The organism is Brucella rhizosphaerae (genome assembly GCF_002252475.1).
Lineage (GTDB): Bacteria > Pseudomonadota > Alphaproteobacteria > Rhizobiales > Rhizobiaceae > Brucella > Brucella rhizosphaerae.
Window position 1 is genome coordinate 113623 of record NZ_NNRK01000026.1, and the last position, 56528, is coordinate 170150.

Here is a 56528-nt window from a genome sequence, read left to right on the forward strand (position 1 = left end):
CAAACATACCCGTATTTTGCTGATATGGGGCCAGTGTCGTTTGAACTATCCAACCCGTATGTCGTGGCTGGTTTGATCTTCGGCGGACTCATTCCATATCTGTTTGGCGGTATGGCGATGACGGCAGTTGGCCGGGCAGGGAGTGCCGTGGTGCAGGAGGTGCGACGCCAGTTCCGTGAAAAGCCCGGAATCATGACGGGTGAAGAACGTCCGGACTATGCGCGGGCGGTCGATCTTCTGACCAAGGCGGCAATCCGTGAAATGATTATTCCGTCACTTCTGCCGGTTCTGGCCCCGCTCGTGGTCTATTTCGGTGTGCTGCTGATTTCAGGTTCAAAAGCTGCGGCTTTTGCGGCACTTGGTGCGTCGCTCCTGGGTGTCATCATCAACGGACTGTTCGTGGCCATATCCATGACTTCCGGTGGTGGTGCGTGGGATAATGCCAAGAAAAGCTTCGAAGACGGCTTTACCGATGCTGATGGTGTCAAGCATATGAAGGGGTCAGAAGCGCACAAAGCTTCTGTAACCGGCGATACGGTGGGCGATCCTTACAAGGATACGGCAGGCCCAGCGGTCAATCCGGCCATCAAGATAACCAACATCGTGGCGCTCTTGTTGCTGGCAGTGCTGGCCCATATGGCCTGACGCAAGTCACTGTAATAAAAAAGCCCCGGAATTTTCCGGGGCTTTTTTGAATCTGGTGACAGATCAGTTGTTTGCGCCGCCTGCAGCACCTGGCAACGATGTCGGAGCCTTGCCAACACCCTGAATGATCTGACCGATAAAGGTCTGGTCCTTGCCGCCGGTTGGAGTCGTGCGCGACACGAAATCGAACAGCTTGCCATCCTGGAGGCCGTAATTGGCGATATTCTGAACCTTGCCGTCCTTGTCGAAGTAAATCGCAAGAATGTGTCGGTCGACAATCTTCGGCTTCATGAACTGTGCCGCACGGTAGCGCTTCTGCGAAATGTAATAAAACACTTCATTGTCAAACGTCGCCGTGGTCGACGGCGTACCGAGCGCGAGAAGCACCTGTTCACGGCTGGAGCCAACCGGAACCGAATCAAGTGCCTCCTGATCGAGCACATAACCCTCTGTAAGCGTTTCCGACGGGTTTAGCGTGGATGCAGTGTTGCATCCGACGAGAGCCGCCGAAAAGAGAATTGCTGTGCCTGCGAGAAGGGCACGCTGTTTGCGTGCGCTTAGGAAAATTCGCTGCAACAAAGACCTCTCCATACATTCTATATCAGCGCGGCACTTTCGCCGTCGGGAGAACTTCGGTAAACCACCTTGCTTCTGGATGCAACAAGTACGGTCGTACGGGAATGATTCTTCGACTTTTTCGCCGCAAATCAAAAGCTAATGAGACAGTTGTGCTTCGCGTTTACGAGATGATCGTGGCGGCGGCGCGGCAAAAGCGTTTTTATGCACAATTTCAAGTGCCTGATACGCCTTTAGGTCGTTATGAGATGCTTTCGGTTCATATTTTTCTGTCCCTTCATCGCATGAAGGGTGAAAATTCGGTGCTGATGCCGCTTGCGCAGGACATCGCAGACGAATTTTTCAAGGATGTAGATCATTCATTGCGAGAATTGGGAATCGGTGATCAAGGCGTTCCCAAGCGCATGAAGAAGCTTGCGCGGATGTTTTACGGGCGTGTCAGCTCGTATGGAACTGCGCTGGACGCCGATGACAAAAATGGGTTGGCAATCGCTTTGACGCGAAATATCCGGCCTGATCTCGAATTCTGGCCGCATGCTCACTATCTGAGTGAATATGTATTTGCGTGCCGTGATCGGTTGGCAAAAACTGAAGACAGTGCTTTGGCAGCGGGCGACATATCCTTTATGGATGCGGACGAAATGATGTTTACGCCCATTGATAGTACAAAAAAGGCAAATGAGAATGACTGACAAATCGGCGCTGACCTATCCCGTTCCGGTTCTTCACCTGCCCCAGAAGGGCTTGACAGTGAAGATCGGGACCAATGACAGGGAGAAAGCAGCATTGGCAGCCGAACATGGTCTTCGGGCTGTGAATTCGTTTGATGCTGAGTTTCTTCTAACCCAGTGGAAAAAGAACGGCATTCGCCTGCGTGGCACCATCAATGCAGAAATCGTGCAGTCTTGCGTTGTGACGCTGGAGCCGATCAATGCGACCATCGCTGAGGAAGTGGACACGATTTTCGTGCCGGAAAATTCTCGCCTTGCTAAAATCCAGCTCGATGAAAGCGGCGAATTGCTGCTGGATGCTGAAGGTGCAGATATTCCAGAGACGTTTGTGGGCGATAAAATTGATATTGGTGCTGTTGCCGAAGAGTTTTTTGAACTGGCACTTGATCCATATCCACGCAAGCCGGGCCTGCCGGCGGATGCCGAACCCGCTGTTTTCGGTGATGTGGAAGAGGAAGAGAAGCCTGATTCGCCTTTTGCCAAGCTTTCAGAATGGCAGAATAAGCCGTGATTTAACTGATGCTTGAGAGAATCTGGTTGTGCACGACCGGAAAAACACTATTTTCGCGGAAAACCCCTCTGCTTTCAGACAGGCAGGATTGGGGAAAGGGATCGCACAGGAATAATTAATAGTGATAAAAATTTCGATTGACGCCATGGGCGGTGATTTTGGCCCAGAAGTGGTCATCCCCGGCGCGGCGAAGGCACTTGAACGCCATCCTGACATCCGGTTCATCTTTTTCGGGCTGGCCGGTCAGGTTGAGCCTGTATTGGCGCGTTATCCCAAACTGCAGGCCGCATCCGAGTTCCGCGCCAGTCAAGTCGCCGTTAAAATGGATGATAAGCCAAGTCAGGCACTTCGCTCTGGTCGTGGTAAATCTTCCATGTGGCAAGCGATTGAAGCCGTAAAGACCGGCGATGCTGATGTCTGTGTTTCAGCCGGAAATACCGGCGCGCTGATGGCTATGTCAAAATTCTGCCTGCGCATGCTCTCTGATGTCGAGCGCCCGGCCATAGCTGCCATCTGGCCGACTTTGCGCGGCGAAAGCGTTGTCCTGGACGTGGGTGCGACCATCGGTGCCGATGCACGTCAGCTGGTGGATTATGCTGTGATGGGTGCCGGAATGGCGCGCGCGCTTTTCGAGATACGCAAGCCGACGGTTGGTCTCCTCAATGTTGGAACAGAAGAGGTCAAAGGCCTCGACGAGATCAAGGAAGCCGCACAAATTCTGCGCGATACCCCGCTCGAGGGATTGCAATATACCGGTTTTGTTGAAGGCAACGATATCGGAAAAGGTACCGTCGATGTGGTCGTGACGGAAGGCTTTACGGGGAATGTTTCCCTGAAAACTGCCGAAGGCACGGCACGACAGATGGCAACACTCCTCCGTCAGGCGATGACACGCACATGGCTTGCGAAGATCGGATATATTTTTGCAAAGGGCGCATTTGACCGCGTTCGCGAAAAGATGGACCCGAACAAAGTGAATGGTGGCGTGTTGCTCGGCATGAGCGGCGTTGTGATCAAAAGCCATGGCGGTGCCACCGCTGAAGGTTTCTGCTCGGCAGTCGAAGTTGGCTATGACATGGTGCGCAATAAGCTTCTTGAAAAGATTGAAGCCGATCTGGCTCATTTCCACCACAGTCATCCGCATGCTGCGTCCAGTGACGGCAGCGAAGCAGCTAAGTGATAATTAGCCCTTTAAACCGGGTATGAATGTTCACCGACAGACGTGCGCCCGGTGTGGTCAGGGTAGAGCAGTTTCAGAAAAAGCGGGAATCGGTTTTTCATCCGAAACTGCGATAAAACAAAAGTATAGAGTGGCTCTTCCGGTTCAGGAAAAATAGAAGCCGCTCGAGGACAGGAAAAAAGATGATAAGATCTGTCGTAAGAGGTATTGGTTCGGCGCTGCCTAAGCGGATCATGAAGAATGCCGATTTTGAAGGCGTGATTGAAACCTCCGACGAATGGATCGTTCAGCGCACCGGCATTCGCCAGCGTCACATCGCAGATGAAACCGAAACGACGGTATCGCTCGGTGCGGCAGCAGCGCGTGCGGCTCTTGAAAATGCTGGTCTGCAAGCTTCCGATATCGATTTGGTTCTCGTGGCGACATCGACGCCAAATCACACATTTCCAGCAAGTGCTGTCGAAATTCAGCGCGAGCTGGGCATCACTACTGGCTTCGCGTTCGATCTGCAGGCAGTTTGCAGCGGCTTCATCTATGCCGTGACCACTGCAGATCTTTATATTCGCGGTGGTATGGCTCAGCGTGTGCTAGTTATTGGCGCGGAAACCTTCTCACGCATTCTCGACTGGAATGACCGCACGACCTGCGTACTGTTCGGTGATGGTGCGGGCGCATTTGTTCTTGAATCGGCCGAGGGCAAGGGCCTGACGTCTGATCGCGGTATCCTCACTGCGAACCTTCGTTCTGATGGCAATCACAAGGAAAAGCTTTATGTGGACGGCGGCCCGTCGACCACACAAACGGTCGGTCATCTGCGCATGGAAGGCCGTGAAGTCTTCAAACATGCTGTGGGCATGATTACAGATGTGATTGAAGCGTCCTTTGCTGAAACCGGCCTGACTGCTGATGATATTGACTGGTTTGTGCCGCATCAGGCCAACAAGCGTATTATCGACGCTTCGGCTAAAAAGCTGAGTATTGCTGAGGAAAAGGTGGTTATCACCGTGGATAAGCACGGGAATACCTCTGCAGCCTCCGTTCCGCTGGCGCTCGCAACAGCAGTTGCTGACGGTCGCATCAAGAAGGGCGACCTCGTTCTTTTGGAGGCTATGGGCGGCGGATTTACCTGGGGCGCGGTATTGTTGCGCTGGTAATTAGAAAATTGATAGGCCGCGAGGGAACTCGCGGCTTGACCGGACCGCGTTTATTTGTGTAACCTCCTGTCACTTAAGGATATTATCTGTTCAAACGCTAACCAGGTAGGTTCGGTTATGGGAGGTAAGACGGTCACACGCGCTGATCTGGCAGAGGCTGTTTACCGCAAGGTAGGCCTGTCCAGAACAGAATCGGCGGCTCTGGTCGAGATGATCCTCGACGAAGTCTGTGACGCTATCGTAAACGGTGAAACCGTGAAATTGTCGTCATTCGCGACATTTCAGGTCCGTGACAAGAATGAGCGCATCGGCCGCAACCCGAAGACCGGTGAGGAAGTGCCAATTCTTCCTCGTCGCGTCATGACGTTCAAAGCGTCTAATGTTCTCAAACAACGTATCCTTCAGGAACACCAGAAGCGCGGAACGAAAACCGCCAAGTCGTAGTTTTTAAAGCGTGTCCCGCAAGTCTGTAATGCTTTCGGATAAGATGCGCGTTAAAGCCGACAATGGAGCGACGATCTGATTCCGTCAGGTCAAAATGCTCTTGAGATGGATAGACGGGTTTAATTTCTTTGTTCTTTACTGCGTCGCCCCTTTGGGGGCGAAGTATTTTGCTTGCTTATATATCCAGTGACATCAGTAGCCTGAAATCTGTGCTTCTTCCTGTTATATATGAAGGGGTGCTTATAAAGTTCTGATATTATATAATCTACGGACAGAGCGAGTCGGTTCCCTAATATAACAACCCGAAAAGTAGGGGCTTTTCGTTCTATATTTATATGTTAAACGCCGTTCGATTATCATGATATTATGGCCGGCATAAAATGATGTGCCGATTGCCATTTGAACTATCTGGGCTGGCAGGACTCGCTGCACGGCGAGGCCAAACCACTGGAAAGGGCAAGCAGATGGACAAAAGCCCTGATGCATTCAGGACTATTAGCGAAGTAGCAGAAGATCTAGATCTTCCGCAGCATGTGCTGCGCTTCTGGGAAACGCGCTTTACCCAGATCAAACCGATGAAGCGAGGCGGCGGTCGTCGCTATTATCGCCCACTCGATGTGGAATTGCTCAAGGGCATTCGCCATCTGCTTTACGATCAGGGCTACACCATCAAAGGTGTTCAGCGTTTGCTCCGTGAAAACAATGCGCAATTCATCATTGCGCTTGGCAATGGCGATGTGCAGGCTATCGACGCTATAACACGTCAAAAGCAGGCCGCTGCTGAAAAGCAGGCGATGGAAAACGCTGCCGATAATGATATGGCGCTACCAAGCGGCATCAAGGCACCGCAACCCGCACGCAAGCTGTTTGGCTTGTTGAAGGGTGAGGAAGACGGTCCGATTGGAGCCGACGGGAAACGCCCGTCTAAGGATAATCGTTCGCTTCTGCAGGAGGCGCTTTTCGACTTGCTTGAATGCAAGCGCCTGCTGGATCAGGTTCGCTGATAAATCAGTCCGCACTTGGTGAGTGGTATAATGAAAAAGGGAGGCAATGCCTCCCTTTCTTTGTTTTGGCTTAAGTTGACGATAGTTTCAGGCCGATGATGCCAGCAAGAATGAGCGATACGCTCGCAACGCGGAAGAATGTAGCTGCTTCGCCCAGAATGAATATTCCGACGACAAATGCGCCAACAGCACCGATGCCGGTCCAGATTGCATAGGCCGTACCCAAGGGCAGGGTACGCATTGCAATGGAAAGCAGAGCGAAGCTGCCGATCATCGTTACAATCGTGATAACGCTGGGCGTCAAAAGCGAAAAGCCTTCCGACTTTTTCATGAAGTAGGCCCAGATAATTTCGAGGCCACCGGCGAGTGCAAGATAAATCCATGCCATTTTAATGCTCCTTGGATATGGGCCGTCCCATTTTTCAAGAGAACGAAAGGTCGTCCTTTCGTTGATATCGTAAATTTTGAACGCATCCCGGAACGGGTGAAACAGTTTTTGGAATGCACGTTAAACCAGGATATTAGAGCGCCGATCTGATCGAAATGCGCTCTAGTGAGAAGGATGCAGGGCGTCATTAAGATACATGCAGCTCAGCATGGTAAAAACATATGCCTGAATAATTGCCATCAGCAATTCAAGTGCTGTCAATGCAACCGTCATGGCGAGAGGCAAGATGGCGGACATCAACCCCAGCGAACCCAGGCCACCCAGTCCAACGACAAATCCCGCAAAGACCTTCAGCGTGATGTGGCCGGCGAGCATGACGGCAAACAGACGCACCGAATGGCTGATCGGGCGGGAAATGTAAGACATGAGTTCGATGGGAACGATAATCGGTGCGAGCATGACCGGAACGCCTGCAGGCATGAACAACCGGAAGAACTTGAAGCCGTGGCGCAGCAGCCCGTAAATAGTGACCGTCAGGAATACGAGCATTGCCAGTGCGAACGTGACGATGATGTGGCTTGTCACGGTGAAGGCATAAGGAAACATGCCGATGAGGTTCGCTACAAGAATGAACATGAAAAGCGAGAACACGAGTGGGAAGAATTTCATCCCGTGCTCGCCTGCATTCTCACGCACTGTCCTGGATACAAACTCGTAAAGCATCTCGGCTGATGACTGCCAGCGATCTGGTACGACTTTACTGCGCCGGGAGGCGATGAATAGAAAGCCTGCGGCAACTGTCACAGTCAGCAGCATGTAAAGTGATGAATTCGTAAAGCCAATTTGCTGGCCGCCGACTGTGCCGAGCTCGACAATGGGTCGGATTGCAAATTGTTCTATAGGTCCGGCCATGGAGCACCCCTCCAAATGGGGCCGTCCCCTATGCGAACACAGGCGCAGGTCGTCCCGCGCAACCCTCAAATAGAGAATTTTTTTGCGAGCTGCAAGTCAGCGAACAAGCCAATGCTTACGAAAAGTTAATTGTTTCGTTCTGGATCGCGAGGCGTTTTACGTTATTCTTAATTACCGCAACCAACTCTGGAGACAGATCGATGGCTATTTCACGGCGAAATTTTATTGTTGCAGCTTCGGCTGTGAGTGGCGGAGTGGCGTTATCGCCATTTGAAATTTCGCCAGCCGCCGCGCAAACGCCTCCATCTAAGGTGGAAAATGCTGGTTTTCACAAGTTTCAGTTTGGCGACTTCGAAATAACCACGCTTTCTGATGGGCGCCGGGCGGGTGAAGCGCCTGAAAAGACCTATGGGATTAATCAGGACCCAAAAGATGTTGCAGCCTTGCTGGAAGAAAACCTGCTGCCGCCGGATCGTTTCGTAAATAGCTTCACCCCGGTTCTTATTAATACAGGCAAAGAACTGGTTCTGTTCGATACCGGTATGGGGGCAGGCGCTCGTGAAGCCGGGCAGGGTAAACTGATCAGCGCGCTGGAGGCTGCAGGCTACAAAGCGGATGATGTTTCGCTTGTGGTTCTCAGTCATTTCCACCCTGATCACATCGGCGGCTTGATGGAAAACGGTGCGCCAGCCTTTGCAAATGCGCGCTATGCAGCAGGACAGAAAGAGTTTGATTTCTGGACCGATCCGGCTCGGCTTGAAAGCCCTGCGAAGACTGCTGCGCAAATGGTAGAAAGAAATGTGAAGCCACTCGCAGAAAAGACCACCTTTATTGATGATGGCGAAGAAGTCGTTTCGGGAATTCATGCGATTGGTGCTTTTGGACACACGCCGGGGCATCTGGCATTCAGGGTGGAATCGGATGGTAAATCGCTGATGCTGATTTCCGATACGGCCAATCACTCGGTTATCACCTTGCAGCGTCCCGATTGGCACGTTTCATTTGATATAGACAAGGAAATGGCAGTCGAGACCCGTAAGCGTATCTTCGATATGATTGCTACCGATAGGCTACCATTCATCGGCTATCACATGCCATTTCCGTCGCTTGCATATCTGCAGCGCGATGGCCAGGGCTACCGCTACGTTCCGGAAACCTACCAGCTTCGTAACACGTAGTTTGTGAAGCTTTGTATGGGTGGGGCGCTTGAATGGCGCAGGGATGAATTGCACACTATCGCTGCACTCTTTAGAGCAGTGATAGTGTAGGCGGAGCAAATTTGCTGAGTACGATAAACAGCCAGCTACGATTGCATTGTAGCTGGCTTAGATGGTTCGTCATTTAACTTCATTAAAGAAGTGGCGATTGCCCGAAATTGATTAGTGTTTAAGAGCTGGGAGAGTGTAGGACCAACCACACTGAACTCCGAGATTTGTTGCTTCCTTACATGCGCCAGCGTCGCCCCTTCCACAACTCACAACAAGGCTTGTAAAAGCAAGAAAATCACCCTCGCCACATGTCTCTGCACTCCATGCGTAACTCGTCATCGAAAGTGATAGAAGTGGCAATATCATCAAATATTTATTCATAATATATACTTTCTCTAAGTAAAAATGTTTAATTACCATCGCTCGAAATATTTCAATATTATCTATAAATTATTGATAATTATTAGGGAGAGCTGGCTCTGGACATTTGAAAAGCCAAGATAAGTGAAAGTTCTTCCTTTGATTTGCTGGATCGACAAATTGAACTTGGAATACCTGCTTACGCGGGGTCGGATGTCGCCGTGAATTTTGAAGGGAGAAAACTACAAATCGGGCGGTTGAACATTTCCAGCTTGATACAAAAGACGGGGATCGAGGCGATCTGCCGTCACCCAAATACCCTGAAGCCAGTTAGCTCCCGGGCATAATGTCGATCCCTATCTCCATGGTAAACTGAAACGGGGGGCTGATATCAGCCGTGTGCTTGCCAGCGTGGTATCAAATCAGTTTGAACCTGCAGAACCAGCTGCTTTTCAGGTGGCGGATAGCGGAGCAAATGACTGACTGGAACGAAAAATTCCAATAGAAAATTTTCGTTCAGAATTCTCTTAATTTACTCATCTGTGTTCATTTTGTTCTCGAACTCGATTTTTAGGGCTTGCGGAAAAAGCCTTTATATTCTAGGGCTTTCTGCGGCTCGGAGCGTAGCGCAGCCCGGTAGCGCACTTGACTGGGGGTCAAGGGGTCGTGGGTTCGAATCCCGCCGCTCCGACCAATTTCCCCAATAATTATAACGTATTGACGACGTTGTTCAGTTTGTTTGAATGGTGTTTCTTGTCGCTGCTGTATAGCTGGGGCTGTGGCCTTCGGTACTATCGTTGCGTCAATCGCAACCACCGGCCTGGTGTCATGCCAAAGGCGGATTTGAAATGCCTTGTGAAATGGCTTTGATCCGCGAAACCGCATGAGACAGCGATGTCAGCCAGACTTTCATTGCTGCCGGTCAACATGCGTCGGCCTTTTTCCAGTCTGCGCATAATCAGATATCTATGGGGACTTGTCCCGTGAATGGCTCTGAAATGGCGCGATATTGTGTATCTGTCGAGACCTGAAGCGTTCTCAAGATCGACCGATGATACTGTGCTATCGATATTCTCCATAAGATATTCGCGAATATTCAGGATCGCTTCACGCGCAATAGTTTTAGGATGGGTAATCTCTCCATCCGCATGCTTCCATAAATTGGAGTGCAGACGGGTTATGATGTCATCGAGTAGCAATTCATCAGGTTCATCATTCAGATCAATAAGAACCTCGACCAATAATTGATGGATCGACTTGTCAGATAATATCGGTTCTTTGACAAAAGGCAGAACGCGCGTTCGATTTGACGCCTCCAGCAATAACTCTGGAGGAAAGTAGAACATCCTGTAATGCAGCATATTTTCTGAGCCAGCTGCACCGTCATGAACTTCATCAGGGTGAATGACGATCGTGTTTCCAGGAATGCTAAAGTGAGATGCGCCCCGGTAACGAAATGTCTGCACGCCAGCGAGCGTGATTCCGAGCGCATAAGTGTCGTGGCGGTGAGGGGAAAACCCAACGCCGTGGAACCTCGCATCAATGCGATCAATGCCCCGTTCTGTCGGAGCATGCAGAATTCGCTCAGATTTGCACAAACGTTCAATACCCAGAATATTGCTGTCCCTATTATCTCGTTCGTCACGAAAATAACGGGATCATTTTTGCATGTTCGATACCAAGTTTACAATTGTTCTGCGGGATAATTTAGCGCCCTGGCAGGAATTGAATATTACAGCTTTCCTGGCTAGCGGGATTGTAAGTCAACACCCTGATATCATCGGCGAGCGCTATCGGGATGGATCCGGTAACATCTATAACGCTTTGTCCATTCAGCCAGTCGTCATCATGTCTGCAGATGCAGCTCTTTTGCGTAAGATACATATGAAATCACTGGAAAGAGAAATTACAACATCCTTGTATGTCGAAGAGATGTTCTCTACGGGCCACGACGTAGCGAATAGAGATGTATTTTCAAAATTTACACCGGAATCCGCAAATGTTGTGGGCATAGCTATTCGCGCAGAAAAGAAAATCGTTGATAAATTAGTAAAGGGCGCGAAGCTTCATACGTAGATATTTCTTATACTCAATACTTACTTCTGAACGATGTGCAAAGTTGAATGGTTAGCAATTAATCATGTGATTTTTCACATCGTTGAGTTATTGCAAACTGTGAGACTGCGCTGAAATGTGCACGAATTTGAAGTTAAAAAAAACCCCGACTGCAAGCCGGGGCAATTTTAACCTAATGCATATCATCAAGAACACGTACGGGGGTGATGCGTGAACTCAAGATTTAGTGAATTTTAGTAAAACAAATAGCCGATTCTAATAATACCGAATAATAAATGCTTAGACTTGTAGTACTGCGCGATTAAATCTTATTTGCAATTGTTGAACAACCGCACATGTTCGCTCACAATAATGTAGGCGATATGAAATTGAAGGGATTTTCATTAGAAGATATACTGTTGCTTTCCAGTAATAATTTGACCTTTTGGTATAATTTAAAACCGCTTATAATGCCTCGAATTACATAGGTATCAGGTCGGTTAAAGCGTTGTTTACACAATCTTTTCCGCGCTGTTGTTATCAGAGACGCTTGATGTTTAAGGCCGATGGGAATGGGTTTGATTATTGATTTTGTAAAATACGTATCAATCGTAGTGATTGGTCTTTTGCCTATTATGAACCCCTTGACGACAATTCCATTATATATGTCGTTGACCAAGCGCATGAGTGCAGACAACAAACGCGTTCAGGCACGCAAAGCGTGCATATATGCGTTCTCGATTCTCACTGTTTTCTTACTGCTTGGAAACGGCATCATTTCACTTTTCAGCATATCTATGCCGGGTATTCGTGTGGCTGGTGGACTGATCATCATGATCCTGGCATTGCGGATGATTTTCTCCGGCGAGGATTCGTCATCGGAAGTCGATGCAGCGCCTGCAGATATCAAAAAAGCTGAACTGGACTATTCCTTCTCGCCGCTGGCGATGCCAAGCCTCGCTGGCCCGGGCTCCATAGCCGTGGTCATGAGTTTTGCGTCACAGATACCAACCGAACATACCATCGCCGGACATGCGGTTGTTATATTGGGTATCGCTATTACGATTGGTGTGGCCTATCTCGCTCTCTCATCCGCATCGCTCATAGAAAAAGTGCTCGGCGAACATGGTATGCAGGCCGTGACAAAGATCATGGGCTTCCTGTTGACTTGCGTGGCGGTGCAATTTCTTGCCTCAGGCATCCGCGATTTTTATATCGAATTCAGTAAGATCAGCTAAACCAGTTTCCACTTTTCGGGATGTGCTCTAGGTGCGCGGGACGAGCAGGATAATGCATGCGCCTGCTAAGGCGACGGTCGCACCTATAATGTCCCAGCGATCTGGACGCATGCCTTCAACGGCCCAGATCCACCCAATGGACGCGATAATGTAAATCCCGCCATAAGCGGCATAAGCGCGACCTGCTGCATCGGTTTCTATCAATGTGAGCAAATAGGCAAAAAGAGCGAGACAAACCACGCCCGGAATGAGCCAGAGCGGGGACTTGTCCAGTTTAAGCCATGCCCAAAACGAGAAGCACCCTGCGATCTCGAATATAGCTGCGGCAGCATAAATCACGAACTGCAAAGCGTATTTCCCTGGAATGGATGATTAGTTGCGGCCTTGCGTTGATATTTATACTCCAGCCCTGCGCAACCCCATATAAGGCCAAACAGCAGGTAAAAGTGCCGCCAGTGATCCGTATCGATCACATTACCGATGAGCACATGGCCAAGATAAGTCGCATAGGCACAAAGAAGAAATGGTTGCCATGGTCGATTTCTGAACATCAGTTTGAAACCGATGGCGAGTGTGAGAAAAGTCAAAGTCATGAAGGCGATGAAGCCGATCCAGCCATAATCCAGCACTGCTTTCAGCCAGACATTATGGGTGTCTTCTCCAAACATAGGGCCGAATTCCAGCGGCCCGATTCCCAAAGGATGTTCGGTCGCCAGAACCATGCCAAGCCAGTGCCGGGCAAACCGACCCAGACGCGCACTGTCATAGCTTTGCTCAAGGCGCGCACGCTCGAAAAAGAATGTTCTGACGTCTGGGATTTGAAGAAGCAGCACAATAGCCAGCGCGATTGCAAGAATGGCAAGCAGACCAATAGTGATCAATCGCAGACGGAACCTGTTGCTCTCGCTCCGAAGAAGCAGAACTGCAAAAAGGCAGAGAAATGAGAGCGGCACCATGGCCCAGGCAGCACGTGAGAAGGAAACCAGTATTCCGAGCGTCAGTATGCAGCACAAGGGCAGATAGACAAGCATATCCCGGCTGTTGCCCTTCATGATGCGGTAGAGGCTCCATGTGAAGGGTAGAACCAGAAATGGGCCGTAAACGTTCGGGTCCTTAAAGCCGCCCATAGCGCGTCCGTAACGGGTAAAGACATCCGCGCTGGGAAACAGGTTGAGATAGCCCGCAATGCCCAGCAGCGACGATAGGATGCCGACCAGAAGATAGGCATTGAAGATTGTTTTCAGACGACGATAGTCTGCTTCGATAATCGCGGCATAAAAGACTGATGTGAAAGCAAGGAACAGCGAAACTGCGATATAAAGTGGCGCATCCTTGGTATCCGCCATTTGCATGACGGAAATCATACCGCCGAAGTTGAATACGGTCAGCAAGGCAAGCAACACCACACTCGTTCGTGTCAGCCGCATCCCGAAGAGTAAGGCTACGGCGATGAGGCCGGCCATGTAAAGCTCGTAAGGAGCTGGTTCGCTCATCACGAAACCAAGCAGAAAAACACCAAGTCCGATGGCAAAATTGGCGATCAGCCGGTTTAAAGCGCGCTTACCTGCAACGTCTGTTGCAGGTAAGCGGCGGTAAGGTCTGGATATACCGCTGACGCTATTTGCGACCGTGCTCAATAGGCATTTTCCGTGTTGAGGAGCCTGACCGGTGTCAGGAACAGGATCTTGAGATCGAACCAGAGTGACCAGTTTTCAATGTAAAACAGATCATATTCTGTGCGCATCGTTATCTTGTCGTTATTGTCGATTTCGCCGCGCCAGCCATTGATCTGCGCCCAGCCGGTTACGCCGGGTTTGACGCGGTGGCGAGCGAAATAACCATCGACCACTTCATTATAAAGCACGTTGTGCGAGTGCGCGGCCACCGCATGTGGGCGCGGGCCGACAAGTGACAGTGAGCCCGTCAGGGAATTGAAGAACTGAGGCAGTTCATCAATGGATGTCTTGCGAATGAAGCGCCCGACACGTGTCACCCGAGGATCGTTCTTTGTTACCGCATTACGCGCGCTCGGATCGCTAAGCTCCGTGTACATTGAGCGGAATTTCCAGACATTGATAACTTCATTGTTAAAGCCATGACGCTTTTGCTTGAAGATCACCGGGCCTTTGCTATCGAGCTTGATGGCAATCGCTGCTGCCAGCATGATGGGTGAAAGAAAGACGATCCCCAGCAGGCTGAACACAATGTCAAAAATGCGCTTTGCAACCGAATCCCAGTCATTAATCGGCTTATCGAAGATGTCCAGCATCGGTACGCTGCCTATGTAGGAATAGGCACGTGGGCGGAAACGCAGATGGTTGTTGAGTGCCGACAGACGAATATCGACGGGCAACACCCAAAGCTTATTGAGGATCATCAGAATGCGTTCTTCGGCGCTGATTGGCAGCGAAACGATCAGCATGTCGATATGCGCAATACGTGCAAATTCGATCAGTTCTTTGATGTTGCCGAGCTTGGGGTAGCCTGCCACGATGGGTGGTGAACGCTTGTCGTCACGATCATCGAAAATGCCGCAGATACGAATATCATTGTCTGGCTGTTGCTCAAGCGTACGGATCAGGGCTTCTGCATTAGGACCACCGCCGACGATAACGGCGCGACGCTCCATAATGCCATTGCGCGCCCAACGGCGGATTCTCCACGAGACGAACAGGCGGCAAATGATCAGAACGATCATTCCGCTCAAAGCCCAGATCAGAAACCATGCACGCGAAAAATCAGAAGAAACCTTGAAGAGAAAGCCCGCTACCGCAACCGCGCCCAGCACCGTTGCCCAGCTGATGATTACGCGCTTCAGGTGACGGCTGGGGCTGCGCAGAATATTGACCTGATAGCCATTGTTTATCTCCATCATCAGCACGTAAAGGCCCCCGCCTGCGAGCATGATGAGGAAATAGTAGAGAATGAGTGAGGTGTTGAAACTGACATAATAGGTAAAGCTAAGCATACCGGTCAGCATAACAATACCGAATTCAACGAGCCGGATCACCCCGCTTAGCATGGTCGGCGACAAGGTGTTTCGCTCGTATTGCGCAGCCATCTGCCGCGCCATGGCGTTCAACCCGCTCTGTTCATTCGGTTTGGAGCCTTTCGCATCCCTGGCATTATCTGCCTCAGGATCGATTGGAGAAGGCGCATCATTATCCCGCACAATTTTACCCCTGCTAATCAACGTGCCGGACTATATTTAACAGCAAATCCTAAGGATTTGCTGATCAAATGGTCCCGGCGGCTGCTAGATTTTCAGGAACGTGCTTCACGGTAAACCAATTCTATAGAATGTGCCATTGCTTCAACGCCGAACCGTTCGCGCAGACGCAAACTATCGGGCATTGAAAAAAGAAAGCCACTCTCATTATTCGCAACTGAAAGCAGCTTTGCAGCGAGCGATTCTACGTCCGGCTCAACGAGGGCCGGGGAATTGGGACCAAAGATTTCGGGAATGCCACCAACATTGCTGGCAATGATGGCTTTGCCAGCGGCTAGCGCTTCCAGCACGATATAAGGAAATGCCTCCGCGCGCGATGGAACGACCATGATTTTACCAAGCGGAAAAGCTTCTCGCGCGGCCATGCCAGGCAGGAAACGGATTTGGTCTGTTATGCCGAGTTCATTCGCGAGCGCTAGAAAGTCTGCTTTCTCTGTGCCGTCGCCGATAATGGTGACTGTAAAACGCTTGGCTTGTTTGTCACGAAGAGAGGTCAGGGCGCGGATCAACAGATCGGGTCCCTTCAGTACACGCATCGTTCCTATAAACAGGAAGTCAGTCGCGTCAGGCACGGCTGCCGTATGAACAAACTCCTCATCCGACAAGCCATTATAGATAACCGCATGCAGGTCGTATGGCCTGCCAACCTTCTCTTCATAAGTTCGCTTCTCGAAGTTTGAAACGAACAGAACAGCATCGGTGAATGGAGCCAGCAGCCTTTCGACCAGAAAGACCACGCCACCGGCGCGCGTCTTTCGGTCAAAATGCAGGCTGCCGCCATGCGGTGAATAGATACGGGCTACGCGAGACTTAAAAACCCGTAGAGATGAGCCGATCAGACGTGCATAAACGCCTCCTTTGGCGCCATGACCGTGCAGGATGTCCGGCTGCAATTTCTTGACAATGCGATAGGCTTTGTATGCCGTTTTGATATCGGAAATGCCGATATTTCTTTGCATAGCGATACGATGGAGACCGAGCGCGAGCTTAGGCCGTAATTCTTCGAGGAGTTCATCTTCACGCGGGCCGCTGGTTGTTGCATCGCAGAGAATGCCAACCTCGTGCCCGTTTGAAGCCTGAATGCTGATGAGATCGCGGACATGGCGGAACAAGCCGCCCGCAGGTTCGCGAAAACAATGGATGATGCGTAAGGGCGAGTTGTGCTTTTCATCAGACATTTATCGCCATCAGAACAGACGTTCACGCACATAGACGGTGTCACCCGGCAGAATCGGATCGGAGATCAGGACGCGACCTGTCATCACGTCTCCATTGATCGTGCGTGTAATATCGACACTTTCCTGATTGGCGCGTGGCGTAAACCCACCAGCTGCTGCGATTGCCTTTTGCACAGTCATGCCCGGCACATATGAATACTGGCCCGCTCCACCCACTTCACCCATGATGAAGATCGGACGATAACGGTCTATCTCGACACTTACGTCTGGATCACGCAGATAACCGCCCCGCAGTTTTGAGGCGATGCCGCCTTCAAGCTGCTTTACGGTTTTTCCGCTTGCCGGAACGCTGCCGATAAGCGGGAATGCGATGTAACCAGACTGGTCGACGCTATAATTATTGGTAAGGCTTGCCTGCTCAAACACAGTAACGCGCACACGATCGCCAGCATTGAGCAAATAGGGTTCGTTCAATGCGGCATGAAACGCCTGTGGAGCAGGGCGATAGCTTGAGCATGCGGAAAGCGTCATCGCCGCAAGGCCAAGCGCAATAAGAACCATGTGGCCTTTGCGCTTTTTATGAGTTTTCTGCATCGTCATTGTCGCCTCGGTCTCTTCCGAAAAGCATTGCCGCATTTGTAGATTCGGATAGGAAATATCCAAATGCTGTTACATGACGTTATCGATTGATTAAGGTTAATGGCTGGTAAAGAAGTGGCGGCCTCCCGGAAAAACTTTATCTCTTTCTGATAAGAATGGCTCAATTGACAGTTTAACCCTCTGGTTACCTTGTTCGTTTACATTTCCTTACAAAATTGGCCTGCGTTGCCTTTGAATGGGCGAGGGTGGTTGCTCCATAACCGCACTTCTGGAGTGTTGGGCGGAGTATGGGCCGGGATATCGGCCGGAGTATCGGAATGTCTGAAGTCGATAGGCTGTCGAAAGACGCAGATATTGATATTGGTGCGCTCTTTTCGAGCTTGCGCCGCTATTGGCTTTTGATTGTCAGCGGTGCAGCCATCATGGCGGTGCTCGCCTGGGTGATATGCCTTCTTCTGACACCCGATTATCGCGCGGAAACTCGCATTCTGATCGAATCTCGCGAATCCGTTTTCACACGTCCAAATGGTGAGGCCACGACAGAACGGCCGTTGATGGACCCGGAAGGCGTGAAAAGCCAGGTCGAAGTTCTGACTTCGGGCGATCTGCTTAAGCAGGTTTCGGACAGGCTGAAGCTTACAGACAGTGAGGCTTTTACCTCAACGAATATAAAGCCTTGGACGCGTGTCTTGATTCTTCTCGGGATGCGTAATAATCCGGCCAGCCTGACACCCGAAGAGCGTGTTCTGCAGAAGCTGCGCCAGAATTTGCAGGTTTTCAATGTCACTGGTTCGCGCGTGATCGTGGTCCAGTATACGTCCGCAAATGCGCAGGAGGCTGCCGACATCGCAAATGCGGTGGCTGATGCCTATATCGCGTTGCAAGCTGCTGCAAAACTTCAGTCTAATGATGATGCAACCGGCTGGCTTGCGCCAGAAATTGAGGATCTGCGCGGCAAAGTCCGGGATTCGGAAAAGAAGGTTGCTGACTATCGTGCTGCGAATGGCCTGCTGACCGGGCAGACAAATAGCACCATTGCCACCCAACAGCTGTCCGAAGTCTCGACCGAGCTTACGCGCCTGCGTTCGAGCCGTGCTACGTCTGAGGCGAAAGCGGAAAGTATTCGCAGAGCGCTCGCAGCCGGTGTTCCGGTTGATACTCTGCCTGACGTCGTGGCATCTGGCATGATGCAGCGCCTTTCTGAACGTCGTATTCAGCTCAATTCGCAGATTGCTGATCTTTCGGTAACACTGCTTGAAGGCCATCCCCGTATCAAGTCCGTACGCTCGCAACTCGCTGATCTGGACCGACAGATCAATGCGGAAGGGCGCAAGCTTTTAGCGAGCCTCAATAATGAGGTGAGTGCTGCGAGATTGCGCGAAGACGAACTCAATCGTGAATTAAACCGCGTCAAGGCACAGGCTGCTCAGGCTGGCGAGCAGGAAGTTGAATTGCGGGCGCTTGAACGGGAAGCGGCTGCACAGCGTCAGCTTCTTGAAACTTACCTGACGCGCTATCGCGAAGCTGCTTCGCGCACAGACCGCAATTATGTCCCAGCCGACGCGCGGATATTCTCGCGCGCTGATGCGCCGGGATTACCGTATTATCCAAAGACCTTGCCGGTTGTCAGCGCAACCTTCGTTGCAGGACTGTTGCTCCTGTCCATTTTCGTACTGCTGCGCGAATTGTTCAGTGGGCGGGCCTTTGTAAGCGTTGATGGGCGCCGTATCGCAGCGGTCGAAGAAATTGAAATGCCGGTGATTGAAGCTGCCACCGACATGGCTTTCACCCCGTATTCTGAAGATGAGTCCCAAGTTGCGGTTAAATCTGCAAGGCGCTGGACTTCACCTTTGATTTCGGGATCAAAGATTGTCTCTGAGGAAGAAGCTCCGGAGAACCCGAATGGTGTGAAGACCGTGGCCGACCGCCTCATTGAAGGCAGGTTAAAGCGCGTTATCGCCGTGTCGCCGGAAGGAGACACTGCATCCGCTGCAACTGTGCGCCTGATGCGAGAGCTGGCAGATCGTGGCAAGCGCGCCATTCTGATCGACATGACGGCCTACGGTACACTAGGGCTTGTTATGCTCGATGGAAACAATCGAGCTGGCATTACAGAACTTCTTGCTGGTGAGCGACGCTTCAACGATGTTATTCATACGGATCATTATTCCCAGGCGCATATAATGCCGCTCGGTAAGGTGGCTCCTGAAGACGCAATGCGTTCAGCCGACCGGCTGCCATATATTCTGGATGCGCTGGAAACAGTTTATGATTTCGTGGTGGTTGAATGCGGCCCGTCGACATCTCGACAGATACGCCGTATTGCCGACGGTCCGGCAGTCGTGGTCATGAATATTGTGGACCCTGACGACCACAATGTCGTCATGGCAGCGCTCGATATGGATCAGGGTGGCTATGAAGATGTCATCATTTTGATGGACGGCGCAGAGCGTGCGGCAGTCTCCGGTTCCAACACGCCACAGCCAGATTTCGATTCGCAATCAAAGATATAGCGCGTCAGACTGAATCAAATTCAGAGGCGCTTATCGTAAAATATTAGCGTTTAGCCAGCTTGCTGCGCAGAGTTTTGGTGAACTGCCACAGGCGGGGATTGCCTTTGATTTTCGCGACGATTTTACTGCGTATCGCTTGTGCAACGGTGAACGTCTTGCCCTTTGCCGTTAACGGAACAACAGTATCGTAGACGTTTCTTTCGATGTCGCACCATTCCCGTTTGTAGGGCTCATCGCCGATACCAAAGCTGTAGATCGGTACTCCGGCCTGGCAATGGACTTTCATGTCTTCATAGAAGAGAAATTCGCCGGGGCTCGCGGTCATTAACTCATCATCGGCTATCGCACTGAATTCGACGGTCGGACCGTCTTTCGAGAATGTTTTACCGATTAGCGAGCGGATTTTACCGCCGACTTCAAGAATTTGCAGTCCGTATCCTGCTTTCTGCTTCCCAGCGTCTTCTCCATAAAGTTCTTTGAAGAAAGTCTGAATATGCGCCTCGGCAAAGGGGTCGCTAATCCCCATCTGCCTGAAGCGATGCGCCTTTAGCGTAAAAAACGTATCGAATATCGCATCGGATTCTTCATGGGACTTCGGTGCGTAAATGCGCCACCCGCCGGCTTCTTCATAACGGCGGCCATGCTGACGATGTTTTTTGAGTTTCCGCTTGGCATTGCTTCGCTCAAGCACAGCTTCAAAGCCATTGATTAACGAGGCGGCAAGAACAGGATTGGGGTTCTGGATACTCTTCAACGTCAATAATGGATTGTCTCGCCCTGAAAGAGAGGGCAGCTGTCGCGTTAAGGAAAGCACATCAATATCTGGCCGAGCGGCTCGAATGGTCAACACAAGTCGGTCAAGGGATGCGTGATCAACCGCACCATCAAGCCATGGGAAATTACAGTTTGCGTGGCTTCCGCCCGGATAACGCAACATGTTTGTACCGCTTACGCTGACAGTCTCAAGTGGCAGCAACATCACGGGTGCATCGTCTGCAAACAGACCTGCAACCAGACCATCGGGATTAACATGCCTGCGCCAACAGTCGATCCAGTCGAAGCTTTGCGCATTGCCATGCAGTGCATCCGGCTTTGACCAGAAATCACGCAGCTGCGCGTAATCGGTGATAAGGCGTGGCGTTAGACTGGCTCTGGCTTTGTCAGTCACGTTTCGGTTGCCCTCGCAAATCGCTCAACGACGTTTTGGGCGCGGAGGCTGAGCCATCCACCAGATGATCCCCATAGCGGGCAATACCCATAGAATGCCGGTAACGAAGAAATAAAGAAGATGCACCCACGCGGGCGAGTTGCCAAGCTGGGCCACGGCGATGATTGTCGCAAAAACCGCATAGACGATCACAAGAGTGACCAGCAGAAATGTGCCTATGAGTTTTTTCAGCCGAACGGGCATGTCATTCTCCTCTATCCTGCTCTTCACTAGCTTGTGAGAACGCGCAAAGGAAGAGAAAACGCGTCGGCATGTCGCGTGAACCCGGCTTGTAACCGCTTCTCCTATGCGGCATGTATCGGCCAACTGAAAAATCAAGGATGAAATGGCATGGCGGCAATATCCGTTCGACATGAAGGGCAGGGCACAGTGAGATCTGGCGAGGATAAAAATCGTCGGCTGATCCGCTATTGGCTCTATGCGGTTTTTGTCGTTCTGATCGCCATCGTCATGGTCGGTGGCGCAACGCGCATGACTGGCTCTGGCCTGTCGATCACCGAATGGAAACCAATCCATGGCGTCATTCCGCCGCTCAATCATGCCGAATGGCTGGAAGAGTTCGATAAATACCGCCAGATTCCGCAGTATCAGCAGATCAATAAGGGCATGTCGCTCGAAGCCTTTCAGTCCATCTTCTGGTGGGAATGGGCGCATCGCATGCTTGCGCGCTTTGTGGGCTTTCTGGTCGCCGTTCCACTTGCATTTTTCTGGCTGACCGGACGCCTGAACAGCAGCCTTAAATATCGGATGCTTGGCCTTCTGGCGCTGGGTGGCTTTCAGGGCGCCATTGGCTGGTGGATGGTGGCATCGGGCTTGAGCGAGCTGACAAGTGTCAGCCAGTACCGTCTTGCTATTCACCTGACCACGGCATGCGTTATCATAACAGCGGTGTTCTATATCGCGCGGGGTCTGGTCACCTATACAGAGCGCCCGGCGGAGCGAGCGATCCAGCGCTTTGCTGGCTGGCTGGTTTTTGCCGTGCTGGTACAAATCTATCTTGGCGGGCTTGTCGCCGGGCTTCATGCAGGTCTTACCTACAATACCTGGCCGTTGATGGATGGCGCAATCATCCCTTCCGATTTGTTTATCCAGTCGCCGTGGTGGCGTAATCTGTTTGAAAATCCGAAAACTGTGCAGTTCGTGCACCGCATGTTCGCCTACACAGTTCTGGTTCTGGCGGTTATTCATGCTGTGCAGGTTTGGAAAAACGCAGCTGCAACCACCCACGCCCGCCGAACGATCGTTCTGCTCGGGCTCATTCTGGTGCAGGCAGCGATTGGTATCGTGACTCTTTTGATGAGTGTGCCGCTCGATCTCGGCCTCACACACCAGTTTGTGGCGCTGATGGTTCTGGCTTTCGCCGTTGCACACTGGCGCGCAACAAAGGGCGCTTACAAACAGTAAGCGGTCTGACGCAGATGCCTTAGCGCGGAGGCAATTTTCAGCTCCCGCGCTTCGTCTGCTTCATTGCCATCTTCGAGATGCCACGCAGCTGAAAGACAGCCATAAGCAAAAGCGTAATCAAGGACATGAGCGGAATCACATTTGAGGATCGCTGCAAAATGTTCGGCCATTTGTTGTGCCCGCGCAACGTCGAGGCAAAGATCATCACGATCCAGCGGATTGTAGAAGATGTTGGCGGCGTCGAATGCCGCATCCCCCACCAACCCATGGGGATCGATCACAAGCCAACCGCGCGGCCCACGAATAACATTCTCATGATGAATATCGCCATGAAGTGGAATAGCTTCGTGCGGCATTTCCAACAGGCGCTTTGCACGTTCTGCAGCCTCAGCATAAATCGGCTTCTGGTTGGCGACTGCAAAGAGACCCGAAAAATGCTTGTCCAGCGGCTGCAAGTCATTTGGAACAGATGAAGCGGACGGCTGATGCAATGCAGTCAGCACTTGCCCGAAAATGGCGAGACATTCGTCGTCTTTGCCGCTTTTGAGATGCGCATCAAGATGATAGCTGCCTGCATATTCAAGCAACATCGATGATCCTTTGAGGTCGTAGAGTTTCGCAGCCCCGCGTCCCTCCCGCCAAGCAAGATAATGCGCGCCGCGCAATTCTTCCATCCCGGCGGGTTTGAGTTGCTTGATAACAAAAGTCTCGCCCGGATAGTCGTTGCGTTTGACTTTCCAGACAAGGCTTGAATGCGTATCCGCTAACAGTTCATAAAAGCCGATATTCCATTCAATAGGAAATATCGGCTTTAAGTTTTTGTGTTGACCCATGTCTTTGTCCCAAAAACGGTTCCCATTTTTGGGAAAGATGCTTCAGGCCTTGCCGAGCATCAGGTTCATGTTCTGAACAGCAGCCCCCGATGCGCCCTTGCCGAGATTGTCGAGAAGTGCCACGAGATTAACCTGATTGTCGCCTTCCGTGCCAAACACGAAAAGCTTCATGCCATCCTTGCCTGCAAGCTCTTCTGCATCGACGCGCGGCAGCTGGCTGCTTTGCTCAAGTGCAACCACTTCGACAACATCCTGACCTGCATAATGTTCAGTAAGAGCCCGATGTATATCCTGAAGCGATGGCTTGCCCTCAAGTTCAGTCACAAAGAGTGGAACCTGAACGATCATGCCTTGCGGAAAGCGGCCGACGCTGGGGCTGAAGAGTGGACGACGGTCCAGACGACCATGCAATTCAAGTTCAGCGACATGCTTGTGACGCAGCGGCAGGCCATAGAGAAAATTGTTGGCGGCGAGATGCTCTGGATGGTTCTTGTCTTCCATCTGCGCAATCATCTGCTTTCCGCCGCCCGTATAGCCAGAAACTGCATTGACGCTGACCGGGTAGTCCGCTGCCAGCAATCCTGCGTCCCGCAATGGACGGACGAGCGCGATTGCACCTGTCGGATAGCAACCGGGATTGGCAACAAGACGAGCTTCGGCGATACGCTCACGCTGGCCCTTGGCAAGCTCGGCAAAACCATAGGCCCAATCCGAATGAACGCGATGAGCGGTCGAGGTATCGATGATACGGGTCGAGTTGTGACCTTCGAGCAGCGAAACTGCTTCCTTGGAAGCGTCGTCGGGCAAGCACAGAATTGCAATATCGGCAGAGCGCAAATAGTCGGCGCGCAAATCTTTGTTGCGGCGCTCGGATTCCGGGATGGAAATCACTTCAAGATCGTCGCGCTCGGCAAGGCGGCTGCGGATTTGCAGACCAGTTGTGCCGTGTTCGCCGTCGATGAAGATTTTCGGTTTCATGCGCTTTGCCTTTGGATTTCAGAAAGTTACGCTCGTATTCGGAATCAATTTTTCAGCAGCTTGAATCAATCTGTGAGCTGCAATAACACTTAATCTTTATCGTCGTGCCTTTTGCTCAGCCAGAAGCCCGAGAAAGTACATTGCGATGGTCGCTCCGGCGATAGCCGTTATATCGGCATGATCGTAAGCCGGTGCAACCTCCACAATGTCAGCTCCGACAAAATCAAGTTGTGTCAGTTTGCGAAGCACGGACAGCATCTTCGCTGATGATGGTCCGCCCGCAACTGGTGTGCCTGTTCCCGGGGCAAATGCAGGATCAAGACAGTCGATGTCGAAGGTCAGATAAGTCTTTTTGCCGGCTGTGCGCTTGAGAATTTCGTCAGCAATAGCTGCTGCCGACATATCCTCAACCTCGTGACCATAAATGATCTTGATCCCGCAATCTTCGGGTGCGTGGGTCCGGATGCCGATCTGGATCGAATGTTCAGGGTCGATAATCCCGTCCCGCACGGCGCGGGCCACGAAAGAACCGTGATCAATGCGCTTGCCATCGTCAAACCACGTATCCTGATGCGCATCGAATTGCACCAGTGCCAGCGGACCATATTTCGCAGCATGGGCTTTGAGCAGTGGCCAGGTTACGAAATGATCGCCGCCAAGCGTCAGCAAAAATGCATCGGACTTGAGGATTTTCGCGGCTTCGCGTTCTATCGTTGCAGGCGTCTTATAATGATTGCCGTAATCAAGGAGACAGTCACCGTAGTCGACCACCGCGAGATTTTCGAACAGATCGCGCTCAAAGGGATATTGCGGGTCGTTGTCGAAAATGGCTGACGCACGACGGATCGCTTGTGGGCCGAAACGCGCGCCGGGTCTGTTGGAGACCGCAGCATCGAACGGAATGCCCCAAACGACTGCTTCAGCGCCCCTGAGCGACTTCGTATAAACGCGCCGCATGAATGACAGAACACCCGCATGGGTGGGGTCTGTGGCGGCACTGTTCAGGCTGCGGGCAGTGAAAGCATGGTCGATGGTTTTTGAGGGCATAGCTGGCTCCCGAATAGTTTCACAACTCTCATAGCGCTTCACGATGCAAATTGGGAGATTGCTTTATGCGGTTTTCGCATCAAACTCGTATGCACGTTCTACGCGGGCGATGCGAACGCGATAAGTTTTATACCATTGCTGACGGCCGAGCTTTTGCGCGATGAGATGATCGACATCGCGCTTCCATGCACGGATGCTGTCTTCGTCTACCCAGAATGAGTTGGTGATGCCGAAACCCTCTGCATCCCGCGATAGCCGGGTTGCCTCGCCGCAAGCTCCGCCATTCGATCGGCCATTTCACCATAACCATCATCACCGCCGAAGCGTTGGGATGAAAACGAGACCATATAATAGGGTGCCTGTGGCGTGATGGCGAAACGTTCAGTCGGGGACATTTTCTTATTCCATAGGCGAAGAATCTTGAACTATGTGCTTCATGAATGTTGTCACCATGGCTTGCAACTGTGACGAAGCCGCGCTGCATCACAGATCAGGGTGCAAGATCACGCGAGCGATAAACCGCGATTGTAAGAATACAGGCCGTATTGGCAAATACCTCTCTTTCGGAGAGGGATTTTATGAAGAAAGCAATATTTCCAATTTCAATCGTACTTGCTTGTTCTGCGGCATTGTCTGGCTGTGTGACTGACCAACATGCGGCCCGATATCAATTGGAGCAGCAGAATGTGAGCGCACTCAACTGGATGCAGCAATCCGGTGAATATGATGCGCTCGCCTATCAAACGTTCAACGGTGCACGCAAAGCGTTCGATACGGCGAAGGTTCGCAAGGGATACAGGAAGGCGGTGATTGTCGATCTCGATGAGACGATGATCGACAATTCGGCTTATGCCGGATGGCGCGTTCAGCACAATATGCCTTACGCAGAGAAAACATGGGGGCGTTGGATGGCTGCCGAACAGGCGCGACCCATCCCGGGCGCTGTCGAGTTCGCGCGCTACGTGAATTCGCATGGAGGCACAATGTTCTACGTTACGAACCGCGATGCCAAATCATTTGAGCATACAGCAGCCAATATCAGGAAGCTCGGCTTTCCCGGTGTCTCTGCGAAGACGCTGTTGCTCAATAGTGGACAATCCAACAAGCAGCCGCGTTTCGATAAAGTCAAAGCAGCAGGCTTTGATGTCGTGATCTATATTGGCGATAATCTGAATGATTTCGGGGGTGCTACTTATCATAAGACCAACCAGCAGCGGCGCGCATTTGTTGCAGCCAACCGAGAGGCTTTTGGTACGAGATTCTTCATGCTTCCAAACCCGAGTTACGGTGACTGGGTTTCTGGCATGGCACCGGACTATTACAAACAGCCTGTTGAGAAGCAATTGGAGATCAACCGGAAAGCCATTCGAGCCTGGGCTGGCTGAAGCAGTGTGGCTATTCCAGAATGACAACGCAAAAAAGCGGACCCGAAGGCCCGCTTTTCTGTAATTCTGAAGCGATAAATATTAGCGCTTCGAGAACTGGAACGAACGGCGAGCCTTAGCCTTACCGTACTTCTTACGTTCAACAACGCGGCTATCGCGAGTAAGGAAGCCACCCTTCTTAAGAACCGTGCGAAGGCCTGGTTCGTAGTAGGTGAGTGCCTTGGAGATACCGTGACGAACGGCACCGGCCTGACCGGAAAGACCGCCACCAACAACGGTTGCGATGACATCGAACTGACCAGCGCGGTTCGATGCAACGATTGGCTGCTGCAGGATCATCTGCAGAACCGGACGTGCGAAATACGCGGCGAATTCTTTACCATTGACCGTGATCTTGCCGGAGCCTGGCTTGACCCAAACGCGAGCAATCGCGTCTTTACGCTTGCCAGTCGCATAAGCGCGGCCCTGAGCGTCGATCTTCTGGACATGAACCGGAGCGGCCTGTTCGGCGACTACGCTGCCGAGTTCTTCGAGCGAGTTGAGCTGCTCAGCCATGATTATGCATTCCCTTTGTTCTTGCGGTTCAGCGCTGCGACGTCTAGGACTTCGGGCTGCTGAGCTTCATGCTGATGATCTGCACCTGCATAAACGCGCAGGTTCTTCATCTGGCGACGGCCGAGTGGGCCGCGCGGGATCATGCGCTCAATGGCCTTCTCAACAACGCGTTCTGGGAAACGGCCTTCAAGAATCTGGCGCGCAGTACGCTCCTTGATTCCGCCTGGATGGCCAGTGTGCCAGTAGTAAACCTTGTCGGTGTATTTCTTGCCGGTCAGAACAACCTTGTCGGCATTGATGATGATGACATTGTCGCCATCGTCAACGTGCGGGGTGAAGGTTGCTTTGTGCTTACCGCGCAGGCGATTGGCGACGAGGGATGCGAGACGACCGACGACGAGACCTTCTGCGTCGATCAGAATCCACTTCTTCACCACTTCGGCTGGCTTCTGAGAAAAAGTTGCCATTGAAGTCTTCCTTGACTTAATCCCAGATCTTGCGATCCAGGCTTTTCTTGTTGCTTGTGTTGGTCACGCCAATGATACAGGCGGCCAACCCTAAGGACGTTAGAAAGCGAACTTTCATACGCACTGGGCGGGTCGATACACAAACTCTGGAAGATCGTCAAGCGCTGTTTTTATATCAATCTTTTAAAAATACAATAAAAACAACGACTTATGGTATTGGTATTATAATACCATATCTTTTTATCGCGGTGGAATGGAATAAGTGGCTGTTGCATGAGCGATTAGCTCATTTGTCTCATCGCTGAAAAGACTTATTTCCAGGACAGCCAAACGCTTTCCGAGCTTGAGAATCTTTGCTTCCGCTTTCACGGTCCCCGGAGTGGCTTTGCGCAGGAAGTTGATATTGAGATTTGTGGTCACGGCGAGCGCGACGGGCCCAATATGACCAAGAATAGCTGCATAAGCTGCGACATCTGCAAGTCCGAAAAGGGAAGGGCCTGAAACAGTACCACCGGGCCGTAAATGCCGGCTGTCGGCGTGAAGATGCATCGTCGCTTTTCCATCGTCGATAGAGACGATCTCGAAACTGTCATCAAGCTGCGGAAATTCGCGCTTCATGAAAAGGCGTAAATCGTCAATATTCATAACTGGGCTCAAGGCCGTATGGTGTGCAGCGCTGATATTCATGTTCTCTCCCTCATAACAAGGAATAGGGGGAGGATGGTCAATCTTGCAAGCATGTGTTGCGATATGCAAAAAATAAAACCCGAATTTGCAGCGGAGGAATGAAATGCAAGCGTCTTCAGACAATCAGATTCGCGAGATTCTTCAGTCCGTCAAAACGATTGCGCTGCTTGGAGCGTCGCCCAAGCCTGAGCGCCCCAGCAATGGCGTCATGAAGTTTCTATTGGATTGGGGCTATCACGTGATTCCCGTTAATCCGGGGCAGGTGGGAAAGATCATCCACGGACAACAAGTCGTGGCTACACTCGGCGATATTGATGAGCAGATTGATATGGTCGATGTGTTTCGCGCGTCTTACTCGCTTCCGGGGATTGTGGACGAAATTCTCGCCCTTAAACAGCGACCAGCCGTTCTATGGACGCAGCTTGATGTCGTCCATGAAGAGGCTGCCAAAAAGGCTGAAGAGGAGGGTCTGAAGGTGGTGATGGATCGCTGTCCGGCTATCGAGTATCCACGCTTGATGCGCTGACCTTAAGCCACGGAATTAATTTCTGTAATTGTGTCGCTTGGCGCAAAATCCTCCTTTGCTTTCTTTGTGGCACAGCCTAACGTCCGCTCATACTAATTGGCATAGACTATCAGGAGGAACTTATGTCCAAGCGCTCACCCGGCATCGAAACACTAGCAATCCATGCGGGCGCAAAGCCCGATCCGACGACGGGTGCACGTGCGACGCCGATCTATCAGACAACGTCCTTCGTGTTTGAAGATGCTGATCACGCCGCCTCGCTATTTGGCCTGCAGGCTTTCGGCAATATCTATACGCGCATCACCAACCCGACCACTGCTGTTCTGGAAGAACGCATTGCTGCGCTTGAAGGCGGGACCGCAGCAGTTGCGACGGCATCAGGGCATGCAGCACAATTGCTGATCTTCCATTGCCTGCTACAGCCGGGTGATAATTTCATTGCCGCTAACAAGCTTTATGGCGGCTCGATGAACCAGTTTGGTCAGGCTTTCAAATCTTTTGGCTGGCAGGTGCGCTGGGCAGAAGCGACTGATCCATCAGATTTCGAGAAGCATATCGATGAGCGCACACGCGCAATCTTCATTGAAAGCTTCGCAAATCCTGGTGGCATTGTTACAGATATCGCAGCCATTGCTGAAGTTGCCCACAAGCACGGCTTGCCGCTGATTGTCGATAACACGCTGGCATCACCTTATCTGATCCGTCCGATTGAACACGGCGCGGACATCGTTGTGCATTCGCTGACAAAGTTCATTGGCGGACATGGCAATTCGATGGGTGGCATTCTGGTCGATGCAGGAACATTCGACTGGGCAAAGTCGGGCAACTATCCGCTGCTGACGGAACCACGTCCTGATTACGCTGGCCTCGAAATTCACAAGACGTTCGGCAATATCTCTTTTGCAATTGCTGCTCGTGTGTTGGGTCTGCGCGACTTTGGCCCCGCAATCTCGCCGTTCAATGCATTCCAGATTCTGACGGGTGTCGAAACGCTTCCGCTGCGTATGCAGCGCCACAGTGACAATGCACTCAAGGTGGCGACCTGGCTGAGCAGCCACGACAAGGTGTCATGGGTAAGCTATGCCGGTCTTCCGAGCGACAAGTTCAATGCGCTGCAGAAGAAATATTCGCCAAAGGGTGCAGGCTCTGTTTTCACCTTTGGCCTGAAGGGCGGCTATGATGCGGGCGTCAAGTTCGTTGATAGCCTTGATCTGTTTTCGCTGCTCGCAAACATTGGCGATACGCGCTCGCTGGTAATTCACCCGGCATCAACGACCCATCGTCAATTGACCGATGAACAGAAAACTGCCGCCGGTGCTGGGCCGGAAGTGGTTCGCCTTTCGATCGGCATCGAAGATGCGGATGACATCATCGCAGATATTGAACAGGCACTTGCTAAGGTCTGATGTTATGAGCCTGCTTGTTGATTTCGAACTGACTGATGTTGAACCGGAGGAGGGGGCACCTTTACCAGAGCGTGTCCTGTCCGGTAATCCGCGGTCCCGCACATGGAACCTTGAAGAGACTGCCGACGGCAAGCTCTTTGCAGGCATATGGGAAAGTTCGCCGGGCAAGTGGCGTGTTGAATATGACGAATGGGAGTTTTTTCATATTCTCGCTGGTCATTCGGTCTTGACCGAAGAGGATGGCGAAGCGCGCACGCTTAAAGCAGGCGATAGCTTTGTCATTCGCCCCGGCTTCAGGGGCACTTGGGAAGTGATCGAGACCACGCGCAAGGAATATGTGATCCGGCTTTAAAGCCGGTGACGTTATTGAGACAAGTTAAAAGGCCCGGTCGCTATGACCGGGCCTTTTTCTTATGCGCCGTATGGCACCCAGATATTTTTCACCTGAATGGCTCGGCGCAGATAATCGCGGCCTTGTGCTTCGCTGGCGTTGCTCCAGTTTGGCAATCGACCATTGTTGACCCATGTGGCCTTGAGATTGCCAGCAGATGCCTTCTCGACCATGGCGCTGCCTTCCTTCGAACCGAAATACCAAAGGGCCGCCACTTCATCATGCTCGGCAAGCGTCTTGGCCAGAACATCGCGTTCGCCAGTGACGATGTTGATAACGCCTCCCGGCACATCGGATGTGTCGAGAACCTGATAGAAGTCACCGGCAATCAACGGATGGCGACTTGAAGGCACGACAACGGTGCGGTTACCCATAGCGATGGCAGGCAAGACGAGAGAGACGAGCGACAGAAGCGGCGCTTCATCCGGGCATACAATGCCCATCACACCCCATGGTTCGTTCATCGCGAGCGTCACGTGACGCGACCTGGTTGAATGCACTGCACCGTCGAACTTGTCGGCCTGCGCAGCGTTATAGAAAATCCGACGCAGCGATGCTTCAACTTCATCGGCGGCTTTCTTCTCGCTGACACTTGTGCTTTCCACGAGGCGAGCCACGAAATCGTCGCGGCGGGCATCGAGGTTTTCGCCGAGATAATAGAGCACTTGCGCCCGGTTATGTGCCGTTGCACTGCCCCAGCCTGATGCTTTTGCCGCAGCTTCGACCGCATTGCGGATGTCCTTGCGACTGCCAATACCGGCCTGACCTATGACCGCACCGCCTTTGCCTGTGATCGAATAGCTGTAACCGCCGTCCGGCCGGGCTTGCTTGCCGCCGATATAGTTCTTCATTGTGCGGTCGATGCCGTCGACGATGATTTTTTCACTGCCTGATGGTGAAGCTGAAGGAACGAAGTTCTCGACAGCCCTGGGAGCGACCAGCGCTTTTTCCCAATCGGCTGCGAGATATTCGTAAAGGCCTTCACGCGCACCTTCACGACCATAGCCGCTTTCGCGATAGCCGCCAAAGCCCGCACCAGCATCAAGCATGTTGGTGCAATTGATCCAGACAACACCGGCTTTCACACGGGCTGCGAGGTCGAGCGCCACATTGATGTTTTCCGACCAGATGGATGCCGCAAGCCCGTAACGCGTATTATTGGCAAGCGAGACTGCCTCGTCCGGTGTGCGGAAGGTCGTCGCAGCCGCAATTGGTCCAAAAATCTCAACCTGACAGACTGTGGCTGCCTGATCGACATCTGTGAAGAAACCGGGCGCGATGTAGTTGCCCTTGGCTGGCAGTGGGTTCGGCGTCTGCCAGAGCGCACCACCTTCTTCGATGCCTTTCTGGATCAGAGCGGAAATACGCTTTACCTGACCGGGAGAAACGATGGCACCGACATCGGTTGATTTATCGAGTGGGTCGCCGACGCGTAAGCTTTCCAGACGCCTTTTCAGCTTGGCATAAAAGCGATCTGCAATGCCTTCCTGCACCAGAAGGCGCGAGCCCGCACAGCAGACTTCACCCTGATTAAACCAGATGGCATCGACTACGCCTTCAACAGCGGCATCAAGATCGGCGTCTTCAAAGACGATAAAAGGCGATTTGCCACCCAGCTCCAATGAGAGTTTCTTGCCCGAACCGGCAATCTGCTCGCGGATGATGCGCCCTACCTGCGTTGATCCGGTGAATGCGACTTTGTCCACGCCCTCATGACCGCAGACGCTCGCACCTGTTGTGCCATCTCCCTGCACGATATTAACCACACCGGCAGGCAGGCCTACATCGTGACAAATTTCGGCAAAGGCGATTGCCGTCAATGGAGTGAGATCGGCAGGCTTCAACACAACGGTATTACCCGCAGCCAAAGCTGGCGCGATCTTCCATGCGAGCATCAGTAACGGGAAGTTCCACGGGATCACCTGACCGCAAACACCAACTGGCGAGAAGCCTTTAAATTCGTCCTCCACCATCTCCGCCCAACCGGCATGATGATAGAAATGACGAACTGCCAATGGAATGTCGATATCGCGCGTTTCACGCAGTGGTTTGCCATTATCCATGGTTTCCAGAACGGAGAGAAAGCGCTCGCGTTTCTGGATATGGCGAGCGATAGCATAAAGATACTTTGCGCGTTCATGACCAGAAAGCTTTGACCATTTGCCAAAAGCTGCGCGTGCAGCCTTAACAGCCTGATCTACATCTTCTTCTGTGCCGAGCGTGATTTCTGCCAGTTTGTCGCCATTGGCTGGGTTGGCCACCACAATGGTCTTGCGACCTTCTGGTTTGACGAAAGTACCGTTGATATAATGGCCGAAAGACCGGCCATGTTGTTCCAGCCACTGCTTCACATCGCCGTTTGCTTCTGGGGAAGGTCCATATTCCATGGTCTTCAGGATGTCCTTGATGGGTCGCATTTCAAATTTTCCTTACGCAGCGGCGTGACGATTGGCGCTCGAATAGCGTCCGGTCACGAAGTGCTCTAATTGCCGTTCGATATCACCAAGCATCGATGATGCGCCGAGGCGGAACAGGTCAGGTTCCAGCCAGCGATTACCGAGTTCTTCCTTCATCAAAGTGAGCCAAGCCAGTGCATCCTTGGCAGTCTTAAGACCACCGGCGGGCTTGAAGCCGACGATCTGGCCAGAATGTTCGCCATAATCACGCAGCGCCCGCACCATGGTCAGGCTGACGGGCAGGGTAGCGTTGACATCTTCCTTGCCGGTCGAGGTTTTGATGAAGTCGGAACCCGCCTGCATCGCAACCATCGAAGCGCGATAGACATTGGTGAGCGTGTTAAGATCGCCGGTCGCAAGAATGGCCTTCATATGCGCTTCACCACAGGCTTCGCGCATCGCGGCAATCTCGTCATAAAGTGCTGACCAGTTCTGTGTCAGCACATGCTCGCGGGTGATGACGATGTCGATTTCATCTGCACCCTGCTCGACCGCATAGGTGATTTCAGCAAGTCGTAGAGGCAATGGTGTGAGCCCTGCCGGAAAACCAGTTGCAACGGAGGCAACAGGAATGCCGGAACCTTCGAGCGCCTTGACGGCATGCGATACCATGGTCGGATAAACGCAGACGGCCCCCGTGGTAATATTTGCATCAGCAAGACCGAGAGCTTCAAGAATATCTTCACGCACCGGGCGGCGTGCCTTGGCGCAGAGCCTGCGAACACGTCCAGCGGTATCGTCACCCGCAAGTGTGGTGAGGTCGATGCACTGAATTGCGCGAATGAGCCACGCTGCCTGATACTCTTTCTTGATCGAACGACGTGCAGGCAACGTTGCCGCGCGACGCTCAGAGGCACTTCGGTTCACGACAACATCTTCAAACCATTCAGGCTTGAGCGGTGTGCCATTATTGCGGGGAAGGGTTTCGGTCATTTTATTGTCCGTCTGTAAGGTTTGTTGACGTTCAAGAGCACTTAGGCGCGTTGGGTCAAAGGCGTGTGCTCGCGGCAGAACGTTTCAAATTCCTCGACACTGGCATACGCCTTTTGAGTGCCGGGTCGGGTGATGGAATGAGCCGCATAGAGAGCGGCTTTTCGGAGTGCGGCCTCAACATTGCCGGTCTCAGCGTAGAAGCGGGCAAACGAGCCGATAAAAGCATCGCCTGCACCTGTTGTGTCTTTCGGCGTGACTTTAACCGGTGGAATATTGACGATTTCGCTGGCGGTAATCATGCGTGCGCCACGTCCGCCAAGCGTTACAATGACAGTACGGATGCCACGCGCGATTAGCGAACGCGCAGCGACGACGATCTCATCATCGGAGCTTGTCGGAAGCCCGGATAAAAGCGCGAGTTCGCTCTCATTGGGAACGAGAAACGTCACTTGTCGGATACGTTCAGGATCAAGATCAGCCGCAGCAGGTGCCGGGTTCAGAATAGTTTCGATGCCATTTTCCGCAGCGAAAGCAATGGTGTGATAAACCGTCTCAACCGGCACTTCCATCTGCATCAGGATGAGGCCGCATTCCTTCAAGTCATCCGCGGCCTTATCGACTTCAGCAGGCAAAAGATCGGCATTGGCACCTTTAACGATAAGGATAGAGTTCTCACCCGAAGGCTCGACGAAGATAGGTGCTACGCCGCTCGACTTGCCCGGTACTTTCAATACGTGTCGCGTATCGACGCCGAAACTATTCAAGTTGCGGATCGTATTATCGGCAAAAACATCATCGCCGACGCGCGTCACCATCATTACATCGGCACCGAGACGCGCAGCAGCCACAGCCTGATTTGCACCCTTGCCGCCGCAACCAATTTCGAAAGTTGGCGCTTCAAGCGTTTCGCCGGGGCCGGGCATACGGTTCACATAGGTGATAAGATCCACCATGTTGGAGCCGACCACTCCGATCTTTCTGGTCATGAGGAATTTCCTTTGAAAATTCAGAGTGCCTTGATCTTGGCTTCAAACTGTTCGGCGGCAGGCTGATCGAGATAGCCAAGGCGCACGGGGAAGATGGCGCGCTCGCCCGATGCCAGTGTCCGCACATTGTTTTTTGCTTTTTCTGCGAGATAGCCTTCCGGCTCGCAGGTAGACGGCAGGGCAAAAGCTGCGACCTGTGCATCCCCGTTGACCAGAATCCAGCGCACGGTTTTCGGGAACGCTGCGACGGGGTACGAGATTGCAAACCCATCCCCATCCGGTAGCTGCATCATCTGATGCGTCTGGCCCTCAGCGTCGGTTGGCAAGCTGCGAATGTAGAAAACCTGCTCAGGGTCGTAGCGTTCTGGCTCAGCCAGCACCTCCATCGCAGAAGGATCAGCGGCCAGTTCATTGATCAATGAGAGGTAATCGTCATTGGGCGTTACGTGCCCGGGAACGGCTGTTCGCACCTGTACATGATCCGGCGTGAAGGCAACTGGCTGCACGATGCGCGCACCTTCATCATAGGCGAAGTTGACATGACACATATACATCAGCTCCATCGGCGCCGATGAGAGGTTCTCGACATCCATGGTGATATCGAAGAGCGTTTCTTTCGCATGAAGGCGGACACTGGGCCGGGCGAGATAATGTGCACCAAAGCCCATGACATATTCATACTCGCCGGTGACTTCGACAAAGGTGCCATGTTCGTCTTTGCCGAATAAAAGCCCTGCCTTGTCCATCTTCGCGCAGGCCATTTCACCATGCAGAAGGTGATTGTCCTGCGGGGACGGACAACCATTGCGCAAGATGCCGCTATGGAAAGCAAAGCAACCATAGGTCTCGACAATGGTGGTAGAGGGGCGCGGCATGGAAAAGCTGTTGCCCATGGTGAGATCGATGCCGTCGAACTCTGCGCCCCAGACCATCTGCCCCATGAATGGGAGCACGATGATATTACCCCGTTCGTTTTCGATCAGCAGTGCTTCGATACCGCTTGGATAGCGAAACGCGGTTACGCTCAGACCATCGGCGCTCGCGAGGATATGAGGCTGTTCGGCAAAATCCTGACGGCGAAGATGAAATTCAATATCCTGCATTTGGGATCACCTGCCTTGATTGCGCGAAGCATTGATCGCGATGACGAGGATGAGGAAGGCACCCCAGATGAAATCGATCAGGTGGTTGGAGAACCGCATCATCTGAAAACCGGAAGAAAGAAGCATGAGGGCAATCAGTGCGATGGCGACACCCAACACGCGTCCTTTGCCGCCCGCCGGATTTGTGCCGCCAAGCACGGCGATCAAAACCGCCTGCAACAAATAGGATGCACCGTAGTCAGATTTGGCTGCATTGGTGCGCCCGGACAAAATGACCCCTGCAAGCGATGCAAGAACGCCTGTCAGCATATAGGAATAGAGGATCATGCGATCCTTGCGGATGCCGGCGAAGACTGCCGCACGTGGATTGGTGCCAATCAGCATAAGATTGATGCCGAGCGTGGTGCGAGTCAGCAGGATTGCCACGAAAATACAGACGACAATGAACAGCAGGAAAGGTGTGGCGATCCCCATGATCTTTCCGTTGCCAACCCAGTTCCATGCATCAGGAAAACCTACGATTGCCGGGCCGCCGGTGAGCACCAGCGCCAGACCCATCAAGACCTGACCCGTACCAAGTGTTGCAAGGATGGGCGTGATACGCAGCTTGGCAATCAGCAGACCATTTACAAGTCCCGATAACAGGCCGACCAGCATGGCGAGCAGAATGCCAATGATGGTGTAGAACAACATGCCGGAGCCGGACGTTTGCGCTGCCTGCACCATGGATGAGTGGAAATAGACGCCAGCGACGATGCCCGCCAGATTGGCTATGCCGACAACTGAAAGATCAATGCCTCCTGTCAACATCGCAATCATCATGGCAACGGAGAGGATACCCAGTTCAGGCATGATGTAGCTGATGGATTCAAAATTATAATAACGCAGGAACTTGTCCGGGTTCATCCATGTCATCAGTGCGAAAACAAGCACGGTAATGACGACAAGCTGGATGATATTATTGTCTCCGCCAAAGATACGGCGCATGTCGAAAGACTGTTTCATGTCGCTTTCTCCCTTCAGGCGATGCTTTTGCGATCACGCCATGCCGTGATGGCAGTGGCCGCAATGATGATGAGGCCAACCACGACGCGTTGCCATGTGGTGTCTACTTTCATGATGATGAGCGAGTTTTTGACCATCACGAGCATGAAGACGCCCATGAGTGTTCCGAGCACTGTTCCACGACCACCGAAGATGGATGCGCCGCCAAGAACCACAGCTGCGATCACATCGAGCTCCAGCCCGACAAAATCACGCGGATTGGCAAGCCAGATCATTGATGAGTGCAACAGACCCGCGAAACCTGCCAGTGCACCTGCCACGCAATAAACAAAGAAGATCGTGCGACGCGTATTGAAGCCAACGCGTTTTGCCGCTTCTGGCGAACCGCCATAGGCATAAACACTGCGCCCGATCATGGTGTGCGTGAGGATAAGGTGGATCAATAAAGCGAGTACCAGATAGACAAGGAACATCGCCGTGAGACCGAAGGTCGTGCCGGTGGCAGACGTAAGCGAGATTACATCCGTCTTGCCAAACTCGATCAGCTCTTTCGGCATCTTGTTGATGTTGACGATACTGGTGCCCACAAGGCCCAACACGAGGCCGCGCACGATGGAGCCGGTGCCAAGCGTCACAATCAGCGGGATCATCCTGAAGCGATGAATGATGAAGCCGTTGAATGCACCGAGCAACAAGCCGATGAGCGTTGCCGCTACAAACGGAATAAACACACCATCATAGCCAAGGTAAACCATGGCGCGGACGGTCAGATACATGGCGGCAATGGCGAAAGCCGTAAAGGACACGTCGATACCGCCGGAAATCATCACCAGCAAAACGCCGAGCGCCATGATGCCAATCACGACATTGGAGCGAAGGAGGCCGAAAATATTATCCAGCGACCAGAAGGCGGGATTGATAAGGCCGATCGTGATCATTGCGATGAGAAGCACACATGCAATGATGAATTCGGTACTGCGAAAGAACTTCATGTGCCGGTTCCTCAATTCAGCGTCTTGAGCCGGTCATTGACGGCATCTTCGGTCATGTTCTCACCGGACAACTCACCCACGAAACGTCCGCGATGCATCACCAGCACACGATTGCAGTTCTGAACCAGTTCAGGCACATCGTCGGAAATCATCAGGACGGCCAAACCCTTATCCTGCGCGAGCTTGCGGATGATGTTGTGAATTTGGGCCTTTGAACCCACGTCCACACCGACCGTCGGTCCGTTGAGGATCAGGATTTTGGCACCCGTCAGAAGCCAGCGGGCCAGTACAACGCGTTGCGCATTGCCACCAGAAAGGTGGTTGACCGGCGTATATGGTCCGGGGGCGACAATATTCATTGCGGAAAACATATCGCGGGTCGTCGCATCGGCCTTTTTGCGATTGATGAACATGCCGCGCACGAATTTCTCAATCGAGGTCACAATGATATTGCGCTCTATAGACTGCGTAAGGAATAGGCCCTCTGTGAGACGATCTTCCGGCACATATGCAACGCCGCAGGCGATGCCTTCCTGAACGGTTTTCGGATGAACAGGCTTGCCGTCAATCCGTACCGTACCGGTGAAATCCGGCTTCATACCGAAGAGAGCCAACGCAAGCTCCGTGCGGCCAGAACCGATCAGGCCGGAAATCCCTACAATCTCACCAGCATGAAGCGTGAGGCTGGCATTTTCTACGGAACCGGGAACGGTCAGATTTTCAACTTCAAGGCTTGGTGCGCTGGTCGCTCCATCACGCGGAGCCCAATGATAGCTATGCGCCGTCAATTCCTGGCCGGTCATCGCACGGGTGATTGACGGTTCGTCAAATTCGTTGATCGGACCTTCTGCGACCTTCTTGCCGTTGCGGAAAACTGTCAGCCGCTCGCTGATTTCCAACATTTCGCGCATCTTGTGGCTGACAAACAGCACAGCGATACCTTGCGCCTGAATATCGCGCACGATCTTGAACAGCGCATCGACTTCATTCCGGGTGAGGGCGGTTGTTGGTTCGTCCATGATCAAAAGCCGCGCATCGGCCATAACGGCGCGCGCGATTGCCACGATCTGTTTGCCAGAGGTCGGTAAGCTATCCACATCGGCATCCAGATCCATCTGAACGCCCAGACGGTCGAGCGCCTGCTGCGCAAGTTCGCGCACGCGCTTCCAGTCAACAGCCTTGCGACCTTCCATGAGAAACGTATTGATCGCGAGGTTTTCTGCGACCGTCAGATTCCCGAACAGGGAGAAGTCCTGATAAATAACCTGAATGCCATGATGTACGGATTTGACGGGATCCAGTTTGCCGACAGTTTTGCCGTCGATGAGGATTTCACCGTCTTCAGGTGTGTAAACACCGGACATGATTTTGATTACAGTGGATTTGCCAGAGCCGTTTTCGCCCGCAAGGCAATGAATTTCGCCGGGCTTGATGGCAAGGGATACGTCGTCCAGCGCTTTGACGCCGCCGAAGCGTTTGCCAATATGGCGCAACTCGATAAGATTTTCAGTCATGAGGGCCTCGTACAAGGCTGCAAAAGCAGATGGAGAGGGAGAAAGAGGCGGGGGCCTCTTTCTCCGGTTCAGCAGCGATTAAAAATCGTACTGATCCATGTTTTCCTTGGTAACGCCGACCCAGCCTGCGCCGTAGAGCAGGTTTGGCTTGGACGCATCAGGTGCGATCAGGCTTTCATAGCCGGGCAGACCCAGATTGAGACCGGCCTTGATCTGCTCGTTCTTCTTTTCAAGTGCTGCGACCGCAAGCATGTTCATGGCATAGCCTGCAACAGCCGGATCCCAGAACTGAATGTACTGAACGTCGTCATTCTTGATGTATTCGCCGGCAACTGAAACGAGACCGGTTCCTGCAAAGAACACTTTGCCCTTCAACCCACCTTCAGCAATCAGACGGCCAGCGCCAGCCGAGGTTGGCATGGGAGCGCCAAGAATACCGGTAATGTCCGGATAGGCGGTCATTGCTTCCTTGAGCTTGTTGTAGTCGGTGTTCGCATCGTCATAGGTTTCGAGGCGCTCGGTTGCCTGTGCCATATCAGGGAAGTTAGCCTTCTGGTACTCAACAGCACCATCAACCCATTCCATCTGCGACTTCGAGGTGAGGCTGCCCACAGTGGCAACATACTTGCCCTTGCCGCCCATCGACTTGCCGAGTTCCTTCATCAGGTTCGCGCCATAAGCCTTATTGTCGAAAGCTTCGATGTCATAATCGACATTCTGAATGTTGGAAGCTTCGTGGCTGACGACGACGATGCCGCGTTCGCGTGCCTTTTTCAGAACCGGTTCCACGGCTTCAACCGAGAATGGAACGATGGCAATGGCGTCAACGCCCTGTGCGATCAGGTTTTCGACGATCTGCACCTGAGCGGCAGCATCTGCCTGGCTCGGTCCGACCATCCATACGTCGTTGCCGGTATCTGCCTTGAACTGTTCGACGCCGTCACGCATGCGGTCGAACCAGGCAATGCCGTCAACCTTAACAACCGTCGCAATCGTGTATTTCTTGTCGTTTGCGGTTGTGATCAGATCTTTGTTGATCTTGGATGTATCGACTACGCCTTCAGCAAAAGCATGTGGCACGGCAACAGACATGGCGATAGCCATGGACGCGATAAATTTCTTCACCGGTATTTCCTCCCTGGAAACGAATAGCCCCCGCCCAAATGCTTTCACGCAGGCGAGATTGGTGACTACTGATCTTTACGCTGGTGCTTCGCAGTCTGCTGCTGACACCAGTGTCTCCTCCTTTGCAGCGCGTAGTTGTAAAACGGACTGCAAAATCCTCTCTTTGGCACCGACCGCATGATGTGCTGCCGGGTGCCATAAATTATTGTTGTCAGAACCTCCCGATAATGCGAATTATAATGTTACAATTCGATCATTATGTTTGGATCGTTTCATATTTTTGTTCGACCTGTCAAGTATGTGCTAGCTCAATTGCACCAATTGATGCGGCAAGCTAAACGAGGGTGAGCAGCAAGCGAAATGGGGAATCAGTGAGCAGAATCAGCCGTAAAGACGAACGGATTGCCGAACTCGCAGCCCTCGTCGATGAAACAGGGGTCGTGCGTATCCGCGATGCGGCCATGAGGCTCGGCGTGTCAGAGATGACGATCCGGCGTGATATTGGTAATGATACAGGCCCGCTCAATTGTTTGGGCGGTTACATTATTCCTGTGCAGGACAATGGAAACGGCAGCGATTATGTCTTTGATTTTGAAAAAGACTGCCATGCCAATGGCAAGATGCTGGCATGTGCAGCTGCTGCTGCGCTCATTGAGCCGCATGATACGGTGTTCATTGATTGTGGCACGACAACACCGCATCTGGCGCAGTTGATCCCGCACAATCAGCATATCACTGTGATCTGCTATTCCCTCAATGTCGCCGAGATTTTATCTCGTCGGGATGATGTCCGGCTGATCGTGCTGGGTGGTGTTTATCACCCTGAAGCGGCTTCATTTTCGAGCGACGAGGGCATCGAAGTGCTCAAACGTGTCAATATCAACAAGGCTTTCTTGTCGGCAGGCGGGGTGGATGATCAGCACGGCGTAACCTGTTCCCATTTTCATGAGGTGCCAGTCAAACAAATGGCTATGCAGCGAGCTTTGCAGAAGCATCTTGTTGTTGATGAGAGCAAAATCGGTAAGGTGCGTGCGGCCCGTTTTGCAGGCGTGGCGGACTTTAATTCGATTGTTTCAGGCTAAACAATTTGTGCTCAGAGCCGTCTATGGGCTGACTTGCGGGAGACCTTTGGTGCGGTTCAACTTTTCTCTATCGGCTCTCATTGCCACCGTGGGTCTGTTCGTCGCGTTAGTGCTTTTAGCCACGGCGGGCGCGGGTCTTGGATGGATAAGAAGCTTTCTTGGCGATGTTATTGCTGTGATTTTTGTCTATTCCGCCTTCCGCATCGTGATTGATGGAAACAGAGCTTTGTTGGCCGTTGCAGCGTTTTTGGTCGGCGTTGCTGTCGAGCTTGGTCAATATCTGGCAAAATTAACTGGTGTCGAAATTGGCAATCGGGCACTCAGGATTATCCTTGGTGCAACGCCGGACTGGCTTGATGTATTGGCCTATGGAATCGGAGCCGCACTGATCATTACATGTCTTGAGTTGCGCCGAAGATTGAAGTTTTCTCGCCGAGCCTGAGTTTTTTGCGAATAAACTTTCTTTGAACACAATGTCATTCTATATCTCACGGCACAGGCATTGCTGATGAGCGCTGGAACGCGTCTGTCGCTCGCAATAGCCTTCATCAATTGACGCTTTTGACCACGGATGTACTGGCACTGGTAGACATTGATGATCAGGAAGGTCGGTGCATTTTTGCCCCGGCCTTTTTTGTTGTCTTGGATAAAAGCATCGAGCTTGCGTGATGTGATCTGCGCAATTCAGTCTGCTACCAACCGTCTTAAAGATATGAGACAAATATAGCCCATGCAGGTTCGAGAAAACCTGCCCGGACTTTAAACTGTGACTGTAAGTATTTGGAAAATATGGTGGGCGATGAGAGACTCGAACTCCCGACATCTTCGGTGTAAACGAAGCGCTCTACCAACTGAGCTAATCGCCCGACTGACTTGTCAGCCGCTGTGAGAGCCGTTTAGGCAATTCGTTCGAAGAGTGCAAGCGCAAAATTACAAAAACGCATTCTTTTTATTTCTCCGGCTAAAATCCACAGGCTGGATCAATTATAACGGGCAGAGATACCCATGGTGGAGCACCGGAAATTGTATGCGTCATGATCTTCAACGTGAATCGCGATTCCAATTCATGTGGATTTTGAATGCCTTCCGGGGAGGGACGTGTTGTTGTGGATAAAACTGACCAAACTTAGAAGCCCATAAAAGCGCGCCTTTTTGAATAAAAACAAAATTCTTCTTTTTTCTTCAAACCACTCGCTTGACACTGGTGAGAGAACCCCTTAAACGACCGCTCACACCGAACGGAAACGCCGGTGACTACCCAGCCAAGCGGCTGAAAATGAAATGCGCGGGTGTAGCTCAGTTGGTTAGAGTGCCGGCCTGTCACGCCGGAGGTCGCGGGTTCGAGCCCCGTCACTCGCGCCATTTTCATTCAAGAAATCAAACAGAAATCTTGATGAAAATGGCGCACCTCGCGTTCTTTTCACTTTCCCATAAACAATTGAAGTCGTTCGCTGTAATCATTGTTTTGATTCAGAGTTTTTGTATTATTGAGCTTAATTCGATCAATAGGATTGGCCAGGCGGAAAACCGTGCGATTCTATATTGGAGATAAGGCTACTTTGCCTTCTTCCATGAGAGATAAGCGACCGAGAGAATTCCTGCCAGGACGACCAGAATGTCGCCACTAGCGAGCAGATATGAGCCCAACATTCTCTCCTTGCAAAATGCGTCTTTCACTCAGGGCTGAAATGTCAGTCTCTGTGTGCTCAAAAACTTCACATTCATCGGCCTGTATGCTGAGCCGGTGGTGCGATGTGCGATAAATGAGAATTTTAGAGATGCACTCAATTTATTGAAGGCACACAATCCCTCGCCCTGGCTCATAAGCGCCAAATCGTTTCAGAGACTGCAATCAACACAGTAATAATTTTCTGTATCCGGAGAGTGTTCGATCTGGCGGGAAAAGCTGTTGTCGACCTTTTAAGAAAGCGCTGGATTTTTACCCTTATATATAAAGTGAGCGCGAAGCCGTTCGGGTTTATGTTTCATAAGCACTTCAACCGATGAAGTTTGCTCCCAGATGCGCGTCTTGTCGGTGGGCATTTCAGCGCGCACACATGTTTAACCAGTCGGGCAGAGTCGTTTGAATCGGTCGCAAGATTGCGCCTGGCATTTTAAACCGATTGATTCTATCGGACGGATATCGGCGAAAGATCGTTCTTTGCCTTTTCCTCACGAAATTATGATGTTTTCGTGCTATATGGGGATTGGGTGGCATATCTGGGCTTGATGTTGCCTCTTATTGAGCATCTGGGCCGGACTATACCCGCCTGTTCGCGTTGGAGGGCTTGCGCTCGCGCGCATGCTGCGCTAACCGTCCCGCCAAATGAACTAAGTTCGCACGGCATGCCTTTTGAAGCTGCTTGAGGCGACGAGGTCGCAAGAGATGCAATGTGTCGCATGGTGGTAAGCTCCAAAAAGCTTATGACAGGCGGCGCAGCCTCGTATTCAAGCCGGATAAGGATCATGAACGAGCTTTTAAGTTCCTATTTGCCGATTGTCATCTTTCTCGGCATCGCGATGGTCATTGGTGTAGCCCTTCTGGTTGCGCCGTTTCTCGTCGCGTACAGACAACCCGACCCCGAAAAGCTTTCAGCTTACGAGTGCGGGTTCAATGCCTTCGATGACGCCCGTATGAAATTCGACATCCGTTTCTATCTGGTGTCGATTCTCTTTATTATCTTCGATCTCGAAGTCGCCTTCCTGTTCCCGTGGGCTGTGTCCTTCGGCGCAATCGGCTGGTTCGGCTTTCTGTCGATGATGCTTTTCCTTGGTGTTTTGACCATCGGCTTCATCTACGAATGGAAGAAGGGAGCGCTGGAATGGGATTGACCGGCACAAGCGCTGTAACCGGCGCAACAACTGGTTCGACACTGGTGGCCCCGCAGCCAAAGGGTATTCTTGACCCTCGCACGGGCAAGCCTGTCGGCTCCGATGACGCATTCTTCAATGATCTCAACAGTGAACTGTCCGACAAGGGCTTCATCGTCACTTCTGCTGACGCTCTGATCACCTGGGCACGTACCGGCTCGCTGATGTGGATGACTTTCGGTCTCGCATGCTGCGCTGTGGAAATGATGCATATTTCCATGCCGCGTTATGACGCTGAACGCTTTGGTATCGCGCCGCGTGCGTCTCCGCGTCAGTCCGATGTCATGATCGTTGCAGGCACGCTGACCAACAAGATGGCTCCGGCTTTGCGCAAGGTTTATGACCAGATGCCTGAGCCGCGTTACGTCATTTCGATGGGGTCCTGCGCAAATGGCGGCGGCTATTACCACTACTCCTATTCTGTAGTGCGTGGCTGCGATCGTGTTGTCCCAGTCGACATTTATGTTCCAGGCTGCCCGCCAACTGCGGAAGCCCTGCTTTATGGCATTCTTCTTCTGCAGAAGAAGATCCGCCGCACCGGTACGATCGAGCGCTAAACGGACCTTTACGGTCTGAATGGTGCAAGAGGGTTTGTTAGAATTCGTTCTGTTTTCCCAAGGATGGATCGGGTTCTAAAAAAGGAAGTTAGAGATATGAGCGAAGAAGCTCTTAGTGAACTCTCCGGCTATATCAAGGAACGCCTCGGCGATGCGATCGAAGAGGCGAGACTGGCTTATGGTGAGCTGACGCTTGCCGTTCCAGTTGCAAGCTTGATCAGCGTTCTCACGTTTCTGCGCGATGACGTGCAGTGCCAGTTCGTGAACCTTACGGATATTTCCGGCGTAGACTACCCGCAGCGCGTACAGCGCTTCGATGTTGTCTATCAGCTCATGTCTCCACGCCAGAATCTCCGTATCCGCGTCAAGGTTCAGGCTGATGAAGATACGCTGGTGCCGTCTGCAGTGACTGTCTATGTTGGCGCTGAATGGTTCGAGCGTGAAGCATATGACATGTATGGCATTCTGTTCTCAGGTCATCCTGATCTGCGCCGTCTTCTGACTGATTATGGCTTTGAAGGTCATCCGCTGCGCAAGGACTTCCCGACGACTGGTTTCGTTGAAGTTCGCTACAGTGATGAAGCAAAGCGCGTCATTTATGAGCCTGTTGTTCTTCGACAGGAATTCCGCAATTTCGACTTCCTCTCGCCGTGGGAAGGGACCGACTACGTCCTGCCCGGTGACGAGAAGGCAAAGACGAATTAAGGTGAGATGATGGGCTCTGTCGAAAGATTGAACGGCCAATGTCTTTGTGGAGAGGTGAAATTCACAGCCTCTCCTGCGAAGATGGAAATGGACGTTTGCCATTGCAGCATATGCCGCCGCTGGTCTGGTGGCGCGTTTATGGCTGTGAACTGTGGTACTTCGGTCGAGATTGAAAATGAAGCTGCGCTGGGAACCTACAGCTCTTCGGAGTGGGGTGAGCGTCGGTTTTGTTCGAAGTGTGGCTCCTCGCTGTTCTGGCGCGGCGTGCACGATGGAATGACGATGGTATCCATGCAGGCTTTTGCCGAGCCGGAGCTGTTTCATTTCGCCGAAGAAATCTTCATCGATAACAAGCCTGCAAATTACGATTTTGCCAACAAGACCCACCGGATGACCGGCGCGGAATTCTTGGCGGCGATAGCAGCCAAACAGGAAGCTGAACATGGCTGAGACTCAGGTCCGCAACTTTAATATTAACTTCGGTCCGCAGCATCCGGCTGCGCACGGCGTTTTGCGTCTTGTTCTTGAACTTGACGGCGAAGTCGTTGAACGCGTCGATCCGCATATCGGTCTGCTGCATCGCGGTACCGAGAAGCTGATGGAAACGAAGACCTATCTTCAGGCTTTGCCTTATCTCGACCGCCTCGACTACGTGGCGCCGATGAATCAGGAACATGCCTATGCGATCGCTGTCGAACGCCTGCTTGGCGTCGATGTGCCTAAGCGCGGTCAGCTGATCCGTGTTCTTTATTCGGAAATCGGCCGTATTCTGAACCACATTCTTAACGTCACGACGCAGGCTATGGACGTTGGCGCGCTGACGCCGCCGCTCTGGGGCTTTGAAGAACGTGAAAAGCTGATGGTGTTCTATGAGCGCGCATGTGGCGCTCGTATGCACGCAGCTTATTTCCGCCCGGGTGGTGTTCATCAGGATCTGCCTGATCAGCTCATTGAAGATATTGGCAACTGGATTGATCCGTTCCTCTCTACCACACTTGCCAACCTCGACGATCTGATCACTCCAAACCGTATTTTCAAGCAGCGTAACGTCGATATCGGCGTTGTTTCTCTTGAAGACGCATGGGCTTGGGGCTTCTCGGGTGTCATGGTTCGCGGTTCGGGTGCAGCATGGGATCTGCGTAAGTCGCAGCCTTATGAATGCTACAACGAAATGGAATTCGATATTCCAATCGGCAAGAACGGCGACTGCTATGACCGTTACCTGATCCGTATGGAAGAAATGCGCCAGTCGGCTCGCATCATGCGCCAGTGCGTTGATCTTCTGCTCGGTAAGGAACGTGTCGGTCCTGTTTCCAATACCGATAACAAAATCGTGCCGCCAAAGCGCGGCGAGATGAAGCGCTCGATGGAAGCGCTCATCCATCACTTCAAACTTTACACGGAAGGCTACCACGTGCCTGCCGGTGAAGTTTACGCAGCTGTCGAAGCACCAAAGGGTGAATTTGGCGTCTTCCTCGTATCGGATGGCACCAATAAACCTTACCGCTGCAAGCTGCGCGCCCCGGGCTTTGCCCATCTTCAGGCCATGGATTTCCTGTGCCGCGGTCACATGTTGGCTGACGTGTCGGCAATTCTTGGTTCGCTCGATATCGTGTTTGGTGAGGTTGACCGCTGATGTCCGTTCGCCGTCTCGCAGATGATGCCGTCCAGCCGGCTGGTTTCGCTTTCAACGCGGATAATCAGAACTGGGCGCACAAGACGATCGCAAAATACCCGGAAGGCCGCCAGCAGTCGGCTGTTATTCCATTGCTCATGCGTGCGCAGGAGCAGGATGGCTGGGTCACTAAAGCTGCTATCGAACATGTTGCAAGCATGCTTGATATGCCGCTGATCCGCGTTCTTGAAGTTGCGACGTTCTACACGCAGTTCCAACTTAAGCCTGTTGGTACGCGCGCTCACATTCAGGTTTGCGGCACCACGCCATGCATGTTGCGTGGCTCGGAAGCGCTGATGGATGTTTGTCGTCATAAGATCCACCACGATCCTTTTGAGCTCAACGCCGAAGGTACGCTGTCGTGGGAAGAAGTTGAATGCCAGGGCGCTTGCGTCAATGCACCGATGGTTATGATCTTCAAGGATGCTTACGAAGACCTGACACCAGAACGCCTTGCTGAAATCATCGATGAATTCGAAGCAGGCAAGGGCGACGCGGTCAAAACGGGCCCACAGGATGGACGTATTACGTCTGAACCAATGGGCGGTCTCACCGCGCTGACCGAGGATCTGGACTACAAGAAGATCGGTCTTGAAACGCGCAAGGCATCGGATGCAGCAGCAGCTAAAGCTAAGGCGGAAGCCGATGCAAAAGCCAAGGCGGAATCTGATGCGAAAGCCGCAGAAGAAGCCAGGAACGTTGCACCGTCGAATGCTGCCAAGCCAGTAACCAACGCAACGGAAACTGATCCAAGCCTCAAGACGCCGTCTGATGTGAAGGCATCAAACGCTGCTGAGAAGGCTGCTTCGGTTGACAGCAAGCAGGGTTACAAGCTTGACGACAAAAACCGTCCGGAAGCGATCGCGCGTCCGGAGGCTGTTGACGATCTGAAGCTTATTTCCGGTGTTGGCCCGAAGATTGAGGCAACCCTGCACGAGCTGGGCGTTTTCACCTTCAAGCAGGTCGCTTCCTGGAAAAAGGCCGAGCGCGAGTGGGTTGATGGCTATCTGAGCTTCCACGGTCGTATTGAACGTGATGATTGGGTTAAGCAGGCCAAGGCTTTGGCCAGGGGCGGCGTCGAAGAATACATCAAGGTATTCGGAAAGAAGCCCGTATGATGACTTCGACATTGGCAAACAGAAACGGAAACAGGTGAGACATGCTGGCTGATAAAGATCGCATATTCACCAATATTTACGGCTTCAAGGATCGGTCCCTGAAGGGCGCTATGTCGCGTGGCCATTGGGACAACACCAAGGGCTTCATTGACAAGGGTCGTGACTGGATCATCGACGAGATGAAGGCATCTGGCCTTCGTGGGCGCGGCGGCGCCGGCTTCCCGACTGGCCTGAAATGGTCCTTTATGCCGAAAGAAGTCACGGATCGTCCGCATTACCTCGTCGTCAATGCCGACGAATCTGAGCCGGGCACCTGTAAGGACCGCGAAATTCTGCGCCACGATCCGCATACGCTGATCGAAGGCTGCGTTATCGCCGGATGCGCCATGGGCGCACATGTTGCTTATATCTATCTGCGTGGCGAATTCATGCGTGAGCGTGAAGCGCTTCAGGCAGCGATTGATGAATGCTACGATGCTGGCCTTCTGGGCAAGAACAATAAGTGCGGCTGGGATATGGAGATTCTCCTCCATCACGGTGCCGGTGCTTATATCTGCGGCGAAGAAACAGCACTTCTCGAAAGCCTCGAAGGGAAAAAGGGTCAGCCACGTCTGAAGCCTCCTTTCCCAGCGAACATGGGTCTTTACGGTTGCCCGACGACTGTTAACAATGTTGAATCGATTGCAGTAGCGCCGACGATCCTTCGTCGCGGTGGTGCATGGTTCTCGTCGATTGGTCGTCCGAACAACGTCGGTACCAAGCTGTTCCAGATTTCCGGTCACGTGAATACGCCGTGCACCGTGGAAGAGGGGCTCGGCATTCCATTCCGTGAGTTGATTGAAAAGCACGGCGGCGGCATCCGCGGCGGCTGGGACAATCTTCTTGCAGTCATTCCGGGCGGCGCATCATGCCCGGTTATTAAGGCCGAAGACATGATGGATGCCATCATGGATTTCGACGGTATGCGCGAAAAGAAGTCTTCGTTCGGTACGGGCGGTCTTATCGTCATGGATAAGTCCACCGACATCATCAAGGCGATTGCCCGTCTTGCAGCTTTCTTCAAGCATGAAAGCTGCGGCCAGTGCACGCCTTGCCGTGAAGGTACAGGCTGGATGTGGCGCGTCATGGAACGCATGGTTAAGGGTAACGCGCAGAAGCGCGAAATCGACATGCTGTTCGACGTTACCAAGCAGATTGAAGGTCACACGATCTGCGCGCTTGGTGATGCTGCTGCCTGGCCTATTCAGGGCCTGATCCGCAATTTCCGTCCGGAAATTGAAAAGCGCATTGACGATTATACGCGCAACGCTGTTCAGAGCCGCAACATCCGTCTGGAAGCAGCGGAATAAGGCTGACGCATTGTGTAGTGCGGTCCGTCTCCCATGGACCGCAATAGAGTTTGACATCTGGAAGATGCGGCAAGAGCCGCAGGTTTGGATAAGCGATGGCAAATATTAAGGTTGACGGCACAGAGATCGAAGTTCCCGATCACTATACGCTCCTTCAGGCTGCCGAAGCCGCGGGGGCTGAAGTCCCGCGTTTTTGTTTCCACGAACGGCTTTCCATCGCCGGAAACTGCCGCATGTGTCTGGTTGAAGTGAAGGGTGGACCGCCGAAGCCGGCGGCATCCTGCGCTATGGGCGTGCGCGATCTGCGTCCCGGTCCGAATGGCGAAGCACCTGAAATTTTCACCAACACGCCGATGGTCAAAAAGGCCCGCGAAGGCGTGATGGAATTCCTGCTCATCAACCATCCGCTTGATTGCCCGATTTGCGATCAGGCAGGTGAATGCGATCTGCAGGATCAGGCAATGGCGTTTGGTACCGATGGCTCGCGCTATCGCGAAAACAAGCGTGCGGTTGAGAACAAATATATTGGCCCTCTCGTCAAGACTGTGATGACACGCTGCATTCACTGCACGCGCTGCGTCCGCTTCACGACCGAAGTGGCTGGTATTTCTGAACTCGGCCTCATTGGTCGCGGCGAAGATGCTGAAATCACCACCTATCTCGAACGCGCAATGACTTCAGAGCTGCAGGGCAATGTCATCGACCTTTGCCCGGTGGGTGCTTTGACCTCGCGTCCATATGAATTCCAGGCTCGTCCGTGGGAATTGAACAAGACTGAAACCATCGACGTGATGGATGCTGTCGGTTCGAATATCCGCGTTGATACCCGTGGCCGTGAAGTGATGCGCATCATGCCGCGCGTCAATGAAGCGGTGAACGAAGAATGGATTTCCGACAAGACCCGCTTCATCTGGGATGGTCTGCGCACCCAGCGCCTTGATCGCCCATATGTTCGCAAGGATGGCCGTCTGGTTGCAGCATCATGGCCTGAGGCTTTCGCAGCAATCGCTGCAAAGGTTTCGGCAACCTCTGCTGACAAGATTGGCGCAGTTGCTGGCGATATGGCTTCGGTTGAAGAGCTTTATGCTCTGAAGAACCTGATTTCATCGCTTGGTTCTGCAAATATCGATAGCCGTCAGGATGGTGCAGCACTTGATCCAGCTCTGGGTCGTGCAAGCTATCTCTTTAACACGACGATCGAAGGCATTGAAAATGCTGACGCTCTTCTGATTATCGGCTCCAACCCACGTGTTGAAGCAGCGGTTCTCAACGCTCGTATTCGCAAGCGTCAGCGCATGGGTCGTTTCCCGATCGCTCTGATCGGCGAGCAGACTGAACTGCGTTATGATTACGAATATCTCGGCGCAGGCGCAGACACGCTTGCAGCTGTTGCTTCTGGCAAAAATGCATTCCGCGATGTGCTGGTAAAGGCCGAACGTCCGCTGATCATTGTTGGTCAGGGCGCATTGATTGGCGAAAACGGCGCTGCAGTTCTGGCTCAAGCCGCCAAGCTCGCTCAGGACGTCGGTGCGATCAACGGTGAGTGGAACGGTTTCTCGGTTCTTCACACTGCGGCGTCACGTGTTGGCGCACTCGATCTTGGTCTTGTTCCGGGTGAGGGCGGCAAGGTTGCAGGCGATATGCTTGGCAATCTTGATGTTGTGTTCCTGCTTGGTGCAGACGAACTCGACATGACCAGCAAAGGTTCGAGCTTCGTTGTCTATATCGGTACGCACGGCGATGCCGGTGCACATGCCGCTGACGTTATCCTGCCAGGTGCAGCCTATACCGAAAAGTCGGGTACATGGCTCAACACCGAAGGTCGCGTACAGCTCGGCAATCGTGCTGGTTTCGCACCAGGCGAAGCAAAGGAAGATTGGGCAATCCTGCGCGCTCTTTCAGACACGCTTGGCAAACGCCTGCCATTTGACTCGCTCGCACAGCTTCGTGCCAAACTCTATGCAGACTACCCGCATATGATGGCGATTGACACTGTTGCGCCTGCTGCCGCTGACGATCTGGTCGCGCTGGCAGCGAAAGCAACTAACCTGGGTGGCGGCGCTGCGTTCGTTTCCCCGGTCAAGGATTTCTACCTGACGAACCCAATCGCGCGTGCTTCCGCTGTCATGGCCGAGTGCTCGGCGCTTGCGGCCGGCAGCTTCCAACAGGCAGCTGAGTAAGCGAGAGAGAGACGGAATAATGGACGGAATTTTTGCAGCTTACGTCTTGCCCGCGCTGATTATGGCGCTGAAGTCGGTCGTTCTGCTTGTCGTATTGCTGATCGTCGTGGCTTACCTGCTTTATGCGGATCGTAAGATCTGGGCAGCCGTGCAGCTTCGCCGTGGACCGAACGTCGTTGGCCCATGGGGTCTGTTTCAGGCTTTTGCCGATCTTTTGAAGTTCGTCTTCAAAGAGCCGATCATTCCATCGGGTGCGAACAAGGGTGTGTTTCTTCTCGCACCGTTCATTTCCGCGGTGCTGGCAATGGCAACCTGGGCGGTCATTCCGGTCAACGAAGGTTGGGCAATCGCCAACATCAATGTCGGCTTGCTTTATATCTTCGCTATTTCTTCGCTTGAAGTTTATGGCGTTATCATGGGTGGCTGGGCCTCGAACTCGAAGTATCCGTTTCTCGGTGCACTTCGTTCGGCAGCGCAGATGGTTTCTTATGAAGTATCGATCGGCTTCGTTATCGTTACGGTTCTTCTGACGGTTGGCTCGCTTAACCTGACAGATATCGTATTGTCGCAGAATACGGGTATCGGTACATCGCTCGGTCTGCCTGCTTCGTTCCTTGACTGGAACTGGCTGGTTCTGTTCCCGATGTTCGTGATCTTCTTCATCTCGGCGCTTGCTGAGACGAACCGTCCGCCATTCGATCTGGTCGAAGCTGAATCGGAACTCGTGGCCGGTCATATGATCGAATATTCGTCCACGCCGTTTCTTCTGTTCTTCCTCGGCGAGTATGTGGCGATCACGCTGATGTGCGCTCTGATGACGACGCTCTTCCTTGGCGGCTGGTTGCCTCCGGTTGATGTGTGGTTCCTCAACTGGGTTCCCGGCGTCATCTGGTTCATGCTCAAGCTCTGCTTCTGCTTCTTCATGTTCGCTATGGTGAAGGCTTTCGTACCGCGTTACCGCTACGACCAGCTGATGCGTCTGGGCTGGAAAGTATTCCTGCCGATCTCGCTCTTCATGGTCGTTCTGACCGCGACCGTCATCAAAGTCTTCGATCTGGTGTAAGGAGAAAGAAAAATGGCTTCTTTCGCACAGGCCGCGAAATCACTCCTTCTAAAGGAATTCGTCGGCGCTTTCTTCCTCTCCATGCGTCAGTTCTTCGCGCCAAAGGCGACATTGAACTACCCGCATGAAAAGGGTCCTATTTCTCCACGTTTTCGTGGCGAACATGCGCTGCGCCGTTATCCCAACGGCGAAGAACGTTGCATTGCCTGCAAGCTCTGCGAAGCGATCTGCCCGGCGCAGGCTATCACCATTGAAGCGGGTCCCCGCCGCAATGACGGTACGCGCCGCACGGTGCGTTACGACATCGATATGGTGAAGTGCATCTATTGCGGTTTCTGTCAGGAAGCTTGCCCGGTTGATGCAATCGTTGAAGGTCCGAACTTTGAGTTCGCGACCGAAACCCGCGAAGAGCTCTACTATGACAAGGACAAGCTCCTTGCCAATGGCGATCGCTGGGAACGCGAAATTGCGCGCAACATCGCTATTGATGCGCCATATCGCTGATTGGTTTTGCTGAAACCTCTGTTTCGGCATCCGGTTTGAAAAAGCGGCAACAAGAGGGGGCAACCTCGCTTGTTGTCTGAATTTAAGTTTCGCGATTTTTCGCGACAAACAAAGACTAAAGCGGGCAAAGCAATAGGGCTTTGTCCACGGAAAGGTGTTGGGGGATCCCCATGCTGACAGGTATTGCGGCAGCGTTCTTCTATCTGTTCGCCTTTATCATGATCGCTAGCGCGTTCATGGTAATTGCGGCACGCAACCCCGTGCATTCGGTGCTGTTTCTGATCCTCGCTTTCTTCAATGCGGCGGCACTATTCTTGCTGACGGGGGCCGAGTTCCTCGCCATGATCCTGCTTGTCGTTTATGTCGGCGCTGTGGCGGTTCTCTTCCTCTTCGTCGTCATGATGTTGGATGTCGATTTCTCCGAGTTGAAGCGTGGTGCGCTGCAGTATGCGCCAATCGGTGCTCTCGTCGGTCTGATCCTGCTGGGCGAACTGATCGTTGTGTTCGCGGGTTCGATGTTCACTCCCAAGCTGGGGCAGGGCTCGGTTCCGATCCCTGATCTCGCAGAACGTACCAACACTGCCGCACTCGGTGACATTCTTTACACCGACTACGTTTTCAACTTCCAGATTGCCGGATTGGTCCTTCTCGTTGCCATGATCGGTGCGATCGTTCTGACGCTGCGGCACAAGCCGAATGTAAAGCGCCAGTCGATCCCGGTTCAGGTTGCTCGTACGCCTGAAACGGCGATCGAGATCAAGAAGGTCGAAACGGGCAAAGGCATCTGAGGATAAGAATATGGAAATCGGTATTTCTCATTATCTGACCGTTTCAGCCATCCTGTTCACACTTGGCGTTTTCGGTATCTTTTTAAACCGTAAGAACGTCATCGTTATCCTGATGTCTGTCGAATTGATCCTCCTCTCGGTCAATCTCAACTTCGTGGCGTTTTCTTCTGTTCTCGGCGATATGGTCGGGCAGGTTTTCGCGCTCTTCGTTCTGACTGTTGCAGCTGCAGAAGCGGCTATCGGTCTGGCAATTCTCGTTGTTTTCTTCCGTAATCGCGGTTCTATCGCGGTGGAAGACGTCAATGTTATGAAAGGTTGACGGGCAAATGCTCTACTACGCGATCGTCTTCCTTCCGCTTATTGGCTTTCTTGTTGCCGGAATTTTTGGCAACCAGATGGGCGCTAAAGCGAGTGAATACCTCACTTCCGGCCTGATGGTGATCGTCGCGATCCTGTCTTGGGTCGTGTTTTTCAAAATTCCGCTCGGCCACGAGGCCGAAACCATCCGTATCCCTGTGCTTCATTGGGTTACGTCCGGTTCGCTGTCGTTCGACTGGGCTCTGCGCGTTGATACGCTGACCGGCGTTATGCTCGTCGTGATCAACTCGGTGTCTGCACTGGTGCATATCTATTCGATCGGATACATGCACCACGATCCGCACCGTCCGCGCTTCTTTGCTTATCTGTCGCTTTTCACCTTCGCCATGCTCATGCTGGTCACGTCGGACAATCTGATTCAGATGTTCTTCGGCTGGGAAGGTGTGGGTCTGGCATCTTATCTCCTGATCGGTTTCTGGTTCCAGAAGCCTTCGGCAAATGCCGCTGCTATGAAGGCTTTTGTTGTCAACCGCGTTGGTGACTTTGGCTTCCTGCTCGGTATCTTCGGTCTGTTCGCGCTGTTCCAGTCGGTTGATTACAATACGATCTTTGCGGCTGCTGCGAATTATCTGCCTGCTGAAGGTGCTGCCGATACCGGTGCAGTTGTTCTCAACTTCCTCGGCTATGAGCTGCACAAGGAAACAGCGCTGACAGTTGTCTGTCTGCTGCTCTTCATGGGTGCTATGGGTAAATCTGCGCAGTTCCTGCTGCACACCTGGCTTCCTGACGCGATGGAAGGCCCGACACCTGTTTCGGCGCTTATTCACGCGGCAACGATGGTGACCGCGGGTGTGTTCATGGTTGCACGCCTGTCACCGGTCTTTGAATATTCGCACACCGCATTGTTGATCGTGACGATTATCGGCGCAACGACAGCATTCTTTGCTGCAACTGTTGCTCTGGTTCAGAACGACATTAAGCGCGTTATCGCTTATTCAACCTGTTCGCAGCTTGGTTACATGTTTGCGGCTCTTGGTGTCGGCGCTTATGGCGCTGCTGTATTCCACCTCTTCACACATGCGTTCTTCAAGGCACTTCTGTTCCTTTGCGCCGGTTCGGTTATCCACGCCGTGTCGGACGAGCAGGACATGCGTCGCATGGGTGGTCTGCGCAAGCTGATCCCAATCACCTATTGGATGATGATGATCGGTACTGTTGCGATTACGGGTCTGGGCGTTCCAGGAACGATCATCGGTACGGCCGGCTTCTTCTCGAAGGACGCTATTATCGAGTCGGTCTTTGCATCGCACAGCCTTGCATCAGGTTACGCCTTCACGCTTCTGGTGGTCGCAGCTCTCTTCACGAGCTTCT

The 56528-nt window shown here is 52.5% G+C and carries 56 protein-coding genes, 3 tRNA genes and 1 pseudogene (2 of these 60 only partly in view); 33 read left to right on the forward strand and 27 right to left on the reverse strand.

Going from position 1 to position 56528, the window contains the following annotated elements; all coding sequences use genetic code 11:
* A protein-coding gene (locus tag CEV32_RS09825; protein ID WP_094576696.1) for a sodium-translocating pyrophosphatase crosses the window boundary here: on the forward strand, window positions 1-645 show its final stretch. 1506 nt of this gene lie to the left of the window's left edge; the window shows 645 of its 2151 coding nt (coding positions 1507-2151); its start codon lies beyond the left edge, outside the window; the stop codon is at window positions 643-645.
* Between the two features lie 63 nt (window positions 646-708).
* On the opposite strand, the gene CEV32_RS09830 is transcribed toward CEV32_RS09825, so the two are convergent.
* A complete protein-coding gene (locus CEV32_RS09830) occupies window positions 709-1224 on the reverse strand; it encodes an outer membrane protein assembly factor BamE (RefSeq protein WP_094576698.1) in 516 nt (171 codons plus the stop codon).
* Between the two features lie 101 nt (window positions 1225-1325).
* Between CEV32_RS09830 and CEV32_RS09835 the strand changes: the two genes are divergently transcribed.
* The 6 genes from CEV32_RS09835 (at window position 1326) to CEV32_RS09860 (ending at window position 6245) form a co-directional block, all read left to right on the forward strand.
* Window positions 1326-1913 carry a ubiquinol-cytochrome C chaperone family protein gene (locus CEV32_RS09835; RefSeq protein ID WP_094576700.1) on the forward strand — a complete coding sequence of 196 codons (588 nt, stop codon included), beginning with the start codon at window positions 1326-1328 and terminating at the stop codon, window positions 1911-1913.
* Window positions 1906-2463: a YceD family protein gene (locus CEV32_RS09840; protein WP_094576702.1), complete on the forward strand. Its 558-nt coding sequence runs from the start codon at window positions 1906-1908 to the stop codon at window positions 2461-2463. Before CEV32_RS09835 ends, CEV32_RS09840 begins: the two co-directional genes overlap by 8 nt.
* A gap of 121 nt (window positions 2464-2584) precedes the next feature.
* Window positions 2585-3643 (forward strand): phosphate acyltransferase PlsX, encoded by a 1059-nt coding sequence (gene plsX / locus CEV32_RS09845; protein ID WP_094576704.1) that lies wholly within the window; start codon window positions 2585-2587, stop codon window positions 3641-3643.
* Between the two features lie 182 nt (window positions 3644-3825).
* Entirely contained in the window at window positions 3826-4797 is a 972-nt protein-coding gene (locus tag CEV32_RS09850; protein WP_094576706.1) for a beta-ketoacyl-ACP synthase III, read from the forward strand.
* Window positions 4798-4914: 117 nt separating this feature from the next.
* Entirely contained in the window at window positions 4915-5241 is a 327-nt protein-coding gene (locus tag CEV32_RS09855; RefSeq protein ID WP_094576711.1) for an integration host factor subunit alpha, read from the forward strand.
* Window positions 5242-5705: 464 nt separating this feature from the next.
* A complete protein-coding gene (locus CEV32_RS09860) occupies window positions 5706-6245 on the forward strand; it encodes a MerR family transcriptional regulator (RefSeq protein WP_094576715.1) in 540 nt (179 codons plus the stop codon).
* 70 nt (window positions 6246-6315) lie between these two features.
* Here CEV32_RS09860 and sugE read toward each other — a convergent pair whose 3' ends face one another.
* The gene (gene sugE, locus CEV32_RS09865) at window positions 6316-6633 is read right to left on the reverse strand and encodes a quaternary ammonium compound efflux SMR transporter SugE (protein WP_094576718.1); all 318 of its coding nucleotides are present in this window, start codon (window positions 6631-6633) and stop codon (window positions 6316-6318) included.
* Window positions 6634-6795: 162 nt separating this feature from the next.
* Window positions 6796-7545, reverse strand: coding sequence for a F0F1 ATP synthase subunit A (locus tag CEV32_RS09870; RefSeq protein WP_094576721.1), 750 nt, complete (start codon window positions 7543-7545; stop codon window positions 6796-6798).
* 200 nt (window positions 7546-7745) lie between these two features.
* On the opposite strand from CEV32_RS09870, the gene CEV32_RS09875 reads away from it, so the two are divergent.
* Both CEV32_RS09875 and CEV32_RS09880 read left to right on the forward strand, forming a co-directional pair.
* A complete protein-coding gene (locus tag CEV32_RS09875) occupies window positions 7746-8723 on the forward strand; it encodes an MBL fold metallo-hydrolase (protein WP_094576724.1) in 978 nt (325 codons plus the stop codon).
* Between the two features lie 1007 nt (window positions 8724-9730).
* Window positions 9731-9807, forward strand: a tRNA-Pro gene (locus CEV32_RS09880).
* 97 nt (window positions 9808-9904) lie between these two features.
* Here CEV32_RS09880 and CEV32_RS09885 read toward each other — a convergent pair.
* A complete protein-coding gene (locus CEV32_RS09885) occupies window positions 9905-10711 on the reverse strand; it encodes an AraC family transcriptional regulator (RefSeq protein ID WP_235818786.1) in 807 nt (268 codons plus the stop codon).
* Window positions 10712-10781: 70 nt separating this feature from the next.
* Between CEV32_RS09885 and CEV32_RS09890 the strand changes: the two genes are divergently transcribed.
* A complete protein-coding gene (locus tag CEV32_RS09890) occupies window positions 10782-11189 on the forward strand; it encodes a DUF2000 family protein (RefSeq protein WP_094576727.1) in 408 nt (135 codons plus the stop codon).
* 551 nt (window positions 11190-11740) lie between these two features.
* Entirely contained in the window at window positions 11741-12406 is a 666-nt protein-coding gene (locus CEV32_RS09895) for a MarC family NAAT transporter (RefSeq protein ID WP_094576730.1), read from the forward strand.
* Window positions 12407-12433: 27 nt separating this feature from the next.
* Here CEV32_RS09895 and CEV32_RS09900 read toward each other — a convergent pair whose 3' ends face one another.
* The 5 genes from CEV32_RS09900 to CEV32_RS09920 all read right to left on the reverse strand — a co-directional run bounded on the left by CEV32_RS09900 (window position 12434) and on the right by CEV32_RS09920 (window position 17407).
* A complete protein-coding gene (locus CEV32_RS09900) occupies window positions 12434-12754 on the reverse strand; it encodes a YnfA family protein (protein WP_094576733.1) in 321 nt (106 codons plus the stop codon).
* Complete coding sequence (locus CEV32_RS09905; RefSeq protein ID WP_094576736.1) at window positions 12742-14043, reverse strand: O-antigen ligase family protein; 1302 nt, start codon at window positions 14041-14043, stop codon at window positions 12742-12744. Before CEV32_RS09905 ends, CEV32_RS09900 begins: the two co-directional genes overlap by 13 nt.
* The gene (locus CEV32_RS09910; RefSeq protein WP_094576739.1) at window positions 14040-15578 is read right to left on the reverse strand and encodes an undecaprenyl-phosphate glucose phosphotransferase; all 1539 of its coding nucleotides are present in this window, start codon (window positions 15576-15578) and stop codon (window positions 14040-14042) included. Before CEV32_RS09910 ends, CEV32_RS09905 begins: the two co-directional genes overlap by 4 nt.
* Before the next feature lie 92 nt (window positions 15579-15670).
* The gene (locus CEV32_RS09915; RefSeq protein WP_094576742.1) at window positions 15671-16813 is read right to left on the reverse strand and encodes a glycosyltransferase; all 1143 of its coding nucleotides are present in this window, start codon (window positions 16811-16813) and stop codon (window positions 15671-15673) included.
* 9 nt (window positions 16814-16822) lie between these two features.
* Window positions 16823-17407 (reverse strand): polysaccharide biosynthesis/export family protein, encoded by a 585-nt coding sequence (locus CEV32_RS09920; protein WP_208620839.1) that lies wholly within the window; start codon window positions 17405-17407, stop codon window positions 16823-16825.
* Window positions 17408-17730: 323 nt separating this feature from the next.
* Between CEV32_RS09920 and CEV32_RS09925 the strand changes: the two genes are divergently transcribed.
* Window positions 17731-19926, forward strand: coding sequence for a GumC family protein (locus tag CEV32_RS09925; RefSeq protein ID WP_094576745.1), 2196 nt, complete (start codon window positions 17731-17733; stop codon window positions 19924-19926).
* A 43-nt stretch (window positions 19927-19969) separates the two neighbouring features.
* Here CEV32_RS09925 and CEV32_RS09930 read toward each other — a convergent pair whose 3' ends face one another.
* Both CEV32_RS09930 and CEV32_RS09935 read right to left on the reverse strand, forming a co-directional pair.
* Complete coding sequence (locus CEV32_RS09930) at window positions 19970-21094, reverse strand: GNAT family N-acetyltransferase (protein ID WP_094576748.1); 1125 nt, start codon at window positions 21092-21094, stop codon at window positions 19970-19972.
* A gap of 24 nt (window positions 21095-21118) precedes the next feature.
* Window positions 21119-21337 (reverse strand): DUF2842 domain-containing protein, encoded by a 219-nt coding sequence (locus CEV32_RS09935; protein ID WP_094576751.1) that lies wholly within the window; start codon window positions 21335-21337, stop codon window positions 21119-21121.
* Window positions 21338-21484: 147 nt separating this feature from the next.
* Between CEV32_RS09935 and CEV32_RS09940 the strand changes: the two genes are divergently transcribed.
* Window positions 21485-22558 carry a COX15/CtaA family protein gene (locus CEV32_RS09940; protein WP_094576754.1) on the forward strand — a complete coding sequence of 358 codons (1074 nt, stop codon included), beginning with the start codon at window positions 21485-21487 and terminating at the stop codon, window positions 22556-22558.
* Here the strand turns inward: CEV32_RS09940 and CEV32_RS09945 are convergent.
* From CEV32_RS09945 to CEV32_RS09960, 4 genes and pseudogenes are all read right to left on the reverse strand, one after another.
* A complete protein-coding gene (locus CEV32_RS09945; RefSeq protein ID WP_094576759.1) occupies window positions 22546-23391 on the reverse strand; it encodes an aminoglycoside phosphotransferase family protein in 846 nt (281 codons plus the stop codon). The two genes, CEV32_RS09940 and CEV32_RS09945, sit on opposite strands and share 13 nt — an antisense overlap.
* 42 nt (window positions 23392-23433) lie before the next feature.
* Entirely contained in the window at window positions 23434-24369 is a 936-nt protein-coding gene (gene argC, locus CEV32_RS09950) for an N-acetyl-gamma-glutamyl-phosphate reductase (protein WP_094576762.1), read from the reverse strand.
* Between the two features lie 96 nt (window positions 24370-24465).
* Window positions 24466-25416: an agmatinase gene (speB, locus tag CEV32_RS09955; RefSeq protein ID WP_094576767.1), complete on the reverse strand. Its 951-nt coding sequence runs from the start codon at window positions 25414-25416 to the stop codon at window positions 24466-24468.
* 63 nt (window positions 25417-25479) lie between these two features.
* Window positions 25480-25811 (reverse strand): annotated as a pseudogene (locus CEV32_RS09960) (antibiotic biosynthesis monooxygenase family protein).
* Window positions 25812-25994: 183 nt separating this feature from the next.
* Between CEV32_RS09960 and CEV32_RS09965 the strand changes: the two are divergent.
* Window positions 25995-26801 (forward strand): 5'-nucleotidase, lipoprotein e(P4) family, encoded by an 807-nt coding sequence (locus CEV32_RS09965; protein ID WP_094576770.1) that lies wholly within the window; start codon window positions 25995-25997, stop codon window positions 26799-26801.
* 81 nt (window positions 26802-26882) lie between these two features.
* Here the strand turns inward: CEV32_RS09965 and rpsI are convergent, their stop codons facing one another.
* From rpsI to CEV32_RS09980, 3 genes are all read right to left on the reverse strand, one after another.
* Window positions 26883-27356, reverse strand: a complete 474-nt coding sequence (gene rpsI / locus CEV32_RS09970) for a 30S ribosomal protein S9 (protein ID WP_094576773.1) — start codon at window positions 27354-27356, stop codon at window positions 26883-26885.
* 2 nt (window positions 27357-27358) lie between these two features.
* Window positions 27359-27823, reverse strand: a complete 465-nt coding sequence (gene rplM, locus CEV32_RS09975) for a 50S ribosomal protein L13 (RefSeq protein WP_094576776.1) — start codon at window positions 27821-27823, stop codon at window positions 27359-27361.
* Between the two features lie 240 nt (window positions 27824-28063).
* Window positions 28064-28510 carry a PaaI family thioesterase gene (locus CEV32_RS09980; protein WP_094576783.1) on the reverse strand — a complete coding sequence of 149 codons (447 nt, stop codon included), beginning with the start codon at window positions 28508-28510 and terminating at the stop codon, window positions 28064-28066.
* 103 nt (window positions 28511-28613) lie between these two features.
* On the opposite strand from CEV32_RS09980, the gene CEV32_RS09985 reads away from it, so the two are divergent.
* From CEV32_RS09985 to CEV32_RS09995, 3 genes are all read left to right on the forward strand, one after another.
* Entirely contained in the window at window positions 28614-29036 is a 423-nt protein-coding gene (locus CEV32_RS09985) for a CoA-binding protein (protein WP_094576787.1), read from the forward strand.
* Window positions 29037-29158: 122 nt separating this feature from the next.
* Window positions 29159-30442 (forward strand): O-acetylhomoserine aminocarboxypropyltransferase, encoded by a 1284-nt coding sequence (locus CEV32_RS09990; RefSeq protein WP_094576790.1) that lies wholly within the window; start codon window positions 29159-29161, stop codon window positions 30440-30442.
* Between the two features lie 4 nt (window positions 30443-30446).
* The gene (locus CEV32_RS09995) at window positions 30447-30794 is read left to right on the forward strand and encodes a cupin domain-containing protein (protein ID WP_094576794.1); all 348 of its coding nucleotides are present in this window, start codon (window positions 30447-30449) and stop codon (window positions 30792-30794) included.
* A 59-nt stretch (window positions 30795-30853) separates the two neighbouring features.
* Here the strand turns inward: CEV32_RS09995 and CEV32_RS10000 are convergent, their stop codons facing one another.
* The 8 genes from CEV32_RS10000 to CEV32_RS10035 all read right to left on the reverse strand — a co-directional run bounded on the left by CEV32_RS10000 (window position 30854) and on the right by CEV32_RS10035 (window position 40947).
* Window positions 30854-33250 (reverse strand): aldehyde dehydrogenase family protein, encoded by a 2397-nt coding sequence (locus tag CEV32_RS10000; protein ID WP_167382783.1) that lies wholly within the window; start codon window positions 33248-33250, stop codon window positions 30854-30856.
* 12 nt (window positions 33251-33262) lie between these two features.
* Window positions 33263-34222, reverse strand: a complete 960-nt coding sequence (gene deoC, locus CEV32_RS10005) for a deoxyribose-phosphate aldolase (RefSeq protein WP_094576798.1) — start codon at window positions 34220-34222, stop codon at window positions 33263-33265.
* A 41-nt stretch (window positions 34223-34263) separates the two neighbouring features.
* Window positions 34264-35208: a ribokinase gene (gene rbsK / locus CEV32_RS10010; protein WP_094576800.1), complete on the reverse strand. Its 945-nt coding sequence runs from the start codon at window positions 35206-35208 to the stop codon at window positions 34264-34266.
* Window positions 35209-35228: 20 nt separating this feature from the next.
* On the reverse strand, window positions 35229-36311 hold the full coding sequence (locus CEV32_RS10015; protein ID WP_094576803.1) for an aldose 1-epimerase family protein: 1083 nt from the start codon (window positions 36309-36311) through the stop codon (window positions 35229-35231).
* A gap of 6 nt (window positions 36312-36317) precedes the next feature.
* Entirely contained in the window at window positions 36318-37316 is a 999-nt protein-coding gene (locus CEV32_RS10020; protein WP_094576806.1) for an ABC transporter permease, read from the reverse strand.
* Between the two features lie 14 nt (window positions 37317-37330).
* Window positions 37331-38308 carry an ABC transporter permease gene (locus tag CEV32_RS10025; protein ID WP_094576809.1) on the reverse strand — a complete coding sequence of 326 codons (978 nt, stop codon included), beginning with the start codon at window positions 38306-38308 and terminating at the stop codon, window positions 37331-37333.
* A gap of 11 nt (window positions 38309-38319) precedes the next feature.
* Window positions 38320-39822: a sugar ABC transporter ATP-binding protein gene (locus CEV32_RS10030; protein WP_094576812.1), complete on the reverse strand. Its 1503-nt coding sequence runs from the start codon at window positions 39820-39822 to the stop codon at window positions 38320-38322.
* A 78-nt stretch (window positions 39823-39900) separates the two neighbouring features.
* The gene (locus CEV32_RS10035; protein ID WP_167382784.1) at window positions 39901-40947 is read right to left on the reverse strand and encodes an autoinducer 2 ABC transporter substrate-binding protein; all 1047 of its coding nucleotides are present in this window, start codon (window positions 40945-40947) and stop codon (window positions 39901-39903) included.
* Between the two features lie 371 nt (window positions 40948-41318).
* Here CEV32_RS10035 and CEV32_RS10040 point away from each other — a divergent pair, with 371 nt between their 5' ends.
* Window positions 41319-42029, forward strand: a complete 711-nt coding sequence (locus CEV32_RS10040) for a DeoR/GlpR family DNA-binding transcription regulator (RefSeq protein ID WP_094576817.1) — start codon at window positions 41319-41321, stop codon at window positions 42027-42029.
* Window positions 42016-42471: a ribosomal maturation YjgA family protein gene (locus tag CEV32_RS10045; protein ID WP_235818787.1), complete on the forward strand. Its 456-nt coding sequence runs from the start codon at window positions 42016-42018 to the stop codon at window positions 42469-42471. The genes CEV32_RS10040 and CEV32_RS10045 overlap by 14 nt, the downstream gene beginning before the upstream one ends.
* A 348-nt stretch (window positions 42472-42819) precedes the next feature.
* Here the strand turns inward: CEV32_RS10045 and CEV32_RS10050 are convergent.
* Window positions 42820-42895 (reverse strand) — tRNA-Val (locus tag CEV32_RS10050).
* Window positions 42896-43314: 419 nt separating this feature from the next.
* On the opposite strand from CEV32_RS10050, the gene CEV32_RS10055 reads away from it, so the two are divergent.
* The 14 genes from CEV32_RS10055 to nuoL all read left to right on the forward strand — a co-directional run.
* Window positions 43315-43391, forward strand: a tRNA-Asp gene (locus CEV32_RS10055).
* A gap of 1104 nt (window positions 43392-44495) precedes the next feature.
* A complete protein-coding gene (locus CEV32_RS10060) occupies window positions 44496-44861 on the forward strand; it encodes an NADH-quinone oxidoreductase subunit A (protein WP_007874537.1) in 366 nt (121 codons plus the stop codon).
* Window positions 44852-45457, forward strand: coding sequence for a NuoB/complex I 20 kDa subunit family protein (locus CEV32_RS10065; RefSeq protein ID WP_094576823.1), 606 nt, complete (start codon window positions 44852-44854; stop codon window positions 45455-45457). The genes CEV32_RS10060 and CEV32_RS10065 overlap by 10 nt, the downstream gene beginning before the upstream one ends.
* 96 nt (window positions 45458-45553) lie before the next feature.
* The gene (locus CEV32_RS10070) at window positions 45554-46162 is read left to right on the forward strand and encodes an NADH-quinone oxidoreductase subunit C (RefSeq protein WP_094576826.1); all 609 of its coding nucleotides are present in this window, start codon (window positions 45554-45556) and stop codon (window positions 46160-46162) included.
* A gap of 9 nt (window positions 46163-46171) precedes the next feature.
* Window positions 46172-46612 (forward strand): GFA family protein, encoded by a 441-nt coding sequence (locus CEV32_RS10075; protein WP_094576829.1) that lies wholly within the window; start codon window positions 46172-46174, stop codon window positions 46610-46612.
* The gene (locus CEV32_RS10080; protein WP_094576831.1) at window positions 46605-47798 is read left to right on the forward strand and encodes an NADH-quinone oxidoreductase subunit D; all 1194 of its coding nucleotides are present in this window, start codon (window positions 46605-46607) and stop codon (window positions 47796-47798) included. The genes CEV32_RS10075 and CEV32_RS10080 overlap by 8 nt, the downstream gene beginning before the upstream one ends.
* Window positions 47798-48955 (forward strand): NADH-quinone oxidoreductase subunit E, encoded by a 1158-nt coding sequence (locus CEV32_RS10085; protein ID WP_094576834.1) that lies wholly within the window; start codon window positions 47798-47800, stop codon window positions 48953-48955. The genes CEV32_RS10080 and CEV32_RS10085 overlap by 1 nt, the downstream gene beginning before the upstream one ends.
* A gap of 41 nt (window positions 48956-48996) precedes the next feature.
* Window positions 48997-50304 (forward strand): NADH-quinone oxidoreductase subunit NuoF, encoded by a 1308-nt coding sequence (gene nuoF / locus CEV32_RS10090; protein WP_094576839.1) that lies wholly within the window; start codon window positions 48997-48999, stop codon window positions 50302-50304.
* A gap of 95 nt (window positions 50305-50399) precedes the next feature.
* On the forward strand, window positions 50400-52484 hold the full coding sequence (gene nuoG, locus CEV32_RS10095; protein ID WP_094576842.1) for an NADH-quinone oxidoreductase subunit NuoG: 2085 nt from the start codon (window positions 50400-50402) through the stop codon (window positions 52482-52484).
* 19 nt (window positions 52485-52503) lie between these two features.
* Complete coding sequence (nuoH, locus tag CEV32_RS10100) at window positions 52504-53547, forward strand: NADH-quinone oxidoreductase subunit NuoH (protein ID WP_094576846.1); 1044 nt, start codon at window positions 52504-52506, stop codon at window positions 53545-53547.
* A 12-nt stretch (window positions 53548-53559) separates the two neighbouring features.
* Window positions 53560-54051, forward strand: coding sequence for an NADH-quinone oxidoreductase subunit NuoI (gene nuoI / locus CEV32_RS10105; protein WP_094576849.1), 492 nt, complete (start codon window positions 53560-53562; stop codon window positions 54049-54051).
* Window positions 54052-54221: 170 nt separating this feature from the next.
* The gene (locus tag CEV32_RS10110) at window positions 54222-54839 is read left to right on the forward strand and encodes an NADH-quinone oxidoreductase subunit J (protein WP_094576852.1); all 618 of its coding nucleotides are present in this window, start codon (window positions 54222-54224) and stop codon (window positions 54837-54839) included.
* A 10-nt stretch (window positions 54840-54849) separates the two neighbouring features.
* On the forward strand, window positions 54850-55158 hold the full coding sequence (gene nuoK / locus CEV32_RS10115; protein WP_007874552.1) for an NADH-quinone oxidoreductase subunit NuoK: 309 nt from the start codon (window positions 54850-54852) through the stop codon (window positions 55156-55158).
* Window positions 55159-55165: 7 nt separating this feature from the next.
* On the forward strand, window positions 55166-56528 hold the 5' portion of the coding sequence (gene nuoL / locus CEV32_RS10120; protein ID WP_094576856.1) for an NADH-quinone oxidoreductase subunit L. 632 nt of this gene lie beyond the right edge of the window; only the first 1363 of its 1995 coding nucleotides appear in the window; its start codon is at window positions 55166-55168; the stop codon falls past the right edge of the window.

What these genes read in the sequence shown, in the direction of transcription:
- CEV32_RS10025 (WP_094576809.1), bottom strand. Translation starts at nt 38,308, where the DNA reads ATGAAGTTCTTTCGCAGTACCGAATTCATCATTGCATGTGTGCTTCTC.
- CEV32_RS09940 (WP_094576754.1), top strand. Translation starts at nt 21,485, where the DNA reads ATGGCGGCAATATCCGTTCGACATGAAGGGCAGGGCACAGTGAGATCT.
- CEV32_RS09990 (WP_094576790.1), top strand. Translation starts at nt 29,159, where the DNA reads ATGTCCAAGCGCTCACCCGGCATCGAAACACTAGCAATCCATGCGGGC.
- CEV32_RS09945 (WP_094576759.1), bottom strand. Translation starts at nt 23,391, where the DNA reads ATGGGTCAACACAAAAACTTAAAGCCGATATTTCCTATTGAATGGAAT.
- CEV32_RS09985 (WP_094576787.1), top strand. Translation starts at nt 28,614, where the DNA reads ATGCAAGCGTCTTCAGACAATCAGATTCGCGAGATTCTTCAGTCCGTC.
- CEV32_RS09925 (WP_094576745.1), top strand. Translation starts at nt 17,731, where the DNA reads ATGTCTGAAGTCGATAGGCTGTCGAAAGACGCAGATATTGATATTGGT.
- CEV32_RS09935 (WP_094576751.1), bottom strand. Translation starts at nt 21,337, where the DNA reads ATGCCCGTTCGGCTGAAAAAACTCATAGGCACATTTCTGCTGGTCACT.
- CEV32_RS09995 (WP_094576794.1), top strand. Translation starts at nt 30,447, where the DNA reads ATGAGCCTGCTTGTTGATTTCGAACTGACTGATGTTGAACCGGAGGAG.
- CEV32_RS10070 (WP_094576826.1), top strand. Translation starts at nt 45,554, where the DNA reads ATGAGCGAAGAAGCTCTTAGTGAACTCTCCGGCTATATCAAGGAACGC.
- CEV32_RS09860 (WP_094576715.1), top strand. Translation starts at nt 5,706, where the DNA reads ATGGACAAAAGCCCTGATGCATTCAGGACTATTAGCGAAGTAGCAGAA.
- CEV32_RS10020 (WP_094576806.1), bottom strand. Translation starts at nt 37,316, where the DNA reads ATGAAACAGTCTTTCGACATGCGCCGTATCTTTGGCGGAGACAATAAT.
- CEV32_RS09850 (WP_094576706.1), top strand. Translation starts at nt 3,826, where the DNA reads ATGATAAGATCTGTCGTAAGAGGTATTGGTTCGGCGCTGCCTAAGCGG.
- rbsK (WP_094576800.1), bottom strand. Translation starts at nt 35,208, where the DNA reads ATGACCAGAAAGATCGGAGTGGTCGGCTCCAACATGGTGGATCTTATC.
- speB (WP_094576767.1), bottom strand. Translation starts at nt 25,416, where the DNA reads ATGCCCTCAAAAACCATCGACCATGCTTTCACTGCCCGCAGCCTGAAC.
- CEV32_RS10060 (WP_007874537.1), top strand. Translation starts at nt 44,496, where the DNA reads ATGAACGAGCTTTTAAGTTCCTATTTGCCGATTGTCATCTTTCTCGGC.
- argC (WP_094576762.1), bottom strand. Translation starts at nt 24,369, where the DNA reads ATGAAACCGAAAATCTTCATCGACGGCGAACACGGCACAACTGGTCTG.
- CEV32_RS09840 (WP_094576702.1), top strand. Translation starts at nt 1,906, where the DNA reads ATGACTGACAAATCGGCGCTGACCTATCCCGTTCCGGTTCTTCACCTG.
- nuoI (WP_094576849.1), top strand. Translation starts at nt 53,560, where the DNA reads ATGGCTTCTTTCGCACAGGCCGCGAAATCACTCCTTCTAAAGGAATTC.
- sugE (WP_094576718.1), bottom strand. Translation starts at nt 6,633, where the DNA reads ATGGCATGGATTTATCTTGCACTCGCCGGTGGCCTCGAAATTATCTGG.
- deoC (WP_094576798.1), bottom strand. Translation starts at nt 34,222, where the DNA reads ATGACCGAAACCCTTCCCCGCAATAATGGCACACCGCTCAAGCCTGAA.
- CEV32_RS09915 (WP_094576742.1), bottom strand. Translation starts at nt 16,813, where the DNA reads ATGTCTGATGAAAAGCACAACTCGCCCTTACGCATCATCCATTGTTTT.
- CEV32_RS10065 (WP_094576823.1), top strand. Translation starts at nt 44,852, where the DNA reads ATGGGATTGACCGGCACAAGCGCTGTAACCGGCGCAACAACTGGTTCG.
- CEV32_RS09965 (WP_094576770.1), top strand. Translation starts at nt 25,995, where the DNA reads ATGAAGAAAGCAATATTTCCAATTTCAATCGTACTTGCTTGTTCTGCG.
- CEV32_RS10080 (WP_094576831.1), top strand. Translation starts at nt 46,605, where the DNA reads ATGGCTGAGACTCAGGTCCGCAACTTTAATATTAACTTCGGTCCGCAG.
- CEV32_RS10085 (WP_094576834.1), top strand. Translation starts at nt 47,798, where the DNA reads ATGTCCGTTCGCCGTCTCGCAGATGATGCCGTCCAGCCGGCTGGTTTC.
- nuoK (WP_007874552.1), top strand. Translation starts at nt 54,850, where the DNA reads ATGGAAATCGGTATTTCTCATTATCTGACCGTTTCAGCCATCCTGTTC.
- nuoG (WP_094576842.1), top strand. Translation starts at nt 50,400, where the DNA reads ATGGCAAATATTAAGGTTGACGGCACAGAGATCGAAGTTCCCGATCAC.
- CEV32_RS10110 (WP_094576852.1), top strand. Translation starts at nt 54,222, where the DNA reads ATGCTGACAGGTATTGCGGCAGCGTTCTTCTATCTGTTCGCCTTTATC.
- CEV32_RS09920 (WP_208620839.1), bottom strand. Translation starts at nt 17,407, where the DNA reads ATGCAGAAAACTCATAAAAAGCGCAAAGGCCACATGGTTCTTATTGCG.
- CEV32_RS09895 (WP_094576730.1), top strand. Translation starts at nt 11,741, where the DNA reads ATGGGTTTGATTATTGATTTTGTAAAATACGTATCAATCGTAGTGATT.
- CEV32_RS09855 (WP_094576711.1), top strand. Translation starts at nt 4,915, where the DNA reads ATGGGAGGTAAGACGGTCACACGCGCTGATCTGGCAGAGGCTGTTTAC.
- CEV32_RS10015 (WP_094576803.1), bottom strand. Translation starts at nt 36,311, where the DNA reads ATGCAGGATATTGAATTTCATCTTCGCCGTCAGGATTTTGCCGAACAG.
- CEV32_RS09875 (WP_094576724.1), top strand. Translation starts at nt 7,746, where the DNA reads ATGGCTATTTCACGGCGAAATTTTATTGTTGCAGCTTCGGCTGTGAGT.
- CEV32_RS09890 (WP_094576727.1), top strand. Translation starts at nt 10,782, where the DNA reads ATGTTCGATACCAAGTTTACAATTGTTCTGCGGGATAATTTAGCGCCC.
- CEV32_RS10030 (WP_094576812.1), bottom strand. Translation starts at nt 39,822, where the DNA reads ATGACTGAAAATCTTATCGAGTTGCGCCATATTGGCAAACGCTTCGGC.
- CEV32_RS09980 (WP_094576783.1), bottom strand. Translation starts at nt 28,510, where the DNA reads ATGAATATCAGCGCTGCACACCATACGGCCTTGAGCCCAGTTATGAAT.
- nuoF (WP_094576839.1), top strand. Translation starts at nt 48,997, where the DNA reads ATGCTGGCTGATAAAGATCGCATATTCACCAATATTTACGGCTTCAAG.
- nuoH (WP_094576846.1), top strand. Translation starts at nt 52,504, where the DNA reads ATGGACGGAATTTTTGCAGCTTACGTCTTGCCCGCGCTGATTATGGCG.
- CEV32_RS09870 (WP_094576721.1), bottom strand. Translation starts at nt 7,545, where the DNA reads ATGGCCGGACCTATAGAACAATTTGCAATCCGACCCATTGTCGAGCTC.
- CEV32_RS10075 (WP_094576829.1), top strand. Translation starts at nt 46,172, where the DNA reads ATGGGCTCTGTCGAAAGATTGAACGGCCAATGTCTTTGTGGAGAGGTG.
- rplM (WP_094576776.1), bottom strand. Translation starts at nt 27,823, where the DNA reads ATGGCAACTTTTTCTCAGAAGCCAGCCGAAGTGGTGAAGAAGTGGATT.
- CEV32_RS09835 (WP_094576700.1), top strand. Translation starts at nt 1,326, where the DNA reads ATGATTCTTCGACTTTTTCGCCGCAAATCAAAAGCTAATGAGACAGTT.
- rpsI (WP_094576773.1), bottom strand. Translation starts at nt 27,356, where the DNA reads ATGGCTGAGCAGCTCAACTCGCTCGAAGAACTCGGCAGCGTAGTCGCC.
- CEV32_RS10000 (WP_167382783.1), bottom strand. Translation starts at nt 33,250, where the DNA reads ATGCGACCCATCAAGGACATCCTGAAGACCATGGAATATGGACCTTCC.